A 57163-nucleotide genomic window follows, 5' to 3' on the forward strand; every position below is an offset into this window, starting at 1 on the left:
ACCGAGCCGGTATCTCCTTAGTCACCTGACTACTTGAGATACTCCTTTTGGGTGAGTAAAACTGTTCAGGAGATCCCGGATATTTTCTTCGAAAATTCCGGGATGACGGGGTGAGAGGTTCCGGTTACTTATTAAGCGTATACCGGGGTGACGGGGTAATAGGCCCCGGTTACTTACTGAGCGTGTGCCGGGATGACGGGGTGAGAGGTTCCGGTTACTTACTAAGCGTATGCCGGGGTGACGGGGTGGGAGGCTCCGGTTACTTACTGAGCGTATGCCGGGATGATGGGAAGGAAGAAAATTCTTAGGTGCCTGGAGCGTGCAGAATTCAGGGAATACAGAAGTTGTTTGGCAAAACTTCTTATAACCTTCCTGACGAAAATGTTATGCTTATTATTATTATTAATCTCTCTGGGTTGTGGCAGGCCCAACGTCAAGCAGAATAAGAATTAACGTGGCGAGCAGACAACTCTTTTCATTTATGTTTCGTTCAGTCTTTTTAGGACTGGTAGTGGCTTTGCTGATCCTGTTTTTGGTGCCGGATCTACGCCAAGGGACCGGCTTTGGAACCAGTTGGTTGGCGCAAACGCCCCAAAGTGCCAAGCGTGAAACCTACTACCCGGCCCTGAGTCGTTCTGCCCCGGCGGTAGTCAACATCTACAGCGTGAGTATCGAGAACAATCCCAATTATAACAATCAGGCACGCCAGCGCACCAGTTTGGGCTCCGGCGTCATTATGACTGAGTCTGGTTACATTCTTACCTGCCACCACGTGATTAAAGACGCCAGCAGTATCTTCGTTGCACTGCAGGATAACCGCGTAGCCGAAGCGCAAATTATCGGTTCCGACCAACTTACCGATTTGGCGGTGTTGAAAGTCAATGAAAACAACCTGCATGTCATCCCCCAGTTGGAAGAGCCTGATTTACGCGTAGGTGATGTGGTAATGGCCATTGGGAATCCTTATAACCTTGGTCAAACCATCACGCAGGGCATCGTAAGCCGGGCTGGCAGAACGGGGTTATCCAACAGCTATGTTGATTTTATTCAGACTGATGCCGTTCTCAACCAGGGTAACTCAGGCGGCGCACTGGTCGACAGCAATGGCTACCTGGTAGGCATTACCAACGCCAACTTTCAGGTGCGTGATGAACGTCGCGGCACCTATATCGTCGACGGGATTAATTTTGCGGTTCCCTACGAGCTCGCAGTACGGGTAATGGAGTCCATTATTACTAACGGCAAGGTCACCCGGGGGCAACTTGGCTTCATCGGCGAAGAATTACGCGGCGGTCCGGGTATTGAAGTGAAAGCGGTAGCGGCTAAATCGCCAGCTGCACAGGCCGGATTACGCCCCGGCGATATCATAATGTCTATCGATGGTATTCGTCTGGAGAGCGCCTCTAAAGCGCTGGATATGATTGCGGAAACCCAGCCCGGCACGGTCCTGGAACTGGAAGTCAGTCGTCGTGCGAGCTTATTTACCATGCAGGTAACGGTGGCTGAGCTCCAGCTACAATAGCATTTCGTAAAAAATCACCCCGTTTTTGAATTCGTCATCTATTATTGAAGTAATGGATCTGCAGTTCAGGAACAATCTAAATGGTAGAAGTGATTACCAGGGTAAACTCCAGCCCAAGCCTTAAATACGGGAGCTACACCATCCACTTAGCGGGTAACTTGTTGTTGCTGTTTTTTCGTGGTACCTGGTCGGAAAAATGCGCCGCTGACTATGTTCGCGACGTTTCCCGTTTTCGTCATGAGCAGGATTTACAGTATTTTGCTTCAATAGCCGTTATCAGCGAGTGGCAGTTAGGCACGCCAGAAGCCATCAAGATGGTGTCTAAGGTAATTCAGCGGGGCGCCGAAATGGGGATGGTCGCGCAGTTTTTGCTTGGAGAAGGTAACAACCAGTTATCGATGCATATTGCCCGGCAGAGTGTGGAAAAAGCTTTTCCCGGTGCAATTACCGGTGCATCGCTGGATGAATTTCTACCCGCCCTTAACAAGCATGCTATACACTTTGATGAACAGCGGGTACGAAATATTCTGGCCGCTAACGGCCGCTGTGATTAGAAAATAGCGCAGGCTATTCGCTAACCCGGGAGACCACTGCGCCCAAACCACCCAGCTTATGTTCGATGGCTTCATAGCCACGATCCAGATGATAAATGCGGCTGATATGAGTTTCCCCTTCGGCAACTAAACCCGCAATAATCAGGCTGGCTGACGCACGTAAATCGGTAGCCATTACCGGCGCACCTTTCAGTGACGACTCGCCTTTACTCACTGCACTGTTAGTTTCCAGCGCAATTTCAGCGCCCATGCGTTGCAACTCAGGCACGTGCATGAAGCGATTTTCGAAGATCGTTTCGGTAATGACACCAGTGCCCGTTGCTACGGCATTCAGTGCCACAAACTGGGCCTGCATATCAGTCGGGAAGCCAGGATGTGGCGCGGTTTTTACTTTTACCGCTGTAAGCGGAGTGTGACGGCGGTCAAGCTCAATCCAGTCTTTACCGGTAGTAATAACCGCCCCCGCCTGCTGTAGCTTGGATAAAACCGCGTCGAGGGTTTCCGGGGCCGCATTTAAACATTTCACATGCCCCCCCGTAACCGCTGCCGCGACCAGATAAGTCCCGGTTTCAATACGATCAGGTAATACCGCGTAGTCGCAACCATTGAGCGCTTCAACACCATGGATACGAATTTTATCGCTGCCGGCACCGGAGATGCGCGCGCCCATGCTGTTAAGGCAATTCGCCAGGTCGACAATTTCCGGCTCACGGGCGGCATTTTCGATAATGGTTTCACCATCGGCCAGGGCCGCGGCCATCATCAGGTTTTCAGTCGCACCCACACTCACAATATCCATGAAGATACGAGCGCCTTTTAGGCGGCCATCAACACTGGCACGCACGTAGCCTTCGTCAACACTGATCACCGCGCCCATTTTCTCGAGGCCTTCCAGATGCAGATTGACCGGTCGCGCACCAATCGCGCAGCCACCGGGCAAGGAAACGTTGGCAGTGCCCAGTCGGGCAAGTAGCGGACCCAGTACCAGAATCGATGCACGCATGGTGCGCACTAACTCATAAGAAGCGGTATCGCTGGTAAGCTCGGCAGCGTGAAGCAGTACCGTATTGGCTTCCTGCTGTTCTACGCCCACGCCAAGGTCTTTTAACAGCGCCTGGGTGGTGCTGATGTCCTTTAATTGAGGCACGTTGCTGTAACGGCACGGTTGTGCGGTTAGCAAACTGGTCATGAGTAATGGCAAGGCGGCATTTTTAGCGCCTGAAATAACCACTTCGCCACTCAACGGCGGACTTTTTTTAATAATGAGTTTATCCACTGGTGAATCCTGCGTGGGTTATTGCGGCATATTAAACTGACGCTCGCGCTGCCAGTCTTTCTCAGTAAAAGTTTTAATGGAGACGGCATGCATTGAACCGTCGGCAATGAGTGCATTCAATGGGGCGTATACGGCTTGCTGACGTTTGACGCGACTCATTTCTGCAAAGGCATCGCTTACTGCAATCACGGTAAAATGAGAACCGTCACCTTTAACATGTACTTCGGCTAAGTCGAGTTTTTCTTTCAGTAAGCTTTCAATATCTTTAATGTCCATGACTCTCCGGCAGTATCTATAGTTTTTACCCGACCGGCAATACGTCGTCGAGTTCGCTGATTTTTGCCAATTTAAGCATTTTTTCCGGCAGGTTGCACAAAGTAATTTTGACCCCTTGTGCTTTTCCCTCACGAATGGCGTTAAGGGTCCACGCCAGGCCAGCGCTATCGACTCGCTGAACATCCTGAAAGTCGAGTTCGCAGTGTTTAGCAGCGCGCAAGCGCTGCTGGTCACTATTGCTCAGCGACGACCACCACTCCTGACTCAGGGTCTGGCTGTCTAAAGCGCCATTGAGTTTGATGGTTTGTTTGTCGGTCACTATTCACTGGCCTCACGGGTGCTGCCGTCTAGAGATTTCAGCTCGATAGGCTTGGCAATACGCTCACGCATAAGCTCGATGACTTTTTCGATGCCTTCGGTGCGCATAACCGGCTCATATTGCTTAATTTCGTTCTGCAACATGCTGATGCCCTCGGCAACCATGTCGTAGGCCTTCCACTCTTTATCTTTTTTCCGCACTTTGAAAGCCACTTTGATATCCGGGCGTTGGCCATCGCGGATAAGCGCGCGTACGGTTACCGTTTTATCACCATCAAAATCCTGCGGTGGCGAAAACAGCACTTCCTGATCATCGTAATAGCTCAGTGCATCGGCATAACTGGTTACCAGATACTGACGAAACACCCGAATGTATTCGATTAACGTTTCGCGGTCGGTTTTCTTCATATCGAAATATTTGCCCAGCACTTTAAACGCACTGTACTGGTAATCGATATAAGGCAGCAGTTCCTGATCCATAATGTCACGAAGAATTTCCGGATTTGCGGCAATTTCCTGCTTTGATGACTTAATACGCTCAAAGGTACGGTTACCCACCTGTTCCACCATTTTATAGGGGTCCTGGCTATTGACCTCGGGCAAGGCATCCTGGGCACTCACTGGCGCTACCACCATAAGCACTAAGGTAAAAAATGCGGCTAATTTTGCTTTCAACTTCTCTCTCCTAACCTGACAACGCAAGACTTATTAATAAAGACCGGCTTGTTGTCACTATTCTTCACTATTGCGGCTGAACAGGAACTGACCAATCAGTTCTTCCAGCACTAACGCTGAACTGGTGTCCTCGATATAGTCACCTTCAGCCAGGTTCTCAACCCCATCAATGGTAAAACCGGGTTCAAAACCAACATATTGTTCACCGAGTAATCCCGAGGTCAGAATTGACGCTGAACTGGTTTCCGGAAACTCGTTGTATTCACTCTGGATAGTTAACTCAACAACCGGGCTGTAGTCATCCTTATCCAGTTTGATGGCATTCACCCGCCCAATGGTAACGCCGCCCACTTTAACCGGTGAACGCACTTTCAACCCACCAATGTTTTCAAACTTGGCATACAGGGTGTAGGTATCACCATCAGTGATCACCGTTTGATTAGCGACTTTTAACGCCAGCAGTAACAAGGCGGCAACTGTCATTAAGACAAAAACACCTACCATTAATTCCGTTTTATAACGATTCATCGTACCCAGCCCCCTTTATTCAATACCAAACATCAGGGCGGTGAGCACGAAGTCCAACCCTAATACTGCCAATGACGAAAACACCACGGTTTGTGTGGTTGCCTGACTGATACCTTCCGAGGTTGGTATCGAATCATATCCTTTAAATATGGCAATCCAGGTCACAACCAGGGCAAAGACGAGGCTTTTTATGACCCCATTTATGACATCTTTGTCCCAATCGACGGTTGCCTGCATAATTGACCAGTAACTGCCGGCATCTACGCCCAGCCAGTCAACGCCAACCAAATGGCCGCCAAGTATGCCTACTGCAGAGAAAATCAGCGCCAGCATAGGCATGGCTATCATGCCAGCCCAAAAACGGGGGGCCACTACCCGGCGCAGCGGATCAACCGCCATCATTTCCAAACTGCTTAATTGCTCAGTAGCCTTCATCAGGCCAATTTCAGCGGTTAACGCTGAACCGGCGCGACCGGCAAATAATAATGCTGTTACCACAGGGCCCAGTTCACGAAGCAGCGAAAGGGCAACCATAGGACCCAGGCTGCCTTCTGCACCATAGTCGGTGAGAATGGTATAACCCTGTAACGCCATGACCATGCCAATAAACAGGCCTGATACAATTATAATTGCCAGCGACTGCACGCCCACTACATATAATTGACGAATAGTCAGCGGAATATTTTTCAGACTTGGCGCTGCAAATAGCGCCCCGAATATCATGAGTCCCGCGCGACCCGTGGCGGCTAACCGTTCCAGAGTGTGGCGACCGGTTTGTTGTATCCAGTTCAATCGCTTTCTCCTAAAAATGCTGCGCGCAAATCGTCTGCCGGATAATGAAACGGCACCGGTCCATCAGCCTTACCCTGCAGAAACTGCTGTACCAGTTCAGAATCACTGCCTTTAATTTGCTCGGCCGACCCTTCGCCAATCACCCGCTGGTCGGCGAGAATATAGATATAATCAGCAATGGTCAGTACCTCGGTCACATCATGGGTAACCACGATACTCGTGAGGTTGAGCGCGTCGTTGAGCTCACGAATAAGCTTCACCAGCACCCCCATGGAAATCGGATCCTGACCAGCAAAGGGCTCATCGTACATAATAAGCTCCGGATCCAACGCGATTGCCCTGGCCAGGGCCGCCCGCCGGGCCATTCCACCGGATAATTCACTGGGCATCATTTGTGCCGCACCGCGCAGGCCTACCGCCTGCAATTTCAGCGCAACGATGGTAGCAATGATAGATTCAGATAAGCTGGTGTGCTCTCGCAATGGAAAAGCAACATTATCGAACACGGTCATATCGGTGAACAACGCGCCGCTTTGAAACAGCATGCTCATGCGGCGACGATTTTGATAAAGCGTTTTGCGGCCCATTGCCGGGATCGATTGACCGTCGAAGGTAATGTCACCGCTGTCGGGAATCAGTTGCCCGCCAATCAGCCTGAGCAACGTCGTTTTACCTATTCCGCTGGGGCCCATCACGGCAGTAATTTTGCCTTTTGGCACGCGCAGGGATATGCCGTCATAAATAACGCGCTCCCCACGGGAAAAGGTCATATTTTTTACGTCGACTAGATAGTCCATGTTACTTTGCATTTCCTGTGCAGGCCTAAGCCCTGGAAGCCCGGTGAAACCACCCGGCTACGGTTTATTTTTACCGCGTTCATTGTATGACGGTTTGCGTATTCTGCCTAAACCGAAAAAGTTACAATTTATATCACGAACGCTATTGCAGGATACAGCCTGCCAGCCAAGTATATTAGATTTATATTATCCGCTAATTATGACCGAATTACCGTTTTAATTAACGAATAGCATTGTTCTATGGGGTAGAATAAACCCTGAATCTTCGCTGAAGCGGCTATTGCTTACTGTGCGGCGGATTCTACCATAGTATAAGTTAATTACATACATTCATGTAGGTATATTTAATAACCAGTTAATCAAAGTCTTCAATCTAAATAATAATCAAAGACTTGCTCACCAGCGCTAGTTATACACGCAGTTAACTCTGTGACACTCTACACAAGCAGACGTTCCATGACGATTGGACTTAGGCCCAGAAAAACTCCCTCTTTAGCCATTAAAACGCCCAACGGGTCGAGAAAGTTCATTTAGCCGATGTGCACCTCCTACAGGTAATAAGACCGGACTGACGCATTTTTCTGTCAGCCTAAACATAGGAATAAGCGCATTTTTTTGCGAGAATACCACTTTCGATGGAAGCAGGTTTTGGTGTGATACTTCAGGTAGCTATTTTTCTGGCCGGACTCGCGGTACTAAGCTGGAGTGCCGACAAATTTGTTTATGGCGCATCGGCTTTGGCTAAGAACATCGGTATATCGCCTATGATGATTGGCCTGACGATAGTAGCCATGGGCTCTTCAGCGCCGGAAATTGTGGTGTCTGCCGTCGCGTCTATCAACGGCAATCCGAACACCGCAGTAGGCAATGCCCTGGGCTCCAACATTACCAATATCGGATTAGTACTCGGTATTACTGCCCTTATTAAACCTTTACTGGTGTCGTCCAGCACCCTGAAACGGGAATTCCCCTTGTTAATGGTGATCAACGTGATTGCCGTGTATTTCCTGTATGACGGCGAACTCACCTCGATTGAGGGCGTTATTCTTATTCTGCTGTTTATTTTTGTGCTGGCCGGTATGGCCTGGATCTCGCTACTGGTAGACAAAGGCGATCCGCTGATGAATGAAACCAGGGATGAAATTCCCACAGCAGTGGAAAATTCCCATGCGGTGATGTGGATTGGCTTAGGGTTAGTCCTGTTGCCGTTAAGTGCCCACTTTATGGTAGACTCCGCCGTTCATATCGCCCGTTACTTCGGCATGAGTGATTTGGTCATTGGCTTAACCATTATTGCACTGGGTACCAGCCTGCCCGAACTGGCCGCCAGTGTGGCCGGGGTGATGAAGGGCGAAGACGATCTCGCCCTGGGTAATGTAATTGGCTCGAATATCTTTAATTTGCTGGCGGTGCTTGGCATGCCGGGGCTCCTCGCGCCGGGCTTACTCGACGAAAATGCCGCCCACCGTGACGCACTGGTGATGCTGGGACTGACCCTGCTATTATTAGTGTTTAGTTTTAATTTCCGTGGGACACGACGAATCAACCGTGTCGAAGCAGTCCTGCTAGTGGGCTGCTACCTGGTTTATCAGTATTGGTTATTTGCCTAATGACATCACAACAACAATCTTCCTTTATCGAGTCGGCCAAGCGCGTTGTCAGCATCGAGCAAGCCGCGATAGCAGCCCTTGCGGAACGCTTTGATGAGCGTTTCATTCAAGCGTGTGAACTGCTGAAAAACTGTCAGGGTAAGGTCGTGGTCAGTGGCATGGGGAAATCCGGTCATGTGGGCAATAAAATCGCCGCTACCCTTGCCAGCACGGGCACCCCGGCTTTTTTTATGCACCCGGGCGAAGCGAACCACGGCGATCTGGGCATGCTTGGCGCAAACGATGTCCTGCTGGCCATTTCAAATTCCGGCGAAACCGGTGAACTGCTCAACCTGTTACCTGTGGTGAAGCGTCTCAATGTTCCGGTCATTGCCATGACAAACCGTACCGACAGCACCCTGGGCAAACATGCCGACGTGGTACTCGACATTGGCGTTGAACAGGAAGCCTGCACGCTGGGCCTGGCGCCAACCACCAGTACCACGGTGACCCTGGTGATGGGTGATGCCCTCGCGGTAGCCTTACTCGATGCCAATGGTTTTACCTCTGACGATTTCGCTCTGTCTCACCCCGGCGGCAGTCTGGGCCGCAAATTATTGCTCACGGTGGCCGACATAATGTTAAGCGGTGACGAAATTCCGTTGGTGCCGGAACAGGCAACCGTGTCTGAGGCCCTGCTGGAAATTTCCCGCAAGGGGCTGGGGCTTACCGGTATTACCGACCGTCAGCAAAAGCTGTTGGGCGTGTTCACCGATGGCGATTTACGCCGATTGCTGGATGCCCGGGTAGATATTCATAACACCCGGATGGAAGAGGTAATGACCCGCGGCTGTAAAACCTCCCACGGCGAAGACCTCGCCGTTGAAGCACTTAATTTAATGGAACAATATAAAATTAGCGCGCTGTTAGTCGTAGATGAAAACAATCAGCCGGTAGGTGCCTTTAACATGCACATGCTGTTAAAAGCGGGAGTATTGTAATGAGTACGGTAAAAACGCTGTATACTGATTTGCCTGAGGCGTTTTTCCAACAGCTTAAAGGCATCAGGCTGCTGGTTTGTGACGTGGATGGCGTGTTCTCTGACGGGCGCATTTATCTGGGTAATCAGGGCGAAGAATTAAAAGCATTTCATACCCGCGACGGCTATGGCGTTAAGGCTCTGGTTAATGCTGGCATTGAAGTGGCGGTGATTACCGGCCGGCGTTCAGTTATTGTTAAGGACCGTATGACATCATTAAAGGTGTCGCATATTATTCAGGGTGAAGAAAACAAAGCCGACGCGCTGGCTGCTCTCATCAGCTCATTAGGGCTTACCAGAGAACAGGTGGCAGCGATTGGCGATGATATGCCGGATACCGGTATGTTTAACCACAGCGCAGTTAACATTGCGGTACAGGATGCGCATCCTCAGGTGATTCAACAAGCCAACTGGATCACCACCCTGCCCGGTGGTTTCGGCGCGGTCAGAGAAGTGTGCGACACGCTGCTGCAGGCCAACGATGCTTTACAGGGTATTTTAGGGGCCAGTGTATGAATAAAGTAGGTTTGAGCATTGCCAGTCTGTTTATCCTGGCGTCATTGCTGTACCTGCCCGGCTATCTGGCCGAAGATCCGGTTGTCGCACCGGATCAGGATGTGCTGGCGATTACCCCCAGTTATAAAGCCCGCAACCTGACCACCACGTTATACAATGAACAGGGTCAGCGTGTGCACGAAGTGTTTTCGTCAACCATGGAAAACTACGAGCAACTGGGGTTCGTCCTGTTTTTAGCGCCCCAGTACACTATTTATCAGGAGTCTGGCGAACCGCCCTGGCAAGTAGTCGCCGACGAAGGCACGTTGTATGATAACAACATGATACAACTGGAAAATAACGTAGTGATTGTGAGTAAAAACCAGGCTGACTTTGTGCAGCGTGTAACCACAGACTACCTTGAGATAGATTTGGACCAACAAACCATGGTGTCTGACGCCAGGGTGGAAATTTCGGGGCCTGATTTCCTGATATTTAGTAACGGACTTCGCGCCAACCTATTGAATAAAACTTATGAGTTGAATCAACATGTGCAAACGACTTATTCCCCTGCTAACTAGTCTGACGCTGGCCATCTCGCCGGCGCTGGTACTGGCAGCCAAGTCAGATTTCAAGAAAGACATTGAAGTGTTTTCTGAATCACAGTTTCTGGATGGTAAGAATAAAAAGTCCATTCTGATTGATAACGTCCAGGTTACTCAGGGCACATTAAGCATTCAGGCCGACCGCGTTGAAGTTGAAGCAGGCGGCGGTAAAGGCAAAGAAATCTTTATTGCTACCGGTAAGCCGGCGGTATACAGCCAGACCTTAGACGATGGCCGGGTGGTCGAAGCCCGGGCATTCGAAATTCGTTATGAAGTGGCTAACCGCACGATTTCTTTATCCGGCGATGCTGAGTTAAACCAGAATACCAGTGTGGTAAAAGGCGAAACGATTGTTTACGACATGGACAAGGAACAACTGAAAGCCACCGGTGATGGCAGCGGCAGTGAAGATGGCCGGGTACGCACCGTTTTCAGTCTGGAAGACATTGAAGCCGTGCGCGACGAAAACAAGGCCAATGGCAGCGAAGACGACCAACAGGACAACCAAGACGAATGACCACCCTCACCGCCAAACACTTAGCCAAGTCGTATAAGTCCCGGCAGGTAGTTAGGGATGTCAGCGTTGAAGTTTCTGCCGGCCAGATTGTTGGCTTGCTCGGTCCCAATGGGGCCGGTAAAACCACCACCTTCTACATGATTGTGGGTCTGGTAGCACTGGATAAAGGCGATATCCGCATCGACGATATGGATTTAACCCGCCAGCCCATGCACGAGCGCGCCCGTAATGGCATTGGTTATTTACCTCAGGAAGCGTCTATTTTCAGAAAGTTAAGTGTTTTTGACAATATCATGGCAATATTGCAGACGCGCAAAGACTTAAATTCTGCCGAACAGCAAAATGAAGCCGATGCCCTACTTGATGAATTTAATATTAACCATATACGTAATAGTACCGGGATGAGTTTGTCGGGTGGTGAGCGGCGCCGGGTGGAAATTGCCAGGGCGCTGGCCGCTAATCCGAAATTTATTTTGCTTGATGAACCCTTTGCAGGAGTTGACCCAATTTCGGTTAATGATATAAAGAAGATCATACAACATCTTCGTGATCGTGGAATTGGTATTTTGATTACCGACCACAACGTCCGGGAAACCCTCGACGTCTGTGAGAAAGCCTACATTGTGAGTCAGGGTGAATTAATCGCTCAGGGCACCGCGGAACAGGTTTTAAGTAATCAAAAGGTCAAGGATGTATACCTGGGTGAGCAATTCAGGCTATAGTTAGATACATAAAGACAACAAATTTTGTCCCTATCAATAACAAGCAAGGCGTTAAGAACAGAAGTAGATGAAACCATCTTTACAGCTCAAATTTAGTCAACAACTTACTATGACGCCACAATTGCAGCAGGCGATTAAACTGCTGCAACTTTCGACCCTGGATTTACAACTGGAAATCCAGGAAGCACTCGATTCAAATCCGTTACTGGAAGTTGATGACACCAGCGATAACGACACCATTGAGAAAAGTAAACTCGATGCCGAAGCGGATGCCGCAGCAACAGCCAGCACCGACACCAGCATGGATACCAACGAGGCGCTCGAGAAAAACGAGCTGCCTGATGAACTGCCTATCGACAGTACCTGGGACGAGTATTACTCGGCGTCTTCTGCACCTGCACCAGGGCCGGCGTCTTCTGATGATGAACAAATTTTTCAGGGTGAAACCACCGACAACATTCAGGATCACCTGCTGTGGCAGATGCGCCTCACCCCCTTTAGCGATGTAGACCGCGCCATAGCCATTGCCATTATCGATTCCATTGATGAATCCGGTTATTTAACCGTTACGGTTGAAGATATCCTGCAGAGCGTCAATACTGAAGATATGGAAGAGCCCGTAGAAGTTGATGAAATTGAATGCGTGCTCAAGCGTATTCAGATGTTCGACCCGATTGGTTCAGGCTCACGTACCCCGCAGGAGTGTCTACTGGTTCAGCTCAAACAATTTGCTCCCGAAACGCCCTGGCTTAAGGAAGCAATGATTCTTATTGAAGACTATGCTGATTTGCTTGGCAGCAAAGATTATCGCACGCTGATGCGTAAATCGCGGCTCAAAGAAGATGATTTGCGTGAAGCCATGCGTTTACTGCAAACCCTGAATCCTCGTCCTGGCAGCGCACTTATCACGCAGGAATCTGAATATGTGATCCCCGACGTGTCAGTCACCAAAAAGAAAGGCCGTTGGGTAGTTGAACTGAACCCCGACAGCCTGCCAAAACTGAGCGTAAACCAGCAGTATGCAGCCATGAGCAGACAAGCCCGTAACAGCTCAGACTCGCAGTTTATTCGCTCCCACATGCAGGAAGCAAAGTGGTTCATTAAGAGCCTCGAATCGCGCAATGAAACATTGCTCAAAGTAGCTAACTGTATTGTGCAGCAACAAATGGGCTTTTTTGAGCACGGCCCGGAAATGATGAAGCCTATGGTCCTCAACGACGTAGCCGAAATGGTCGATATGCATGAATCCACCATTTCGCGGGTAACTACCCAAAAGTACATGCATACGCCCCGCGGTATCTTTGAACTGAAATACTTCTTCTCCAGCCACGTAGCCACCGAGTCTGGCGGAGAATGTTCCTCTACCGCTATCCGCGCACTGATTAAAAAACTGGTTGCCGCCGAGAAGCCCAGTAAACCACTAAGCGACAGTAAAATTGCTCAATTGTTGGCCGAACAAGGTATTAAAGTTGCCCGGCGAACAATAGCAAAATACCGGGAATCTTTGTCGATTCCACCGTCTAACCAACGCAAGAGCCTTATTTAGGCCGAAATATAAGGAAGACGAACTATGCAAATAAATCTTACAGGTCATCACATCGAGATAACCGATTCTTTGCGTAATTATGTTGATACCAAGTTTAGTAAACTGGAGCGCCACTTTGATCACATATCCAATGTGCATGTGATCCTCAACGTGGAAAAGCTTTCTCAAAAAGCCGAAGCCACGATGCATTTAAGTGGTGCGGAAGTATTTGCGTCGTCAGAAAATCAAGATATGTATGCCGCGATAGATAGTATGGTCGACAAACTGGATCGTCAGGTAATCAAGCATAAGGAAAAGCTTAAAAAGCACTAGGCCCCAAATAACCTTATGAATATTCAAGCCTTAGTTAGCCTGGATCGCACTAAATGTGCGGTCCAGTGCAACAGTAAAAAACGAATTTTAGAAATTATCAGCGACATTGCTGCCGAAACCAACGCTGAAATTCAAAAAGAAGATGCCCTGAATGCACTGCTAAGCCGGGAAAAAATGGGCAGCACTGGCATCGGCAATGGCATTGCCTTACCCCATGGCAGACTGGCTAACCTATCCAAGGTTACGGCCGTTGTGGTAACCACTACCCCAGCCATCGCATTCGACGCCATTGATGATAAACCGGTCGATATCTTTTTTGCCATTCTGGTCCCTGAAACCCAAACCGAAGGTCATTTGCAGACACTGGCTACCATCGCCGGCAAGCTGAGCCAGAAAAGTATTGTAAAAACCATCCGTAACGCCGAATCGAAGGAACAGGTTATCGCCGCTCTGTGCGACGAGGCTGCACAATAGTCCGGCAGGGAGTCTGACAACATATGAAACTTATTATTATCAGCGGGCGCTCCGGCTCCGGCAAATCGGTTGCGCTAAGAGCCCTGGAAGATTTGGGCTACTACTGCGTTGATAACATTCCGGTTAATCTGCTCCCAACGTTAACCCATACGGTGGTTGACGAATACGACCAGGTGGCGGTGAGTATAGATGTTCGCAACCTGCCTAAAGATCCCGACGAACTGGTAGAGATCCTTGATTATCTGCCTTCGTCCTGGTCGATGACCATTGTCTATCTGGATGCCAGCGACGACATGCTGGTAAAACGCTTTAGCGAAACCCGCCGCCTGCATCCGCTGGCAAAACTGAACAAGTCACTGGCCGATGCCATTCTGGCAGAAAAAGAGCTGTTAGCACCCATTGTAGAGCGTGCTGATTTGTATATCGACACCGACCACCTGTCGATTCATCAGCTGGCTGAGCTTATCCGTGAACGGATTTTGGGTAAGAAAAGCTCCCGACTGGTACTGGTGTTTGAGTCATTTGGCTTTAAGCACGGTATTCCCAAAGACGCCGACTATGTATTCGATGTCCGCTTTTTACCTAACCCGCACTGGGAGCCTGACTTAAAACATTTAACCGGTCTGGACTCGCCGGTAGAAGCTTTTCTGGGCTCGCAGCCCATTGTCACCAAATTTATCTGGCAAATCCAAAACCTGCTGGATACCTGGATGCCCCATCTGGAGCGAAATAATCGCAGCTATGTGACCATCGCCATTGGCTGCACCGGCGGCCAGCATCGTTCCGTATTTGTGGCGCAGTCTCTGGCCAAAATATACGGCGATAAGCATCCGGATGTGCAAATTCGTCACCGGGAGTTAAACCGATAATGCGTGTAGAAAAAACCCTTACTATCGTCAATAAACTGGGCCTGCACGCCCGGGCTGCCACACAGTTAGTACAACTGGCTAATCAGTTCGATGCCGAGATCACCCTCAAAAAAGGCGATAAAGAAGCTAATGCCAACAGCGTATTGGGATTAATGCTAATGGAAAGTCATCAGGGCGAACAGGTGGATGTGATCAGCGAAGGCCCCGACGCCGAAGCCGCCATGGCAGCAGTGGAAGACCTGATTGTTGGCCGCTTTAACGAAGACGAGTAACGCACACAGCTAACCTCTGTGAAGCGGTTATCTGTGCTTTCCTTGCGATGCAAAGATTAATCACTTAATCATGCGCTAAGACAATATATTAGCGCCCTGCTCCGGCGCTCTGGCTTCTTCTGCCTGGCGGCGTATATCATCGTTTTCACTGGAAACGTCATCATGAGCCGCCGTACGTTTCTCTGCTACGGCTTTAGGTTCGCTGACCGGACTTTGCTTAACCGGTTCTTTTTGCTCGCTAACCTGCTCCGGATTATTCACCATCGTTACCGGCACGCCCTGCGGGAAAATCACTTCACGGGCGTCGTCCGGCATGCTTATACCCTTAGCGGTAAACAGTTCTACCAGGTCGCGCATCAATACCGACGCCATTTTAATCACGCTGGTATTCTCAACATTAATCCAGAAATACACTTTGAGATTTACCGTCGCCGAGCCAAGCTCATCAACCAGCACTAACGGCTCTGGCTCTTTCAGTACATTGGGATGGTCGCTTATAAGCTGTAAAGCCAACTGCTGAGCCTGCTGACAGTCGGCATCGTAACCAATGCCTAAGGTAAACTGGCCGCGCATTTTGGGGTTAGCGGTGAGATTCTTAATGGTCCCTTTGTAAATGACGGCGTTAGGGATCTGAATATGATTACCGTCAAAATCTACCAGCGTGGTGGCGCGTGTCGTGACTTTCTGCACCACCCCGGTGTAATTGTTAATTTGCACCACGTCATCAATGCGGAATGGGCGCTGCACCGTTAATAGCAAACTGGCAATCATGTTTTCGGCGATATCCCGAAAGGCAAAGCCCAAAATCAATCCCAGCACACCAGTTCCGCTCATGATGGCTACGGCAAACTCGGTAAGGCCGGAGAGCTTTAAAAACACATAGAGTGCGAATAGGATGAAAATCAGGCTTAGTGCGCGCTGACTCACCGAGCGCAATAGCGGACTGGAAGAGAGATAACCAATAGGCTTAAGCAACGCTGCCGAGAGCCGCCCCGCCAGCCACAAGGTCAGCATCAGTACCAATAATCCCAGCGCAATGGCCGGCAGTTTAACGATAAATGCCTGCCAGTAGCTGCTTAACGCGCTAACCAGTTCGCCGGTAGATGATTCCATTAACTTATTCCTTTGCGCTGTTCCTGCTAGTTAATAACCGCTTTGCCCCTGAATAGATCAGAAAAGCCAGAGCGAAATAGTAAGCTTTCATAGTTCAGTCAGGCATCGAGCCTGGCTTTATGAATAGAAGCGCTGGAATCAGCACTTGTTACGGAACCTTTGCCAAAACCGTGCTCCCATGAACACCACACTACCGGCTACTGCCCCTATCGGCAAAGCATTTAGCGGTACAAGAATAATGTTCAGCACCGCGGTAGAAGACATTCGTTGCGGGGTATAAGAGGCATAAAGCATATGCCAGTACCCGCAAAAGTGGAGCCCCATAACGACAAATAGAGCAGACCAAAGAGCAAACTTGCCTGGTATGGAACGTTTCAGATTGGTAGTTAGCCCTACCAGCAACAGAGCACCGTAGGGAATGGCTCTGAATCCTGCGGCAAGTAGCAGACTGTCGACAGTTAAATACCGTGTAACCTTAGTAAAACCTTCTGCTACTCCGTAGTCGCCAACAAATACAGCCAATACCCAGTCCACCAGTATTTGATTAATAACAACGAAGGCGGTAATTAACCCTATCCAGAAACTTTTACCCATCATTCAATCCTTGTTGAGTTCATCGCTTGAATATCGATGTAGAGTAAGTAGCCTTCAGGCTACTTACTCAGCTTCTGGAACGAAAGTGGCTGCCTGGCTGGTGGTTGACTGAGTAGTGACACTCTCGGATTTAGCCTCAGCACAATCCCGTACGTTCTTTTGCACGGTAATGGCCGCAAACATACTCAATACAAAGGCCATTCCGAAAAAGCCCTTTTCACTAAGTGCAAGTTCTGCGTTGTACAACCCCACTATTAACAGGGCAATGGCAGCCACCGTTGCTACACCACAAGCAATAAAGTATGCCCGGGTCACTTCGATTCCAGCCATTTTATCGCGGATGGTTTTCTGTAAAGACACCACAGCGAATAATCCCAGTAGCATGACGGTCAGGTAATAGCCTTTTTCATTAAGCTGCATGTAAGCGTTAAATAAGCCAATCAGGTAACTGGCAACTCCAATAATAAGCGCTGCTACTGCAGCAATCCGAAAAGCTTTGGTGGGTGCATTTGTCATCGTTTGAGTTGAGATTTCCATGTCGATATCCTCGGTTAAATAGCTTGAGTGCGGCCATTGGCATAGAGCACCACGGCATGTTGAGATAAGTTAAACTGCGCTAAGTAGTGGCCAATAGTGGTAAAGGTAGCTGTGCGAACCCGCCCCTTGTGATCAGAAGTGGTTACCCCATCTGTCACCATGCTGCCCACCGCCAGTTTTAGCGGGCTGATATGCACTCGCTGCGGTTTAAAATAGGCGGCATTGTTGGCTTTAATTCGCTGTTTATCTTCGGTTTGGTACATGGCCGCCTGCAGCATATCCAGGGTGAATTCAGTACAATTCTGCCGTTCGCTGTTAAAAGGGTTGGCCACCACCGAATAACGGGGATTGTGCAAACCAAGGTGGTTTTGTTCACTGATTAGCGCAATGAGGCGCTCCTGCACCGCTGGGGTTGGTATTACAATGCCAGCCTTAAGCGTTTGTGCGCCCCAGAAAAAATCCACCGGGTAATCAACAATGATGTCGCTGCGACCCGGGTCGTCTGCGCGCTGGTAGAGATTGTGAATGGCGTAACCGTATTCGGTACTGCCATCATCCAGGGTAATGGCAGAGTAAACCGCCACCGCTGTATGGGTAAAATGAATGCCTTTGGGCAGTTCTTTTTGCGGGCGGCCTACCCGGCCGATAATAAAGGCGTGAGCCCGATGTTCTGCCGCATACCGCTCGACCTGCTTGGCAAAGTCTATGATTTGCTCTGGTTGAAATACCGATTTTGACGGCGCCTGACTGCCGGCCTGAGCGCCGGCAGTGAGTATAATCAATAGTACTGCAATAATGACTCGCATGATCAGCTCCTTGTCCAATGAATACTTAGTGTTTTACCGTTTGTTCTACCACTACTTCTGAAGGCGGCGGATCGCGCGTGATCACGCGGGTAGTAATAGTAAGAGGTTTAGTGTTTTGCTGATGTTTGGCATGCAGGGTTTTAACCGACTGGTGGGTTGAGTCGGCGACAGCCACTACGCTCAGGCCGGTAATAATAACCGGTGCAGCCACTACCGCGCTGGCTACTGAAGCGGTTGTTGAAACCCCTTCCACACTGGCCAGCACACTGTGCTTGCTAGCCTGGCCGCTGTGATCAACGGAGTCAGCAGCCATAGCTCCCTGAGCAACAACGGCGCTGGTCAGTAAAGCGATGATTAATTTTTTCATTGTCATAGTCCTTCATTGGTTGGTTCCCCTTCAAGCTAGTCCCTGGTAGAAAATAAGTAAACTCAATTTAAATATGTAGTATATTGCTACACCAAAGGTATCGGATTTTAATACTATGAGTCAGATTAAGCAGGTAACACAGCGATTAAAACAATTGCTAAAAGAACAGGGAATGACCTACAAATCCTTGTCTGAACAGTTGCAGTTAAGCGAGGCAAGTGTAAAACGGTGTTTCTCGCAACAAAGTTTTACCCTGGAGCGCCTGGAGCAGGTTTGTGAAGCACTGGGGCTAACCCTGAGTGATGTGTTTATCCAGGTGGCTCAATCCCAACCCAAGGTGTCGCAGCTTTCTGAGGATCAGGAGCGGGATTTACTCGACAACCCCCGTTTATTATTAGCCGCTGTGTGCGTGCGAGACGGCTGGCAATTTAATGAAATTATTGATTATTACGATATCAGCGAACCCGAGGCTGTGCGGTTGATGGTAAAACTCGATCGGCTAAAGCTGATTGAGTTTCTGCCCGGTAACCGGTATCGGCTATTGATTGCCCAGGATTTTCGTTGGATCCCGGGCGGGCCGTTGGAGCGATTTATGGAGCAGGAAGTCATGGTAAAGTTCATGTCGCCAAAGAAAAACGAACCCTGGGCTTTTCGTTTTTATTTGCGCGGCCGGTATTCGCAGAGTTCCGTAGAGATCATTCAGCGCCGTCTTAACCAGCTTACCCGGGAGGCCGCTGAACTCAACGAAGAAGACGCCCGGTTACCCATTAACGAACGCACCCATATGGGGCTATTAATGGCCATGCGGCCCTGGGAGCCGTCACTGTTTGAAGCCATGCGTCGCACTCCCACATAGCGTTCAGTCAGACTCAGACTGATTTCGTTCAATCATTAACGCGATAGTGTCGTTGCTGTAGCCATCTTCGGTTTTATATTCGCGGTAGCCCTTGGACACCGCAAACCCGATAACATACTGTTGCTGGTCGAGGGTATAAATGCCGGCGCCCTGGCCACCTCTGCCGTGGTTAAGTATTTCGGCTGGCAGCGCCAGATATTCACCGGCCTGCCAGGGGGCCTGGGCACTGGCTGAAATGACCTGGCCACGGCGGTCTATGAAGACCCCCATTCGTTTGGCCGAACTGCTATTGAGCACATCGTCCAACATTTGCCGAAACTCAGGTTCACTGTCGAACACCAGGCCAATTCCGCCAACCACCTGATTGTTATGACGGATGGCTGCATTGTAAATATAAGTGGGTCGCTGCTGATAATAGTCTGAAGGATGAAAAGCCGACACACTGTACTGCTGCGAACTACTTAGCGCTAAGACACTGCGCCATTGCGTCGGCTCCGCGGCCTGGGTATCTAACCAATCATCCAATGAAGAGGATGACACGGCGACTATCTTCCCGCTTCGGTCGTACACATAAATCCCGGTATAAACGGTATACAATTCGTTGATATACGACAGTATGGCACTCATCTCATGTTGTGCATCCGCCGTTACCGCTGCGGCCCCTAAAGCGTGGATAAACTGCTCTGTTAATGCCCACCAGCGGCAATCATTGGCCCGTTCATATAAATTGCGATCCATGATGTCAATGGCCAGCGCTGCCTGAGCGCTCAGCGCATTGTAGTGCGTGGTGAGGGCGGTACTCATTAGCTGACTGACTGAACTACTGAATATCCCCTGCATCTGGCGACCAATCTGACGAATTTCTTCCAGAATCGGAATAAATTCATCGGCATCAGTCCGTGCCGCCGCTATACGGCCGTTAAGAACAACCAAATCCAAATCATCGGTTACTACTTTGGAGCGATGCTGGATATTACTCAGCGTGGCTGAAAACCCCTGCCAGCGGGCCACATCTTGCTGGGCCTTGTCATTATCCCTCTCTGAACGTTGCTGCTCCACCGAACGTGAAAAGGGCATCAGCACACAACCCTGCCACGATAAGCCCATGTACCCCTGATAGCCTCGCGTGGGCGCTACGGTACAGAAGTATTGTTGGTTGTTAAGGGTGATAAACTGGTCTTGTCGGTGTACGTCGATACGTTCTCCCCGCGACAGTAATGCCTGATGGCTCGCCTCGAGGACTTTTCCGTTAGCATCGAGTAACGCCATCACCAGGCCGCTGCCATCGCTCAGATCGGCAAATAACGACGCCATTTCATTTTCGAGTTTAAAACTCAGGCAAAGCACACCAAGGGGCACATTGCTCTGCGGATCCCTGACCGGGGCCAGAAACAGTGACGACAGTGGCTTGTGAGGACAAAGCGGCGAAAAACGACAAATTTCGATATATTCCTGCTGACCGTCAAGGAGCTCCTGAATAACCGGGTCGCTACCTAATTGCTCGGCCACGGCCGAATTCATGCGGACTTTAAGCTTACCGTTCACATCGAACAACATAACATCATCGTAAACCGAGTACTTCGCCGCATACTCAAGCATATGTTGCTGCACCACCTGAGTCGCTGCCGGATCCACCTGCGTTGATTTCAAATAACTGACAAAACGGGTATCAGTGGCTAAAAACCCCACATCGGCGGTTCGCTCAAATAAATTACGATTAGGAATATCAATCAAGGTTTGGGCAATGGAGCGGTGTTTACGGCCTATTTGCTGCACCTGCTCAGCCAGCAGGTTCTCAATGAGTAACGCTTGTAAATCGGCAAACTCGCCCTTGGTATCAAGCATATTCGCCAGCAGACTTTGTGGCACATTGAGACTGTTGATTTTGCCCACCAGGGCAACCTTGTCCCACCAGCGATTAAGGTTCATCAGGTTATTCTGATGCTGTGTTACAGAGGGAAATACGGCGGTCAGGGCATTTCTGTTTTTCTCATTCAGTGTTTGCACAGCGCGTCACCTACAACTTTAGTTCAAGCTATTGTTTTATTTAAATTATGCAAATCCTTTTATACCAGATGGTAAAATTAAATATTGTATACTTTATGATAATTCTCATAACTTTTAGCTATAGTCTTTATGGATATGCTGGCTTTACCGAATAAAAAACAGTCAGTTAACATTTTAATCCATGACAGAAATCGGCCGCTGAGTTAATCTTACAGGCATAGTGACATTCTCAAGGATTACCGGTGGCAGAAGCGATAGAAGCAAATTATGCGCGTTCACAATTACGTGGCATAAATAAGGCGCTGTCTGAAGGCCGCTTTGTTTCTGTTCGTAAACAACTGCATGAAATGCCGCCGAGCGACGTGGCACTGATCCTGGAATCCAGCCCAACTAAAACCCGTGATGATTTGTGGGAACTGCTCGACAGCGATTTCCACGGTGATGTTATCGAAGAGCTCTCCGAAGAAGTCCGTAACGGTATTATTGCCAAAATGATGCCTGCCAAGGTGGTTGACGCCCTGGAAGACATGGATACCGACGATCTGGCCGAAACCCTGTCGAGCCTGCCGGAAGAAGTGCTGCAGGATGTACTGCAATCCATGGATGCTCAGGACCGCCATCGCGCCGAACAAGCCATGTCCTACGGTGAGGAAACCGCCGGTTTCATCATGAACACCGATACCATCACCCTGCGTCCGGAAGTGTCGATTGATGTAGTATTGCGCTATTTGCGATTAAAGGGCGACTTACCCGAAAACACCGATACCTTCTATGTGGTAAGCCGCACGGATAACCTGGTGGGTATCGTACCGGTAACCCGCCTGATCACCACGGATCCCGAAGCCAAAGTATCTGAGGTGATGGACGAAGAACCCGAAGCCATTCCGGTTAACATGCCCGATGATGAAGTGGCCAGTATGTTTGAACGATATAACTGGCTGTCGGCACCGGTGGTTGACGACAAACACCGTCTGGTAGGCCGTATCACCATCGATGACGTAGTCGACATTATCCGTGAAGATGCAGAGCACTCCATGATGAGTATGGCCGGTCTGGATGACGAAGAAGATACTTTTGCGCCGGTCTGGCAAAGTACCCGGCGACGTTCGGTCTGGCTCGGCGTTAACCTGCTCACCGCGTTAATGGCCGCCGCGGTCAGCGATTTGTTTGAAGCCACGCTGAGTCAGCTGGCCGTGCTGGCGATCCTCAACACGATTGTGCCCAGTATGGGCGGGGTTGCCGGTAACCAAACCCTGACCCTGGTGATCCGCGGTATGGCCCTTGGCCATGTAAACCCGTCTAACTCCCGTTGGTTGATCACCAAGGAGTTTGCCATCGGATTACTCAACGGTGTGATTTGGGCGGTCCTGATTGCCACGGTAATTGCCACATGGAAACAAGACCTTACACTGGGCATTATCATCGCATTTGCGATGCTGATGAACATGATTGCCGCTGCGCTGTCAGGCGCTACACTACCCATTGTGATGAAAAAACTGCGCATCGATCCCGCACTCGCTGGTAGTGTCATTCTGACTACCATTACCGACGTAGTGGGCATCTTTGCCTTTTTAGGCACTGCGACCTTATTTCTGGTGTAGTTCACCTTTACTGCACAACATCTGATACCACTGGAACAAAGTGTGTGCCGCGATGGCGCGTAGCAGCGCCGTAACCGGCCCACCGCAAAGGAGATAATAAATGGAACTGATCCGCTCTTTGATGATTGCAGCCACCGCCTCGCTTATGCTGAGTGCCTGCATGACAGCTCAGAACAGCACCAGCGACAGCACGGCCAGTCCTTCGGCCACAGCCCCCTCAGCTTCTGCTGAAGATCCCTACCTTTGGCTGGAAGACGTCGAAGGTGAAAAAGCACTAAACTGGGTGCGTAGCCAGAATCAACGTACGCTGGCAGATATTCAGGCTAATCCGGTGTATGCCGACCTCAATGCCAAAGCGCTGGAAGTCGTCAACTCATCAGAAAGAATTCCTTACGGCACCATCCGCAATGGCTATGTTTACAACTTCTGGCAGGATGCCAGCCATGTCAGAGGCCTGTGGCGTCGCACTCCCCTTGAAAGCTATGCCACAGAAACACCGCAATGGGAAACTATCCTCGACTTCGACAAGCTGGCTAAAAACGAAGATAAAAACTGGGTATATAAAGGCGCCAACTGTTACACAGCAAAAACAAAAGTCGATTATAAATGCCTGATAAGCCTGTCAAATGGCGGTAAAGATGCCGTAGTGATCCGGGAGTTTGACCTTTCCACCAAGCGCTTTGTAAAAGACGGTTTTACCTTACCTGAAGCCAAATCCGGCGTCGCCTGGGTTGATTATAATACTCTTCTGGTGGCCACAGACTGGGGCAGTGATGGGACTACGCTGACCGAATCTGGCTATCCTTCCGTGGTAAAACGGTGGCAGCGCGGCACACCGCTAAGTGAAGCAGCCCCTCTGTTCAACGGCAAGAAGACCGATGTGGGTGTATTCCCGTATATTCAGGAGCGGGACAACGGCACCCGTATAGAAGGCGTAGTGGTCGCCCCAACCTTTTTTACCCGCGAAAACTACATTTTCCCGCAAAATGGTGCCCCTGCTGTGCGCTTACCACTGCCGGAAAAATCCGATGTAGTGGGTTTATTTGAAGGGCAACTGATATTTACCATCAAGCAGGACTGGGCTGTAGAAGCCGGTGGCAATACCACCCTTTACTCTACTGGCAGCCTGCTGGCGATGCCTTTCACCGAAGCAGGCGAGATTACCCCGGCCACGGTGCCAGAAGTGATTTTTGAGCCTAACGAGCGTCAGGCCATCGAAGGTGTATCGATGACCAAAGGGCAGTTGCTGATGACCTTAAGCGACAATGTGGTGGGCAAGGTGATTGCCATTACCAAAGCAGAGAGAGAATGGCAGTTAGAGCCACTCGACCTGCCTGCTAATGGCACCCTGTCGGTCTCCTTTGCCGACAAGGAGGAAACCACGGTACTCATCAATTACGAGGGCTTCCTCACGCCCGATTCATTAATGAGTTATACGCCACAAAGCGGCGCAGTGAAAACGTTAAAAAGCCTGCCAAGCTGGTTTAACGACGACGACCTGGTGGTAGAGCAAAAAGAAGCGAAGTCAAAAGACGGCACCATGGTTCCGTTTTTCGTGATCCACAAAAAGGGCATTAAACACGATGGTAAAACCCCTACCCTGCTGTACGGCTATGGCGGCTTTCAGATCTCCATGCGCCCCAGTTACAGTGGTTTAAGAGGTAAGTTGTGGTTGGAACGGGGCGGCGCTTTTGTGCTGGCTAATATCCGTGGAGGGGGTGAGTTTGGCCCTAAATGGCATCAGGCCGGTCTGAAAACCAAGCGTCAGCTGGTTTATGATGATTTTATCGCAGTAGGCGAATGGCTGATTGATCACAAGCTGACGTCTCCTGAACACCTCGGTATTCAGGGCGGTTCTAACGGTGGTCTGTTAATGGGTGTCATGCTCACCCAGCGCCCGGATTTGTGGAATGCCGTGATTGTGCAGGTACCGCTGCTCGACATGCTGCGTTTTCACCTGTTACTGTCAGGTGCCAGTTGGGTTGGCGAGTACGGCTCACCTGATATTCCCGAAGAGCGCGAATGGCTGGAAAAGATGTCGCCGTATCATAACTTCGATGCCGGCGTTGACTACCCGGAACCGTTCTTTGTAACCTCAACCAAAGACGACAGGGTCCATCCCGGACACGCCCGTAAGATGGCTAAATTATTTGAAGCCTCGGGCAAGCCGTTTCTTTACTACGAGAATATAGACGGGGGTCACTCTGCAGCGGCTAATCAGCAGGAAACTGCTAAGCGGGTAGCCCTTGAGTTTACCTATCTGACAGAGAAACTCATGGCTGAAAGCGCAGATTAAGTCTGCTGATTCTTGTAAATAATCCACCTTCTGAAGAAGGTGGCTTTGAGTTCCCTCCCTAAAGGGAGCTCTATTTCAATCGAAGAAAGGACAATAATTGTGCCCTTCTTCAGTGTTGTCATTGTCACTGGCATACATAACAAACTGGAAGAATCATCATGGATGAGGATTCAGTCGATGCGGCACATGGATGTGCCGTCATTGACGGTCTAGTTTGTTCTGCCAGTGACAATGACGCTTTTCACTGATAAGGGCTGCGGGGAGTCCAGAGTGGTTCACGGTCACCGGGTCGCACAACACCCTCTGGTCGCGGTCGGCGACTCCGACAACAATCTATAGACACCATTCTTTGCTGACTTATATATGCGAGCCAACCACTACCACGAATGATAACCACCAACTGAAGTAGGTGGTTTAGGGCCGAAATAAAAAAGTCCGTTACGATAACGGACTTTTTTATTTTGACTCTGTTACTTCACTTTCTTTTAAGCGGATTGGGATAACTGTAAACAGTCGCTATTAAATTTATACCCTACGCCCCATACCGTCTCGACCAGATGAGCACCGGCTTTGGTTTTACTCAGTTTGGAGCGAAGCCGGTTAACGTGACTGGCCACCGTATGTTCAAAACCGCCATAGTGATAACCCCAGACCGAGGTTAACAGTTGTTCCCTGGAAAATACCTGGTCAGGGTGACTGGCTAAAAAATGCAGTAATGAGAATTCTTTTGCGGTAAGAGGCAGGATCTGGCCGTCAAGTTCAGCCCGATGGTAGCTGTTATCAATGTAGAAACGGCCAATCCTCACCGGTTGCTCACTGGCTTTATCCTCGCCGGTGCGACATGCCGCACGGCGCAGCTGAACCCTGATGCGGGCTTGTACCTCGGCGGGATTAAACGGATACTCGATGTAATCCTGAGCACCCAGCTCAAGACTGACGATACGCTCAGAGTCACAGCCCTGATGAGCCATAACGATGATTGCGCTATCAGGTAATTTGGCCTGCAGCCGGGCAATCAATTCAAAGTGTTCAGCCAGTTTAGCGGAGCTATCAATGATAATAACCGGGTAACGCTTTTGCAGGCAGCGCTGAATAACGCCTGACGAAGTACACACCAGTTCACAGTTTTCGCTGACCCGCTCAACACACGTTAATAGCGGCCGACAATGATGACGATTATCGCTGACAATTAGAATCATTCCCTCTCCCGGTCTGTTGCCTGACTGTAGACGCAGTCAGCGTACCTGTTATTAATCAACAGACCGGAAGACAGGAAACTTTATTCCACTTTTTTATTGCCGTTTTTACTCAGTACGGGTAATGGTGAGTTTTACTGCCGGATTATCAAAGCGATGAGCAGAAGTGAGGGCCGACATCATCAGGCCATCATCCACCGATACCACTCCGGGATGAAAGCTTATCAAATCGGCATCGTCCCGTTCAGCGTTGTACCCTTCACCGCCATCAGCCGGTCCGGGGATGGTGCCCGCGGCTTCGCTGTTTGCTTCCGTGCCGGCGTCGAGAACGGGCAGCACCATCATCATGGTCTGGCCAACCTCAAGTTCACTCAGTCCATGACCGGTAATACCGGCAAACGCATCATTAGTATTCACCAGCATAGTGGCTATGCTAATGAAGGTGTCGGGTTCATTCACCACGGTGACGGTAACCGTTTCACTGCTGCCAGGTCCTATTGGTGCGGCACCAGAGGCCGATGCCAGGACACCTTCAACAGCGATAAAATCACTGTTGTCACCGCCCTCAGCGAGCACTTCTAGCGCCTCAGAGGCCGGCATACCCGTTTCCCACATTACCGCATCACCGTGCAGCGCGACACCCACGGGCGAAAGTGGCTGCCCTTGTGTCAGGTTCTGTACTGTAATTTCATAGGAATATGACACGTCGGCTGGCGGCATGGGCGCCGGCTCGTCATTATCGTTGTGATCGCATGCTGTCAGTACCAGGCAACTCAACGCCACCAGGGAAAGTCCGAATCGTTGTTGATTAACCATGGGACCTCCTACTCAGATACTGTCACAGTGACCATGGCTACGGGATTTAACCAGCGCTGGACCGTATTAGAAATATCAGACATGCCACCCGCAGCCTCATCATCACCAAGGTTACCCGGGTGAATGTGAACCGTAGCATTGGTCATTTCGCTGGTTACGCCGCTACCACCATTGCCAACCAGATCTTCCAGCGGCGGTGGTACAGGTAAACCCGGCGCTCCCGGCGCACCACCACCACGAATCTCATCGTTAGCTTCGGTGCCGGCATCGTAGGCATTCAGGTAAACCGTGTAGGTGCCCGGTGCTTCAGGGATCATCCAGCTATTCAGACCAATAAAGCCATCATTGGTCGGCAGCATCATGGCCACAATAGACAGCGCTGTGTTGCCGTCCATGGTCGACAAAGTCGTTGTAGTGGCTGCTGTAGGCATTAATAGACCGCCGGCAGGGTTTGCCACGGTATCGGCACTTAATGCATCGACGGCCGTTTCCAGGCCCGAAATATCGCCACCTTCAGCCATCGCCTGCAGCTCTGTGCTGGCTGCTTCACCAACATTGAAAAGTTGCTGATCCGGGCTATGGGCCGTGATCAAAATGGGCGTAAAATAAATACCCCGGGTTAAATTCTGTACGGTTATTTCAAGTTCAGCAGCTTGTGAAAACCCGCTCAGTGCTGTCAGGCCCGTGGCGACCATAATTGAGGTAAGTTGTTTTAGTTTCATAAAGTTTCCTTTTGCGCTTATTGGGTCTTCGACTTCACCCTTTCTTAGTCATCGGGGCTGCCGAAGCGGTGGCTGTTATAAAATCACTGAAAACCAGAAATAAACGGATACACCGCCCACTCAGGTTTTCATGGTGCTTAGCATGGCCGACAAAGTTCGCAAAAGTTTCACAGAAAAATCACAAATTTCAGGCATAAAAAAACCGGCGGTTAAGCCGGTTTTTACTGATTATTTATTCACACCAAATTATTTAATGACCTTCAGATTGGGTTTACCGCGGGGTTTAGGCGGCGTCTGAGGGGGAACCTCAGCGTCTGTTTTGGCTTCTTCCAATACTGGTGCACTGTCCGTTTCGGGTTCATCTTCCGGTAAACCTTCAGGAGCGAATACCGTTCCGGCCCCGTTTTCCCGGGCATAAATAGCCAACACAGCCTCGCAGGGCATGCTAAGGCTACGTGGTTGCCCGCTAAAACGAGCCTGAAACGACAGGCCGTCTTTATCCAGGTAGAAATTGACACAGGCAGACGGTGAGATATTCAGCACTATCTGACCGTCTTTGACAAATTCCTGCGGCACTTCAACCAGACTATTTGTGGCATCTACAACAATGTAGGGCGTAAGATCGTTATCAACAATCCAGTCGAAAAACGCTCTTAACAAATACGGTTGATTGGAGGTCATTTGACTCATAACGGGTTATGAATTTCGCGTTCTTGGTCTGTCAGCGACGCCTTGAACGAACTTCTGGAGAAGATACGGTTCATGTAAGCGTGGATATCTTTTGCACCACCACCGTTAAGCTCAATGCCCAGCGCTGGTAAACGCCATAACAGCGGTGCCAGATAGCAGTCTACCAAACTGAACTCTTCGCTCATAAAGTAGGGCATTTCTGCAAACACAGGGGCCAGGCTCAACAGCGCTTCGCGTAAATCATTGCGGGCTGTTTCCACATCACCTTCACCACGGAAGATTTGCGCTGCCAGGCTATACCAGTCCTGTTCGATGCGGTGCATCATCAGGCGGCTTTGACCACGTGATACAGGATAAACCGGCATCAGCGGCGGATGAGGAAAACGCTCATCAAGGTATTCCATGATGATGTGAGACTTATACAGCACTAATTCACGATCAACCAGGGTGGGCACTGTTCCATACGGATTCAGCTCCATCAGATCTTCAGGCAGTTTAGTGGGATCAGTGTAGCTGATCTCAACGCCAACGCCTTTTTCGGCCAATACAATACGAACCTGATGACTATAGATGTCAATCGTGTCTGAGAACAACGTCATGATTGAACGTTTATTCGCGGCTACGGCCATTCATTCTCCTCCGAGATACATTAAATCGAGCATTGTCGGACGCCAATTTGCGGCCAACATAAAGTAAAAAAAGGGGGCGAGAAGCCCCCTGTCATTTATTATACTATAAAACCCTGACGATTAGTGAACGTCTCGCCAGAATTCTTTCTTCAGCATGAACACAAATACAAACAGTACCAGGATAAAAATCAGTACCCATTTGCCGATGGACTCAGACTCCAGACGGAACGGTTCGCCGGTGTATTCCAGGTAGTTCACCAGGTCTAATACCAGTTGGTCGTACTCTTCGGTAGACAGTGCGCCATCACCATCGGTTTTAATACCGGCGTGACGGGTTACCGTTTCGCCGTCAACCATGGCTTCTTCTTCTGCCATACGAGGCGCACCTTGCAGTGGCTGCAGAACGTGCGGCATACCCACTTCAGGGAATACCGTGTTGTTCACACCAAACGGACGCGACTCATCAACATAGAAAGAACGCAGGTAAGTGTAAATCCAATCTGCGCCACGTACGCGTGCTACCAGGGTCAGATCCGGCGGCGCCGCACCAAACCACTGAGCAGCGGATTCAGCAGGCATTGAACGCTCGATATAATCAGAGATCTTTTCGCCTGTGAACTGCAGATTTTCCTGCGCTAACTCTTCAGGAATACCCAGGTCGTTAAAGGTACGCTGATAACGCTGGTACTGCTGGCCGTGACAGCCCAGGCAGTAGTTCATAAACGTTTTGGCACCGCGCTGGAGCGACGCTTTATCGCTTAAGTCATAGTTTGCTTTGTCCAGGTGGACGTTACCGCCAGCTGCCAGTGCCATCCCAGGCAACAGCAGGGCCAGTACACAAATTAGTTTTCTCATTTAGGGATCCTCGCTGGTACAGGCTTAGTTGTTTCATTTTTACTGTAGATAAACAGCAGGATGAAGAAACCGAAATACATCACTGTTAAGATTTGCGACGCAGTAATTTTCCAGTTTTCCTGAGGCGTACCGCCTAAGTAACCTAAGAAAATAAACACACCGGCAAACACAAGCAGGTTCAGCTTATGCAGACCGCTGCGATAGCGCCATGACTTAACTGTACCGCGGTCGAACCAAGGTAACAGGAACAGGAAGATAATCGCACCAAACATCGCGATAACCCCAAACAGCTTATCCGGAACCGCTTTCAGAATCGCGTAGAACGGCGTGAAGTACCATACCGGGAAGATATGCGCAGGCGTTTTCAACGGGTTAGCAATTTCAAAATTTGGATGCTCAAGGAATTTACCGCCCATTTCCGGCGCAAAGAACATGATGTAAGTAAACGCGGCCAGGAAAATACAGAACGCCACCAGGTCTTTCAGCACGATATGCGGGAAGAACGGTACGACATCATCAGCAATGTCATACTTGCTGGTGTAGTACTCGTGAATTTCAAACTTGGTTTTTTCGTCTTCAGACAGGCTGCCTTTCTTATGCTTAATGGCAACGCCATCCGGGTTGTTAGAACCCACTTCGTGAAGTGCAATGATGTGCAGGAAGACCAGAATAACAATAACCAGGGGCAGCGCTATAACGTGCAAGGCAAAGAAACGGTTAAGAGTGGCACCAGAGATAACGTAGTCACCCTGAATCCACTGCACCAAATCCGGACCAATGACCGGTATTGCACTGAACAGCGATACGATTACCTGAGCGCCCCAGTAAGACATCTGACCCCAGGGTAATACGTAACCCATAAAGGCTTCGGCCATTAGCGCCAGATAAATCAGCATACCGAAAATCCACAGCAGTTCGCGTGGCTTCTGGTAAGAGCCGTAAATCATGCCGCGGAACATGTGCATGTAAACCACGATAAAGAACGCTGACGCGCCGGTGCTGTGCATATAACGGATAATCCATCCGTAGTCGATTTCACGCATGATGTATTCAACCGACGCGAAGGCACCTTCAGACGTTGGGTTGAAATTCATGGTTAACCAGATACCGGTAACGATTTGGTTAACTAAAACGATGGTGGCCAGAAATCCGAAAACGTACCAGAAGTTCATGTTACGTGGGGCCGGATACTGGATAGCGTGCATGTTGGCTACACGCATCATTGGGATACGTGCTTCAATCCAGGCTAGAAATGCTTGCATGTTACGCAACCTCCGCTTCTGAACCAATGATCACTGTTGTGTCATCAACAAACTGATACGGTGGAACAACCAGATTTAATGGCGCAGGGACGTTTTGGAAAACGCGACCGGCCATATCGAATTTAGAACCATGACACGGACAGAAGAATCCCTCCGGAACACCTTCAACATATTCTTCAAAGGCACCGTCTTTCATGTGTTGTGGAGAGCAACCAAGATGAGTACAAATACCAACCAGAATGAGGTATTCCTCTTTCATTGAACGGTATTGGTTTTGCGCAAAAGCAGGCTGCTGTTCGTTTTCTGAGGCAGGGTCACGCAATTTATCTTCGTGTTTACCCAGTTCGGCCAGAATTTCTGGTGTACGGCGTACAATCCAGACCGGCTTACTGCGCCACATAACACGAATCAGCTGACCCGGTTCAATTGCACTGATATCCACTTCAATATCAGCACCGGCCGCCTTCGCTTTTGCACTCGGATTCCAGGACGCAACGAAAGGTACAGCTGCACCTACTACACCCACACCGCCTACAACCGATGTCGCAACGGTCAGAAACCGACGACGCGGATTGTCTTGCGGTTTGTCATCACTCAGCGCAGACTCTTTTGCATCTACAGATACATTGCTCATCCACTTTTCTCCAGGTTTTGGATAATATGAAAGCCCATAACCCTTCGCCACAGGCGGGATTAACAGGCTTTCATTAAACTTGTCGTGTCCATTTTACCTCATCGTTTGCACTTTGCGGGATCTGGCACGAAAGATTGTCATAATTTTCGACCGAAAATGATAAAAGAAAACCCCCTCAAAACACAAGGAATTACTGGAATTAACTGGATAAATATTTGCGCCAAATCAGGCCGCGAAAGCCGCTTGAGACGAAAGTCGTAGTCTGGCGTAGGGCTCTATACAATATTTTTACATTTAATTATCACAATTGTGCCCCTCTCTCTGCCGGGGTTATCCGTAAAACGTAAAAATCACTGTACAACAGGCATAAAAAAACCCGGCATAAGCCGGGTTTTTGCATTCTGTAAAAACGAATTAACGTTTTGAGAATTGTGGTTTCTTACGTGCTTTATGAAGACCCACTTTCTTACGTTCAACGCGACGTGCGTCACGAGTAACGAAGCCTGCTTTACGCAGAGCCGGACGAAGTGCTTCGTCATATTCCATCAGTGCACGGGTAATACCGTGACGGATAGCACCAGCCTGACCGTTTGAACCACCACCTTTAACAGTGATGTACAGGTCAAACTTTTCAGTCATTTCTACCAGTTCCAGTGGCTGACGAACAACCATGCACTCGGTTTCACGACCAAAGTACTCGTCAAGAGCACGTGAGTTTACTGTGATGTTTCCTGAACCTGGACGCAGGAATACACGAGCAGTAGAACTTTTGCGACGGCCAGTGCCGTAATATTGAGTATCTGCCATGTGATAAGCTCCTTAAATGTCCAATACTTGAGGTTGTTGAGCAGTATGCTTGTGTTCAGCACCTGCGTAAACTTTAAGCTTACGGAACATTGCACGGCCCAGAGGACCTTTAGGCAACATACCTTTAACCGCTTTTTCAAGAACCATTTCTGGCTTGTGAGCGATCAGCTTCTCAAAGTTAGTCTCTTTCAGACCACCAGGATAACCGGTGTGAGCGTAGTACATTTTACCCTGCGCTTTGTTACCAGTTACAGTAATCTTTTCCGCGTTGATAACTACGATGTAGTCACCAGTATCAACGTGAGGAGTGTACTCAGGCTTATGCTTACCACGTAAACGCAGTGCGATTTCAGAAGCCAAGCGACCCAGAGTTTTGTCTGTGGCGTCTACCACATACCAGTCACGTACTACCGTTTCTGGTTTTGCAACAAAAGTTTTCATTTTTAAAATTCACCCGAAAATAATTCGTCGTTACTTGGTTTAAACCAGTTTATCTGTTTTAAAACTGCCTCAAACCACCTAAAATCAACCTTTTGACCCCTTCGAGTCTAGTGATTCTTCCACCTTCCCACAGGTGGGTGTAACTGGGCAGGGCGCGAATTATACAGCATTTGCACAAAAAGCATACCCCCAATACAGCAAAAAAATAAATTGGCGCAAGCCTTATTCGTCGACTAATCTTGAAAGCGAAATCACTCATACATTGTTGTATATGAAACCCTTTTCATTTTTATCCCTGCTTCTACTGTTATTCTGCCCGGTAGGTTCAGCTAACGACGCGCCCGAAAAAGTAATTTTCACGCGCGCTTTTGCCGATGAAGCCTACGGGTATTATCACGCGCAGATCCTGCAGCGCATACTGGAATTAACCCCTGAGTTTGGCGCCGCAGTCGCCGAGCCACACCCCCAGCCAATGCCCCAGGCAAGGCAAATCATTAAGCTCCAGACCGGAGAAGCGCAGGTTATGTGGAGCGCGACCTCCGCAGAGCGTGAGAAACAGTTACTGACCGTTCGGTTTCCATTACTGCAAGGGTTAGCAGGCTATCGGGTGCTGGTGATCCACAAATTTAAACAAGGCAACTATCCGCCGGATATGACCGAGCAGACCTTGCAATCCTATCTTGGGGTACAAGGCGCAGACTGGCCCGATTTAACGGTTCTTAAGCATAATGGATACAAAGTAGAGGGACTGCCCTGGAGCTTGTGGTTTGCCAATATGTTTATCTCGGTAGAAAAAGGGTTGGTGGACTATTTCCCGCGCAATGTGATTGAAGTCTCCAACGACCTCGAGCGACATGCCGACAAGTTAGTCAAACTCGAGGATAACCTGTTATTACGTTATCCCAGCTATGAGTACTTTTTTGTCTCGCCTAAACATCCTGAACTGCTTAGACGGTTGTACACCGGGTTATTAAGAATGCTGGATAACGGTGAACTGAAAAGCTATTTCGACAAGCATTATAATCATCGCCTGGCGCTGGACTTGGCTACGCAGGACACCCGAACTATCTTCGAGCTGGAAAATCCGGGGATTAGCGAAACGTTTAAAAATCCTCTGTGGAGCGTGAGCCCGGCTGCCATGCGAGAATTTTTACAAGCCAGGGTAGCCGAGTAAATAACTCGTCAGCGGCATGATCAGAGCAATGTTTCGGTACGTTTTACCTGTTGCCACAATAGCTCAAGTTCATCCAGCGTGTGCGCGTCTATGGCACCTTTTTGTGCTTTAGCCAGCGATTCAACGGCGGTGAAACGCTTAGCAAACTTCTGACTGGCCCGACGCAGCGCAGCATCGGCATCCACGTTACAATGACGGGCAAGATTCACCATTGCAAATAACGCATCACCGATTTCCGCTTCAAGGGCCTGTTGATTGCGTTCTGGTGCATCCAGTTCGGCCTGAATTTCAGCCACTTCCTCACGCACTTTATCGGCCACCGGCTCAACGTCCGGCCAGTCAAAGCCCACGCGGGCACATTTCTTCTGTATTTTCTGCGCGTACATCAGAGCAGGCAACCCTGTCGGCACACTCTCAAGCAGAGTTTCAGGTGCCTGTTCACGCTCAGTGGCCTTAATGGTTTCCCATTGCTCAGCTAACCCTGTGTCATCGGTTGTCGCACCGGCAAAGACATGGGGATGACGACGCACCATTTTATCGCTAATGGCATTGGCGATATCGGCAAAATTAAACTGTTGGCTTTCGTTACCGATTTGCGCGTAAAAAACTATCTGAAACAGTAAATCACCCAGTTCATCTTTGATGTCCTGAGGGGCGCCGCGCTCTATGGCGTCCACCGCTTCGTAGGCTTCTTCAATGGTGTAACGGGTGAGTGACTGCATGGTTTGCTTAACATCCCACGGGCAGCCTGTTTGGGGGTCGCGCAGGCGCGCCATAATATGGAGCAGACGCGCCAGAGCCGCGCTGGCTTCAGTGGGTTTTACGTCTGACATCAATAATATCCTTCAGTTGTCTCAGGCGGTTGGTCAGACGGCCCAGGGCCTCCACGTCAGAGACTTCTACTGACACAGAAATCAGCGCCGTATGACTGTTTTTGTCGCTCAGGCTATTCACCCCAAGCAACGCCACGCCTTCATTCGCCAACACGGTAGTAATGTCACGTAACAGACCAGTGCGGTCGATACATTCGATGTCCAGGTTGGCTTCGTAACCAACGTTTAAATCTTCCGACCAGCTTACTTCAATTTGCCGTTCCGGATGCTGATTCAGCAAGTTCTGTAATTGCTCACAGCTGTCTTTGTGCACGCTCACACCGCGCCCCTGGGTGATATAACCGAGAATATGGTCTCCGGGCACCGGTTGACAACAGTTGGCCAGCTGACTCATCAGATTACCAACGCCCTGTACCACCACGCTATCCGGTTTGTTCTTGCCACGTGCGGCCTTGCGAGTTTTCACCTTAGGACTGAGTTCTTCTACCTCAGGCGGTGGTGCCAGTAACTGCTGCAGGTGATGGACTACGGACATCACCCGTACATCGCCGGCGCCAATAGCGGCAAATAACTCATCAACACTTGGCGCGTTGAACCGCTCACACGCATCAGCGGCCATTTTAGCCGGTAAGCCAACCCGATGAAGTTCACGCTCCAGCAATTCCTTCCCGGCCTGCTGGTTTTTCTCTTTATCCTGTTTCTTGAAGAAGCTGTGTATGGTGGCCCGGGCCCGGGATGAGTGAACATACCCCAGCCCGGGATGCAGCCAGTCCCGCGACGGATTAGGTTCTTTACCAGTGAGGATCCCGACCTGATCGCCGCTTTGCAATTGATAGGTAAAGGGCACAATCCGGCCGTTTATTTTCGCGCCGATACACCGGTGGCCAACATTGCTGTGAATGTAATAAGCAAAATCAACCGGGGTTGAACCCTGGGGTAAATCAATCACATCACCGCGCGGCGTAAAGACATACACCCGGTCATCGAATACCTGACTTCGTAGTTCTTCAACCAAATCGCCGGATTCGGCCACCTCTTCCTGCCATTGCAGGATTTTACGTAACCAGTTAATCCGCTCATCATAACCGGACACTTTGCCGGCACTGCCTTCTTTATATTTCCAGTGAGCCGCTACCCCCAGCTCAGCATCCTGGTGCATTTTCTGGGTGCGGATTTGGATCTCAACCGGTTTGCCTTCCGGGCCAACAATAACGGTATGAATCGACTGGTATCCATTTGGTTTGGGAGTGGCAATGTAATCATCAAACTCTTTGGGAATATGCTTAAAGTGCGCATGCACGGTACCCAGTGCGGCGTAACAATCCTGCAAGCGCTCAGCGATGATCCGCACCGCCCTGATATCAAACAATTGCTCAAAGGTGAGGCGCTTTTTCTGCATCTTTTTCCAGATGCTGTAAATGTGTTTCGGGCGGCCGTAAACCTCGGCCTTGATGTGTTCGTTATTCAGCAGATCCTGTAACGAACCCACCACATTGTCGATGTATTCCGCCCGTTCCCGCCGTTTGCCATCAAGCTGTTTGGCGATTTGCTTATAAGTGGTTGGATGCAGATAGCGGAAGGCTAAATCTTCCAGTTCCCATTTCAACTGACCAATCCCCAGGCGGTTTGCCAGCGGCGCATAGATAGTGGCACATTCCCGCGCCACCATAACCCGGGTTTCTTCGTCAGCCTTTTTCACCTGCTGTAGTGCGCAAATCCGCTCGGCCATTTTAATCACCACCGCGCGGACATCTTCCACCATGGCCAGCAGCATACGCCGGATACTGTCGATATGCTGTTCATCGGGTGCCGACAGCTTGCTCTCGGATTGCTTGCGATTGTGCAGCATCCGTATAGCTTCCATCCGACGTACACCCACCACCAGTTGCTCTATTTCCGGACCAAAATTCTCCAGTACTTCCCCATCAGACAGTTCATGTTGCTGGCAATAGGGGTACACCAGGGCTGCCTGCAAGGTAGCGTCGTCCATGTTCAGTTGGTGAAGGATCTCCACCATCTCCTGCCCGACCAGCAGTTTATCCGGCATGTGAGAGATATCGCGTAGCTTCTGGGCAGTATTGTCCGGCAGGTTCAGGCTGGCCAGCCATTCTTCAAACGGCGGCCGGTGTTCTTCATGCACTGTGCGGGTTGAAACCATATTTACCTCTTACCCTTTACCGACACGTTCAAGTAACGCCATCGACTCAATATGCTGGGTATACGGGAACATTTCCATTATTCCGAGTTTCACAATCCGGTAACCGGCTTTCAACAGCGGAACCAGATCGCGATTAAACGTTGCCGGATTGCAAGATACGTACACGACTGACTCAATCCTGGCTTTGGCAATTTGCTGACACACTTCAAAAGCCCCTTCCCGAGACGGGTCCAGCAGCACTTTATCGTAATTTTTTATTTTCAGTGCGTTAAGTTCGGCTTCATCACTTAAATCAGCAGTGCACCACTGGATGTTAGTAATGCCTTGTTGTCGGGCAATTTTTTCGCCTCTTTGCACCATTGTGGAAACCCCTTCCACTGCAGTAACCCGGGCGCATCGTTTTGCCAATGGCAACGAGAAATTGCCCAACCCGCTGAATAAATCCAGTACTTTATGATGCGCTTGTGGCGCCAGCCAGTCCAGCGCCTGCTCAATCATCGCCAGGTTTACATCAGCGTTTATCTGAATAAAATCTTCCGTGGTGACGGCCAGTGACAGTGCCTCGGCCGTGGCGCACAGCAACTCATCCACCGGCTTATGTAACGCTTCACTGTGATCGCCGTTATCGAGCCGTAACAAGACCTCATGGGCCTGGGCAAAATCCACCAGCAAGGCTCGGTCACTGGCCGTCAGGGCTTTGGTACAGCGCAACGTGACGCCCATCCCATTGCTGGCTTTGAGTAAACTGATATGGCCAATGGCAGCTCGACCGACAAGCTGTTCAAGTAATCGATGCAAGTCGGGTAATAACGCATTAAGCGCAGGTTCCAGCACGGGGCAATGACTGATATTCACCACCTTATCGCTTTTTTGCGCGCGGAATCCCAGTGCCAGAGGCTTGCCCTTGCGGGCATCCAGAGCGAGTCGTGTTTTACGCCGGTATTCATCACTGCTGCTGCGTATGGGGGCAACCCAGGGTAAGTCGGTTAAAGCGTGTGTAAGGCGAATTTGCTCGTCCAGCGCCTGCTGTCGCCAGGTTAATGCCGCACCGCGTTCGACGTGTTGTAGCTGACAGCCGCCGCAGTGCTCGTAGACCGGGCAAAATGGCGCTTGACGCGCCGTCGCGGGTTCTATGACCTGAGTAACCTGTCCTTCACAAAACTGCTTTTTACTGCGGGTAATGGCAACCTGACAGGTTTCACCGGGCAGACCCCCATCGGCAAAGAGCACCGGCTGATGGGTACGGCACACCCCCCTGCCACGAGGATCCCATTTGTCCAGCGTCACCGTCTTTGTGGTTAGCTGAGCCGGCCCTTTTTGTTTTGCCCCTGAGCGACGTTTCCCCCCGCCCTGATAAATACTAGCCATTACCTTGCCTCACGGTGTTTCCAGAATCACAGTCGCTACCGCATAATGCTGTTCATCCGATAAGCTTATGTGAGCACTTACTACACCTCTAAGCTTACATTTGTCAGCAAATTCACCACTAAAATGGAGGGTTGGCGCACCAGCTTCATTGTTGCTTACCTGCAGTTGCTGCCAGCTTATCCCCCGGCCAATACCGGTGCCCAGTGCTTTGACTGCGGCTTCTTTAGCGGCAAACCGTTTGGCTAGATAGCGAACAGGCTGGTTATGGGCGGTATAAATAGCCCATTCATCCGGGGTCAGTACCCGACGGGCGAGACGATCCCGGGAGGCCGCCTCCATATCAAAACGGGCAATTTCAACGATATCAGTTCCCAAGCCTGCAATGGCCATGGCCAGCTCCGGTGGTAATTAACCTAGATGCGCCTGAAGACGGGCTTCCTGCATCAGACTGCGCATATCTGCCACCGCTTTATGCAGGCCGTCAAAAGCGGCACGGGCAATAATCGCATGACCAATATTGAGCTCGATAAGCTGTGGGATAGCCGCGATGGGTTTCACATTATGGTAATGCAAACCATGACCGGCATTGACCAGTAATCCCAGGTTATCGGCATATTCAACGCCACGGCGGATCTGCGCCAGGTGCTGTAACTGCTCAGCTTCACTGGTGGCATCGGCATAATGACCGGTATGAATTTCAATGTACGGGGCACCGGTTGCTTTGGCAGCATCGAGCTGACGCTCATCACCATCAATAAACAGCGATACCAGAATATTGGCTTCGGCCAGGCGCTGACAAGCATCGGTCATGCGACTGAGGTTGCCGGCCACATCCAGCCCGCCTTCGGTAGTTAACTCTTCGCGCTTTTCAGGGACCAGGCAACAAAAGGTCGGTTTGACCTGTTCGGCAATGGCGAGCATTTCGTCGGTGACGGCCATTTCCAGGTTTAAGCGGGTATTTATAGTTTGCGCGAGCAGGGTGACATCGCGATCTTTAATATGACGGCGGTCTTCACGCAGGTGCACAGTGATGCCGTCTGCGCCTGCACGTTCTGCGATGTCGGCAGCGTGCACCGGATCGGGGTAAGAGGTACCACGCGCGTTACGCAGCGTAGCGATATGATCAATATTAACGCCGAGCAGAATATCTTTCATTCCCAGGGTCCTGGATTACCTAACAAACTGAAGTGGCGCGTATTGTAGCAGTGATTCAGCGGGAGGCCAAAAAGAGCTCACGACTTTTCAATGGCTTGTCACCCACGAAAGGATGTAATGCCAGTCGGCACAAGCGCTTGGCCGCCTTTAACCCTGACGGGCTGAAATGCTGCTCGGCCAGCATGTTCAGCTCGTCACCGGTGAAGGTAAATCTGGATGCTTGTTTGACCTGACAAAACCCCAGTTCGGTTACCAGCTCATAGTGAAAAGAGGGTTCGATGGCTGCGCCTGAGCCGGCGTCGGCGGTGAAATCCGGCATGACGCCAAGTTCCTGTAACAGCGCCAGCTCATACTGGCGTAAAATACACTCGGCGCCAGTCTCGTCTTGTTGTAATGCCGCCACAGCAGTGGCGTAAGCACCGTAGAGCTCGGCGGCTTCTACGCCGGCCGGTAACACCCGGTTAGTGATCTCATTGACATACAGCGCACAATAAAGCGCATTGCCGGTTAGCATGCGCAGCGAGCCATTCCCCTCTAACTGAGTCAGGTTCTTTAAATCGCTTTTGCCACTTAATTGTACACGCAGCGTCTGAAAAGGTTGTAACAGGCTGCGCCGGTCTGACTTAGCACTACGAACGCCACGGGCTACGGCGCTAACCCGGCCCAGTTCCAGGCTAAAAAAATCAACAATAAAACTGGTTTCGCGGTACGGGCGACGGTGTAGTACGTAGGCATTCAACCAAGGGTTAACCATAGCTATGCCCGCTTGATCCGCACAACTTTCATTTGTTCAAACTCCATGCCGGCCACTGATTCCACCGTGCGGTAATACGTCATGTTTACCCGTGCCCCCTTGAGTGACTGATAAGGTTTGGTACGTTTAAAAATAAACGGCGCGTCAATATTTTCTATCATCACCGTATGACGAACCCAGTCGCCATCCTGACGCTGAACATGCGAAACCACTTTCATATTCTCACTATGGGTCAGTGATTGATGACGTTTTAGCAGTTTATCGACACTCATAACAAATTCTTACCTGTTCAGGCCAGCGGTGCCAGTGCTTCCACCAGCAATTGCAGTGATTCCCGGCCCCGATAGTAGTTCACATCCAGCTGATAGGCTAACTGCACCTGCTTTACATTGGCGTCGGGCCACACCTCCGGATCGATATTAAACGCGATGGCGTCAAACTCCTCACCGCTGTCAGGATGGGCGAGCACCATTTTAAGATGACGTTCACCCACAATTCGCTGCTGAACAAGCTGAAAGGTGCCGTCGAATAATGGCGGCTGAAACCCCTGCCCAAAAGGACCGGCCTGACGCAATACCTGCGCCGTAGGCAAATTCAGGATCTGCGGTTCAAGCTCGCCGTCACTTAAAATAATAGTCGGATCGTCTATGTCAGCCAGTGCCGTTTTAACATGACGGGTAAAAGCCGCAGTAAAGGCAGACAGATTTTCAGTTTTAATCGACAACCCTGCCGCTGCCGCGTGACCACCAAACTTTTCAATCAGGCCGGGCTGAGCGGTACTGACTGCTTCGAGTATGTCACGGATATGGACCCCGGCAATAGAGCGCGCCGAGCCTTTAATGATTTTTTCGTCCTGTTTGGCAAACACGATGGCAGGGCGTTTATATTCGTCTTTTAGACGACCGGCGACAATGCCGATAACGCCCTGGTGAAAGTGTTCATCAAAGAGCACAATAGCGTCCGGTGGTGCGCTGCTATCAAGTTGTACCGAGGCCAGGGTTTCCTGGGCCTGTTGTTTCATTTCCTGTTCGATGGTACGGCGTTGCTGGTTTAGGCGGTCGAGCTCGGTGGCCCGGGCGCGTGCCTCCATGGCATCACTGCACAACAGACACTCAATACCGGCCGCCATATCATCCAATCGCCCTGCGGCGTTCAGGCGCGGGCCAATCACAAAGCCCAGATCCGTAGCGGTCAGCCGACTGGCATGGCGCTGTGCCACTTCCAGTAGCGCCGTGATCCCAGGCCGGCATTGCCCGGCACGGATCCGCTGCAGGCCCTGATGCACCAGAATGCGGTTATTCTGATCAAGCGGAACGACATCAGCAACCGTACCAACGGCAACAATATCCAGTAAATTAGCTAAATTCGGGGCCTGAATTCCCTGTTGGGAAAACCATTCCCGACGTTCAAGTTCAGCCCGTAGTGCCAGCATAAGATAAAAAGCCACACCAACGCCGGCCAGGTTTTTTGAGGCAAAGCGACATTCAGGCTGATTCGGATTAACAATAGCAGTGGCAGCAGGCAAGGTTTCGCCGGGTAAATGGTGATCAGTCACTATGACTTCCATACCCAGCTCATTAGCTCTGTCGACCCCGGCGTGACAGGAAATGCCATTGTCGACGGTAATGATCAACGGCGTACCGCGCTCCGCCGCCACTTCAACAATTTGTGGTGACAGTCCGTAGCCGAAATCAAAGCGGTTAGGCACGAGATAATCGAGTCTGGTGGCGCCCATCTGCCCCAGCGCCAGCATACACAGTGCCGTGCTGGTAGCACCGTCGGCGTCAAAGTCACCAATAATGGTAATGGCTTGCTGTGCAAGCATGGCATCCGCAATGCGGCTGGCTGCGTCAGCACAACCCAACAGGTCGCGGTAATGCAGCAATGCCCTGGCGCCTGTGTTTAACTGGTCCGGAGACTGAATATGACGACCACGATAAACCCGTTCAAGTACCGGATGTAATGCCGCGTCAAAGGTATCGGTTAACGGCCGGCGCCTGATGTGTAAGCTCATAATTTAACTGTGATTCGTTGCAGGGACTCAAAAAGACTGGTGACCGGATACCAGTGGATTAGGGTATCCGGTGCCTTAAAACGGTTTATTAACCAGCGATCTGTTTCAGAGCAGACAGAAGCTGCTCTGGCGGTTGATAACCCGGAATAATACTGCCATCGCTAAGTACGATATTCGGCGTACCGTTTACCCCAATCTTACGGCCGAAACGAAATTGCTCGGCAATGTCGTTATCACAACTGTTAGGGGTCACGCTGCTGCCCGATTTAGCATTCGTCATGGCTTTCTTTGGATCCGCTGAACACCAGACCGACACCATTTGACGATACACAGGACTGTTTAACCCGGCACGAGGATACGCCAGATATCTCACCGTGATGCCTTCGCTGTTGTACTGTTCAATTTGTTCGTGCAGCTTGCGGCAGTAACCACAGGTAGTGTCGGTAAACACGGTCACCACGTACTGCTCGTCTTCGGCTTTAAATTCGATGTAGGAATCATCAAACTGTTTCAGTCCGTCAAGGCGCATGTCAGCCAGTGCGGTTTCTGTTTCGTTGCGCATTTCTTCATCGAGGTTGTACACCCGGGCCTGCAACAGATAGGTACCGTCGGCACTGACATAAAAGAGACCATTTTCGGTACTGATTTGCAGTAACCCTTCAACCGGTGAGTCAGCAATAGCATCTACCCGCCACTTCAGCGTCGTTTCGATTTTTGCCTTAACACTCTCTTTATCTGCCGCATCGGCCAGCACATTTGCAGTTGCAGCCACCGAAAAAACACTCAGCACTGCCAGTAAACTGCGAAAAAACACTTTCATCTAATCACTCCTGAAAACCATTCTGACTATGGCCTATACGGCCTCTGGGATGCTGAATTTGCAGCACATTGTTTTCTTTAAGACCGGAATTTAACCGTAAAATTCGCTCTAGTGTATCAAAAAATCCCGGTCTGGCGATGATCCCCATCGACAATTAACCGGGTTCTCATCGATTCATCCCTGCCCGGGCTTTGTTTTACCCCCTAGGATGATGTTCTGAAATCAGATTTTGAAGTCTCTCTGTTGCAACATGGGTATAAATTTGTGTGGTTGACAGATCGCTGTGACCCAACAGCATTTGCACCACCCGCAAATCGGCACCGTGATTAAGTAAATGAGTGGCAAACGCATGGCGCAGCGTATGAGGAGACAGTTCTGTACCGATCCCGGCTTTTACCGCGTAGTGTTTAATGCGATGCCAAAACGTCTGGCGAGTCATCTGTACTCCGCGGTTACTAACAAACACCACGTCGGTCTGATGCTTAAGCAGCAGCGGCCGGGCGCTGTGAAGATAATCCTGCAATGCATCCAGCGCATTCTCGCCAAGTGGCACCAGGCGTTCTTTATTGCCTTTACCCATTACCCGAACCAGCCCTTGTTGCAAGCTGACTTCCGATAACCGTAAACCGGTGAGTTCACTCACTCGCAGGCCGGTTGCATAAAGCACTTCAAGCATACACTTGTCGCGACATTCGATGGGCTCTTCCATATCGGGCGCTTCAAGGAGGGCTTCCACCTCGGCTTCGCTCAGCGTGCCGGGCAGTTTTTTGGCGGCTTTTGGAATAGCAAGCTGGCTCACCGGGTTATCCTTGCGCTGCTCGTCGGTAACCAGATAGCGGTAAAACTGACGCATAGCGCTAATGTTGCGCTGGGTACTGCGAGCGGAAAGGCCTTTTTGCTCGCGAAACATCAGATAATCCTGCATGTCCGTCAGGCTGGCCTGTTTCAGACTGGTACCTTGGGTAGCAAGAAACCCTGCCACGTGGCACAAATCCCGACGGTAGCTCTGCTGAGTATTGTCGCTCAAGCCTTTTTCCAGCCACAGCATTTCGATAAAGGCTTCGATAATGTCGAGTTCAGCCTCACTCGGTAGCGGCAATTTCCGGCTCATTTAAAGCCACGCCGCTCTTTAATTAACTCGTAGGCAGCCTGAATATCCTGCGCTTTATTCTTGGCAATTTCCATGGCTTGCTCAGGCAGGCCTTTGGACGCCAGTTTATCCGGGTGATGCTCCGACATGCGTTTACGGTAAGCCCGCTTAATCAGTTTTTCATCGTCACTGGCCGACACGCCCAGCACGGCGTAGGCATCTTCCAGCGTCGGGCCGTTCGATTGACTGCCCTGGCGTTGGTGGCTACCACGCCCCTGGCTTCTGAAGCGTACTTCTGCCTCATACATGGCAATAAGATAGTCGAGGTCGCGACGCACAAATCCTAACGCCTTGGCGACTTTTTCCAGCACCCGGTATTCTTCACTGGCCAGGCGGCCATCGGCAAATGCAGCCTGGATGAGTATTTCCAGAAACACCTGCAAAATATCACGGCGGCCATGACAGGACTCGTATAACTGCTTGAGAATATCGGCAACCGGAAAGTCGCGCGCTTTGCCCTCCCGGAAGGCTTGCTGCGCCTCCTGACGGGCCTCACCCTGCAGTTGCATGTCGTCCATCAGGCGGGTGGCAATTTTAATTTCTGATTCAGTGACTTTACCATCTGATTTCGCCAGATGGCCGAGCGCTGCAAACAGGCTGTGAAAAAAAATGGCCTGTTGTTGCAACGCATCCTGACTGGAGAAAAAGCGTCCAAAACCGCCCATGCGGCCAAAATCCTGACTGTAGCCTTTGTCGAACATATAGCCCACAAGCAACCCAAGGATCGCTCCCGGCACTTTTAAAAACATCATTCCGAAAATAAAACCCAGTAATCTGCCCCAAATTGGCATGCATACCCCCTACAATATCGACGCGCTGCGCCGGGCTGGTTGATAAACAGGCGTAACAACCAGTAAAAAGATAAGATGTTAAGCACTATAACCAATGGTTATTCGCTTGAGAAGTCGCCCACATCATTGCTTTAAAGCAAATAAATGGGGATAAGATATGAATTTTTCGATTTTTTTAGGGTCTGCTGTTGGTAATTGGCGGCGAAGTGCATAGAATTAGCGCCTTATCAGAACAGACATCGGCGCCCTACCAGCCGAATAATCCTTTGAAGCACCGAGAATAATAATTTGCTGTCGAAAACAACACAACTTGCTCAGCAGCATTGCCAGCCAGACATCCGGGCACAAAACACACCATTTTGTCGCCAACGGCGCACATTGGGTGCCTTGATTCGTGTGGCCATAGCAGGTTTAAGCAGTCTCGCCTGGCAGGCATCTGCACAAACGGTCATCAATGATACCGCCCTGTGCCTGGCAGTGCCTCAGCCCTTTGACAGCTCGCAACTATTGCAGAAAAAGCAGGTTCAGGTGACCGCGGATTCTGCAGAAATCAGCGAAAACCAATTTGCCCTGTTTAAAGGGAATGTGGATATTGTTACCGACAGCGCCATTATTCACGCCAAAACCGCTGAAGTGACTGATAATGGTCGCGCCTTGTCGGCCAGTGGTGATGTAAGTTATCGCAGTCCCGCGCTGACAGTGAGCAGCGACTTGCTGTCGGTGGATTCGGTTGAACAAACCTTAAAACTGGAAAATACCCTGTATCAGCTAACCGGTTTTGTGGGCCATGGTGCCGCTGGTGAGATTGATATCGGCACCCGGCAGGGTATCGCCCTGCGTGACGTAAGCTTTACCACTTGTCCGTTAGACCAACAGGATTGGCGGATTGAAGCATCCAAAATCAGTATTGAGCCGGGAGACACCCTTGGTGAAGCACGCCATACCCGGTTTTATCTGGGCGATGTGCCCGTACTGTATTTACCCTATTTCGCTTTCCCGGTCAGTAATCAGCGCCAGACCGGATTGTTGTTCCCGCTGATCAGCAGTTCCAGCTCAACCGGGGTCGACTACGAACAGCCGTTTTACTGGAACATTGCACCAAACTATGACATGACCATTTCACCACGGCTGATGACTAACCGTGGGTTGCAGTTAAAAACCGAATTCCGCTACCTGACTGCGGCATCAGGCGGACAGATGCACGTGGAATATCTCAGCAATGATACGCGCCAGGCCAGCGACGACAGCCGTTATTTTTACCGCTTACAGCATCACGGTTTACTCTCGGACAAATGGCAGTTAAATGTGGATTTCAACGGCATCAGCGACAACAACTATATTGTTGACCTGGGTTCAGATTTCTACAATCGTTCGGATACCACCATCAACCGTACCATCGGCCTCGATTATTACAGTCAGTCGCTGGATATGAGCCTTTATTTACGTGATTTTGAAACCCTGGGCGACTTTGATGCCATTTACCGGGCACTGCCGGAAGCCAAATTACAATGGCGCAATCAACTGGCTGAGTTTGTGACTTTCAAGGTGGACTCTGAGCTGGCGTATTTCGACAACGCTCTGGACTCCAACCCGGATGCCCTGCGCTGGCATTTGGCGCCCACCATGGCGCTGCCTTATCAGCGTTACTGGGGCGAAATCACGGCTGAATTAACCGCCATGAATACCTATTACAAACAAACCAATATTGCCAACACTGAACTTGATGATGAAGTGAACCGCACACTTTATCAGGGCCGCCTGTTCAGCACGCTGTATCTGGAAAAAAACGATCGGATTTTTGGTAACGACGTCACCATTACCTTTGAGCCAAAGGTTCAGTATTTGTATACCTCCTACGAAGATCAGAGCAACATTGGTTTGTATGACACCACGGCCCTGCTAACCGATGTGAATGGCTTATTTCGTGGCCAGGAGTTTACTGGCCTGGACCGTATCAGCGACAATGATCAAATTACCGTGGGGGCAACATCACGCATAATTGATGAGAACAACCGGGAACAATTTGTCATAAGCCTGGGTCAGATATTCTACTTGTCAGACACACAGGTCACGACAGCAGTGGATGATCGCAACCGTTCGGCCCTGGCCGGCGAACTGGACTGGCGTTTTGACGACAGTTGGTTTGTGCACTCAGCCATTCAAATTGCTACCGACAATGACAAGGTTGAACGCAGCGGTATGGCGTTAGAATATCGCCTTGATGCCAGACGACTGGTGCAACTGAGTCACCGGTTTGTGCGCGACCTGTCTGGCGAAACCATCGATCAGTTTGGCTTTTCAGCCAGCTGGCCAATTGGTGAAAACTGGCAGGTGGTGGGGCGTTCTTATCGTGATTTGGAGCGAGACAGAAGCATCGAAAACTATTTTGGGGTACAGTATGAGTCCTGTTGCTGGGCGGTTCGCATTGTTGCTCAGCGAAGTCTGAGTAACCGTTATGATGTAACGGGTCAGCAAAATACCAATGAGTTTGACTCAAGTATTGGTCTGCAATTTATTTTTAAAGGGATCGGTTCATCCCGGTCCAATCGGGCTATGCTCGAGGACGGCATGTTCGGCTATCGACAGCCATACGTGTTAAATTAAATGCGCCGGTATCCTGTTCAGGAACACGGCAGTATTAACAACAAGCAAGAGAGTTTATGAAGTATTTTATTCGGGGTTTGTTTTTAAGTCTGGTAATGAGCTTACCAGTCATGGCCCAAACCGAGTTACTCGACAAAGTAGCCGTTATTGTTGATCAGGGCGTGGTACTGGAAAGTGAAGTACGGGCACTGGTAAATGAAGTAAAAGCAGATGCGGCAGCGAAAGATCAGCGTTTGCCGTCTGACGAAGCCCTCCGCACTCAGGCCATCGAGCGTTTGATCCTGAAAAACCTGCAACTGCAAATGGCAGAGCGCATGGGGATCCGGGTAAGTGATCCGCAGCTGGATCAAACCATTAACAATATTGCCGCCGGTGAAGGTGCAACCGTTGAACAACTGCGTGACGAAATTACCCGTCAGGGCATTGCTTACAACGACTATCGCGAACAGGTTCGTGAAGAAATCATAATGGGCGAAGTACGCCGCGCCAACGTGCGTCGTCGTATCTACATTACCTCCCAGGAAATTGCTAACCTGGTTGACCTGATGGCGCAACAAGGCTCTGATCAGGCAGAATACGAGTTAGGTCATATTCTGATTGGCTTCCCGCCTGAAACCACCGATGCCGACGTGACCGATGCCCGTGAACGTGCCGACAAAGTTCTCAACCTGCTTGACGAAGGCTCTGAATTTTCCCGCCTCGCGATTGCCGCTTCATCAGGCTCCGAAGCCCTTGACGGCGGTAACATGGGCTGGATGAACATTAACGCCATGCCAACCCTGTTTGCTGAAGCTGTACAAGGCAAGCGTAAGGGTGAAGTGATTGGCCCGATCCGCAGTGGTGCCGGTTTCCATATTCTGAAAATCCTTGATACCCGGGGTATCGAAGTGGTTGAAGTTGAGGAAGTTAATGCTCGTCACATTCTTATTCAGCCATCCATTATTCTTAGCGAAGAGCGTGCCAGAGGCATGTTAGTTGAGTTTAAGGAACAGGTGCAGGCTGGCGATGCCGACTTTGCCGAACTGGCAAAAGAACACTCGGCAGACCCGGGTTCAGCACTTCGCGGCGGTGAACTGGGGTGGTCTGACCCAAGTATCTATGTACCGGAATTTAAAGAAGCACTGGCTAATTTGGAGCCTGGAGAGTACAGTGAACCTGTACGTACGCAACACGGTTGGCACTTAATTCAGTTGCTCGACCGGCGTATCGACGATGCCACCGAACAACGCAAGGAAGATAAAGCCCACCAGCTGCTGTTTAACCGTAAATTTGCGGAAGAGAGTGAGAACTGGTTACGTGAAATGCGTGACTCGGCTTATATCGAAGTCCTTAGTGATTAAAATTAAGGTCTGACTATGACACCGCTTAAAATTGCCATCACGCCAGGTGAACCTGCTGGCGTGGGCCCCGATCTGGTTATTGAGCTGGCCCAGCAGGAATGGCCGGCTCAGTTGGTTATCTTTGCCGACGAAACCATGATGCAAGACCGCGCCGCAGCGTTGAACATACCGCTGAAGTTAACCCCCTATACCCATGGTGAATCGCGAATTCAGTCGCAAGGGGAACTGTTTATCCAGTCGATTCCTACGGCAGTTCCCGTGGAACCCGGCGTACTGAACAGCGAAAACGGTCACTACGTGGTAGAGACGCTGCGCCAGGCCTGCCAGGCGAACATTGAAGGGGATTTCGATGCCGTGGTTACCGGGCCGGTCAATAAGGGCATTATCAATAAAGCCGGTATTTCCTTTAGTGGTCATACCGAGTTTTTTGCCCACCAGTCCAACACCATTGATGTGGTGATGCTGCTGGCTACTGACGGATTAAACGTTGCACTGGCCACTACTCATATTCCACTGGAGTATGTCTCACGGGCGATAACCCGCGAGCGCCTGCACAAAGTGATTCATATTATTCACACCGATTTAAAGCTGAAGTTCAATATTACCCAACCGCACATTTACGTGTGTGGTCTGAATCCGCATGCCGGCGAAGACGGTCACATTGGCCGGGAAGAAATTGAAACCATTTCACCAGCGCTGGATGAACTGCGCGAAGAAGGTATTCACCTCACCGGGCCATTGCCTGCCGACACCATCTTCCAGCCCAAATACCTGGAAGATGCGGATGTGGTACTTGCCATGTACCACGACCAGGGCCTACCCGTGCTAAAATATAAAGGCTTTGGTGCCTCGGTGAACATTACGCTTGGTCTGCCGTTTATTCGCACCTCAGTAGATCATGGTACTGCCCTGGATCTGGCCGCTAAAGGTCAGGCAGATAGCGGCAGTTTTACCAAAGCAATGAATAAAGCAATCGAACTGGCTTATCATCAACAATGAATAAAACCCATTTAGGTCATACCGCCCGCAAGCGGTTTGGCCAAAACTTCTTAAACGACACTTTTGTTATTGAGCAAATTGTCGATGCCATCAACCCTCAGGACGGTGAAAACCTTCTGGAGATCGGCCCCGGACTGGGTGCACTGACCGATCCAGTCTGTGAGCGGGTTAACGCACTGACCGTCATTGAGCTGGACCGCGACCTGGCTAAACGCTTGCGTCAGCATCCATTCCATGGCAGCAAACTCACCGTTGTGGAGCAGGATGCGCTGACTGTTGATTTTAACGACCTGGCCAGGCCCGATGCGCCGCTTCGGGTATTCGGTAACCTGCCGTACAACATTTCCACACCCATTATGTTCCATCTGTTTTCCCACGCCGGCATTATTGGCGACATGCATTTTATGCTGCAAAAGGAAGTGGTAAACCGTTTGGCGGCCAGCCCGGGGAATAAAAATTACGGCCGATTGTCGGTGATGGCGCAGTATTACTGTAGCGTTCAGCCCGTACTCAATGTACCGCCGGGTGCTTTTGTTCCGCCGCCCAAAGTGGAGTCTGCAGTGGTCCGCCTGACCCCCCATCGCACCCCGGTGGTTAAGGTCAGTGAAGTAAAAATGCTTGAACGTGTTTGCACGATGGCGTTTAATCAACGTAGAAAGACCATACGTAATAGTCTGAAAGACTGTATTAACGAAGCACAGTTAGAAGCGCTTGGCCTTGATCCAACCCGACGGGCTGAGACACTGTCGCTCGATGATTTTGCAACCGTTGCGAATTGGGTGAGTGAACATGACAGCACCGAAGACCGAAAATAATCCGGCCGAACTGGTTACCGTTCGGGTAGTCACGCGGCATTTGCCTGAACATTTACCCTCAGACAGTGACAAGTACGCCTTTGCGTATCAGATTACCGTAATGAATCATAATAGCTTTGCGGTGATACTGACTCACCGCTACTGGCTGGTAACTGATGCTAACGGCAAACAAACTGAAGTCAGCGGTGAAGGTGTGGTTGGCAAACAGCCTACCATTGAACCCGGTGACAGTTTTCAGTACACCAGTGGCTCCGTTATCGACACGGAAGTAGGCACTATGCAAGGGTATTACGACATGAAAACCGCTGATGGCGATGTATTCAGAGTGCCCATTGAGCCATTTCGCCTCGCGCTACCTAATATCATCAACTAATCTACTGATATGGCATCATACGTAATTGGCGACATTCAGGGATGTTACGCCGGGCTTCGCCGTTTGCTCGACAGCATCAGTTTTGAACCTGGCCGCGATAACCTTTATGCGGTGGGCGATCTCATTGCCCGCGGTGAAGACTCGCTGAGTACACTGCGTTATCTGCGCTCACTAGGCAGCAGTTTCTATAGTGTTCTGGGCAATCATGATCTGCATTTTCTGGCCGTTTCTCAGGGCATTAAGAATCCCAAGCGCAGCGATAACCTGGAACCTTTAATAAAAGCTCCGGACATGGCGGCGCTGACCGACTGGCTCAGGCAATGGCCACTAGCCATGGCTCTGGATGCACAGCACACCATGGTCCATGCCGGTTTATACCCGGGCTGGTCGACAACGCAGCTCATTGCTTACAGTAAAGAAATCAGCGATGAGCTAAAAAGTGTTAAGTGGCGGCAACTGCTCGAAAACATGTACGGCGATGGCCCGCCCAAATGGAACCAGAAACTCAGCGGTAAACAGCGCCAACGCTTTATTATCAACGCCACCACCCGCATGCGCTTTGTGCGCCCTTCGCTGGCGTTAAATCTTACCGAAAAATCAGCTCCCAAAGATGCACCTACTTCATTGCGCCCTTGGTTTGACGTGTCTAATCAGCAGCTGCAAGCCAATGAAACCATTTTGTTTGGCCACTGGGCTGCCCTGCAGGGAAAAACCTCTTCTGCGCAATTCATTGCTTTGGATACCGGCTACGTGTGGGGAAATACCATGACCCTGTGGCATAAGGAATCCGGCGAATACATTTCTGTATCAGCGTAATCGTCTGTCACCGACTATAATAATGGGCAACCATTAACAAAATCATTTAACTATTGGCCATTACGACCGATAAAAACACCAGGATTGATATAAAAATCCGCTGAAAAAGTTCTAATACTTTTGTATCAGTTTTAAAAGATTGGTATAACTAAACTTGCGGGAGGAAACAGCTCTCCTGTTACAGATTACCCGGTTTTATTGCGTGCTTTGAGGGGATGCAACGCTGCAATACCAAAGAAACCGGTTAACACCAGACTCCGAACAGGCACAGTTCATATTTGTTTGGAATACCAAAACTATAATAATGCTCTGGGAGCTACAATGAATTTAACGGTAAAAGCGCGGGTTATTCTCGGCTTCTTCACGATAAGTGTGCTGCTGCTAATCATCAGCGGAGTGTCTCTGTTTAATCTGCGTTCATTACAAAATGATGTAGGCGAAGTAAATACGGTGGCAGTCCCCACAGTAATCGGCAGTAATACGCTTAAAGCCTCATTTCTGAACATGGGGCGTTTGGTTTTCGAAGCTTATGTGTCTGATGAACTCTCAACAGTTAACGAAAAGCAAACACAGTTCCAGGAAGCCAGTCAGAACTTTACCAATGCCTATAAAGCCCTGGCAACAACGGTAAAAAACGATCCCAAACTCAGTGCCGCTTTACAGAATGTAAACGGTATCTCACAGGATTACCTGTCTACGGTTAACGGCTTGTATGCCAGCCACAACAACTATTTATCCCGCCGTAATGATGTGGAAAACCGTTTGATGGATTTGGAAGATAACGCCGATGACGCTTCCACCTACCTTCTTGATTTCAGTGATTTAAGGGAAGTACAAAGCAATACTAATCTGCGTCGCGCTTCCGAGCTCGGTGGCGAACTGGAAACCCGTTTGCTGACACTCATTACGGTTACTTCAGATTACATCAAAACCCAGACACTGGTGCGTGCTGATACGCTTGGTAACGAAGTGCAGTTCGCCGTGGATGCGATTCACGAACAACTTGATGCCATGCTGAGTGCAGCCAATGGCCAGGACTCGTCTGGTACACTGGAAGAAGTAGAATCCCTGGTAGACGACGCTATCGATGCCGTAACGGGCAGTGACGGTGTGGTGCAACTGCATGTTTCACGTTTGGAACTGCGCAACCAAACCGAAAAAGCCCTGGGCAAATCTGAAGAGATGGCGGCCAGTGCCGTAGGCGAACTTGAGCAGTTACTGAATCTGACCAATGCCAAAGTGAAAACGCTGGAAGAACAGGTTACCAGCAACGTCAGCTTTGGTACCACGCTGGTACTGGTTATTGTAGTAGCCTCGCTGGCCATTGCGTTCCTGACCGGTTACAAAACCGTTAACGCGATTACGGTGCCGCTTAAGAAAGTCAACGACCTGCTGAATATCGCCTCCTCTGGCGATCTGACCCATAACCTCGACGACTCCAGTCAGGATGAGTTTGGGCAGTTAGCGAAAAACTGTAATAAGCTGATACTCAGTCTGAAAGAGCTGATCCGCGGCATTAATGTGCGCGCAGAGCAGCTGGCGGCGGCATCGGAGCAAACTTCAGCGGTTACCACGCAAACCACCAAATCGATTCAGGATCAGAAAGCACAAATCGGTCTGGTGGCTACGGCGACCACTGAGATGCATTCCACTTCACAGATGGTCTCGCAAAATGCCGAAGATACCTTGCTGGAAATCCGCAATGCGGATCAGGAATCGAACAAGGTACGCGATATTTCACTGGAGAACAAAGCCACCATTGAAGTACTGGCCCGCGATGTTGAAGATGCCGCTCAGGTTATTCATAAGCTTCATCAGGACAGCGCCAGCATTGGTAGCATCCTGGATGTTATCCGTGGTATCGCCGATCAAACCAACCTGCTGGCACTGAATGCGGCAATTGAGGCAGCTCGTGCCGGTGAACAAGGCCGGGGCTTTGCAGTGGTAGCAGACGAAGTGCGCACACTGGCCAGCCGAACGCAGGAGTCAACGCAGGAAATTAATGCCATGATCGAAGTCCTGCAGGAAGGGGCAGAAAAAGCCGTATCCGTTATGGACCAGGGCAAGCAACAAACCGCCAAATGTGTTGAGCAAACCGAACTGGCTACCCAGGCGCTGGATATCATATCTGAAGCCGTTAAACGTGCCCACGATGTGAGCAGTCAGATTGAACAATCGGCCCGTGAGCAAAACCTGGTATCACAGGATATCTCTGAGAAACTGGAAACCATCGTCGGTATTGCAGAAGAAACTACGGTTGGCGCACAGCAAACGTCAGATTCAAGCGAAGAAGTCGCCCGTCTCGCCGAAGAACTGCAAAGCTCAATCCGACAGTTTAAGGTGTAAAAACACTAAAGTGTTTTTACATCCCGGAAACGCCAAAGGCGTTATCCGGGATCCCCTTAACAGGCTGACTAACCTTAACATCCTAGTGTTTTTACATCCCGGAAACGCCAAAGGCGTTATCCGGGACCCCCTTCCCTGATATCGTGGGTCTAAAAAGAACGACATAAAAAGCGGGCTGTTTTAAACGAGTCACGCTGCCCAGGAGATACCGGCTCGAGGGCCGGTATGACGGTTATGAATTAAACCGCCAGTATACTCGTTATAACAAAGTACTTTTGACCTCCTCACATCCCGTCATCCCGGAATTTTCGCAGAAAATATCCGGGACCCCCTTCCCTGATATCGTGGGTCTAAAAAGAACGACATAAAGAGCGGGCTGTTTTAAATGAGTCACGCTGCCCAGGAGATACCGGCTCGAAGGCCGGTATGACGGTAATGAGTTAAACCACCAGTATGCTCGTTATAACAAAGTACTTTTGACCTCCTCACATCCCGTCATCCCGGAATTTTCGCAGAAAATATCCGGGCCCCCCTTCCCTGATATCGTGGGTCTAAAAAGAACGACATAAAGAGCGGGCTGTTTTAAACGAGTCACGCTGCCCAGGAGATACCGGCTCGAGGGCCGGTATGACGGTTATGAATTAAACCGCCAGTATGCTCGTTATAACAAAGTACTTTTGACCTCCTCACATCCCGTCATCCCGGAATTTTCGCAGAAAATATCCGGGACCCCCTTCCCTGATATCGTGGGTCTAAAAAAAAGACATAAAGAGCGGGCTGTTTTAAATGAGTCACGCTGCTCAGGAGATACCGGCTCGAGGGCCGGTATGACGGTTATGAATTAAACCGCCAGTATGCTCGTTATAACAAAGTATATTTGACCTCCTCACATCACGTCATCCCGGAATTTTCGCAGAAAATATCCGGGACCCCCTTCCCTGATATCGTGGGTCTAAAAAGAACGACATAAAAAGCGGGCTGCTTTGGGTGAGCCAGCCTGTTTAGCCGATACCGGCTAGCTTACGGCTTAATCCTCAATATTACTGCGCCAGATGCCTATAACGCTTAACCAATCGTATAATTTACACAATGTGACGCTCCATTGAACGTTATTCACTGTCTGCTTATCTTATTCAGCTCGTGTTTGAGCCAATTTATAGCTACCTTTACGCCGCTAATCAGTGCATTTACGGGTATGCAAAAACAATTACATAGCAGCCCGGCTACGCCTTTTAATCTGCCAGACATAGAGCAGAACAAGGCAAATCGGCGGCGTACCTAAAACTATTCACGCTCAGCCTGACCACTGACTAAGTACCTATTGCCTGAAAACGACCGTTATTTTTTGTTGTTCTTCTTTGAAGGGAATTTAATGTCTAGTGATACCCGAAGAGGCCGCAGGGGCCTCAAGGCAGTCGGTACCTCGTATAAACTATCGTTACTCTCTGTTGTTATGACCACGCTTTCCGTGTCGATTTCCGGCGCGACTGTTGCTCAAACCACTGCAACGCCCGTTGCACGCCCCTCTGATGATGCGACCAATCAGAGCGCCAGGGAGCGGGACAGAATCTTACTCAAGCGCAATCCCATTGCTTCTGAATATCAGGGTAACGACACACCCGGGCGCTTTTTCAGCGCCGTAACAGATGCCGAAGGGGTGGATTTTCGTGGCCAGTTTCGCTTACCCACAGGACTGGCCGATGCTCACACTGCAGAAATTGAAGCCAACCTGAGTTACCAGGACGTCGCCCGCGACTACACACCGGGCGGCAGCCTTAAACTGGCAAAAGGTTTTGACCGCTGGCGGCTCCAATTCAGGGCGCAAAAAAATAGCCTGGAGCGGATTGTCGATTTTTATGAAGCCCGCTGGCTGGCCATTGAAGCACCAGGCGCTGAAGGCCAGCAGGCCTTATTGCTGGGCTTCCCTCGTTACAGTCAGGACAGTTTCGATACCACCAGCACTAACATGCAATGGCGTGCCGATTATGTACTGTCTGAACAGACTCAGTTTAGTTACGAAGGCATGTCTACCAACTACGACGATATTGCCACCCGCAACCGCCTTGAATACCAGATTGGTGCGGGGGAGATTGAAAGCGCCGTACTGGATAATGATGGCACCACTTTAAGTGATGTCGGTGTGTCACAAGCCCGTATTCGGCGGTATTTCCACCGCATGGAAACTGCCAGAGATATTCATCGCCATCGCCTTGGCATGAATTACGAAACCGACACCAGCGCGTTTG

59 protein-coding genes (1 of these 59 cut by a window edge) are annotated in these 57163 nt (G+C 50.2%); 25 read left to right on the forward strand and 34 right to left on the reverse strand.

Annotated features, from left to right (window positions below):
• Window positions 1-481 precede the first annotated feature (481 nt).
• Entirely contained in the window at window positions 482-1522 is a 1041-nt protein-coding gene (locus tag AC27IB_RS19350) for a trypsin-like peptidase domain-containing protein (protein WP_487123041.1), read from the forward strand.
• Between the two features lie 80 nt (window positions 1523-1602).
• Window positions 1603-2076, forward strand: a complete 474-nt coding sequence (locus AC27IB_RS19355; RefSeq protein ID WP_296052197.1) for a hypothetical protein — start codon at window positions 1603-1605, stop codon at window positions 2074-2076.
• Window positions 2077-2089: 13 nt separating this feature from the next.
• On the opposite strand, the gene murA is transcribed toward AC27IB_RS19355, so the two are convergent.
• From murA to mlaF, 7 genes are read right to left on the reverse strand one after another with little or no spacing between them, the layout of a single operon-like run.
• Window positions 2090-3352, reverse strand: coding sequence for a UDP-N-acetylglucosamine 1-carboxyvinyltransferase (gene murA, locus AC27IB_RS19360; protein WP_487122971.1), 1263 nt, complete (start codon window positions 3350-3352; stop codon window positions 2090-2092).
• A gap of 18 nt (window positions 3353-3370) precedes the next feature.
• Window positions 3371-3628 carry a BolA family protein gene (locus AC27IB_RS19365; protein ID WP_296052194.1) on the reverse strand — a complete coding sequence of 86 codons (258 nt, stop codon included), beginning with the start codon at window positions 3626-3628 and terminating at the stop codon, window positions 3371-3373.
• Window positions 3629-3653: 25 nt separating this feature from the next.
• Entirely contained in the window at window positions 3654-3947 is a 294-nt protein-coding gene (locus AC27IB_RS19370) for an STAS domain-containing protein (protein ID WP_296052193.1), read from the reverse strand.
• Complete coding sequence (locus AC27IB_RS19375; protein WP_296052190.1) at window positions 3947-4621, reverse strand: MlaC/ttg2D family ABC transporter substrate-binding protein; 675 nt, start codon at window positions 4619-4621, stop codon at window positions 3947-3949. The genes AC27IB_RS19370 and AC27IB_RS19375 overlap by 1 nt, the downstream gene beginning before the upstream one ends.
• A 57-nt stretch (window positions 4622-4678) precedes the next feature.
• A complete protein-coding gene (gene mlaD, locus AC27IB_RS19380; RefSeq protein ID WP_296052187.1) occupies window positions 4679-5149 on the reverse strand; it encodes an outer membrane lipid asymmetry maintenance protein MlaD in 471 nt (156 codons plus the stop codon).
• 15 nt (window positions 5150-5164) lie between these two features.
• On the reverse strand, window positions 5165-5941 hold the full coding sequence (gene mlaE / locus AC27IB_RS19385; RefSeq protein ID WP_487122975.1) for a lipid asymmetry maintenance ABC transporter permease subunit MlaE: 777 nt from the start codon (window positions 5939-5941) through the stop codon (window positions 5165-5167).
• Window positions 5938-6738 (reverse strand): phospholipid ABC transporter ATP-binding protein MlaF, encoded by an 801-nt coding sequence (gene mlaF, locus AC27IB_RS19390; RefSeq protein ID WP_487122977.1) that lies wholly within the window; start codon window positions 6736-6738, stop codon window positions 5938-5940. Before mlaF ends, mlaE begins: the two co-directional genes overlap by 4 nt.
• 653 nt (window positions 6739-7391) lie before the next feature.
• On the opposite strand from mlaF, the gene AC27IB_RS19395 reads away from it, so the two are divergent.
• The 11 genes from AC27IB_RS19395 to AC27IB_RS19445 all read left to right on the forward strand — a co-directional run bounded on the left by AC27IB_RS19395 (window position 7392) and on the right by AC27IB_RS19445 (window position 15178).
• Window positions 7392-8348: a calcium/sodium antiporter gene (locus AC27IB_RS19395; RefSeq protein ID WP_487123043.1), complete on the forward strand. Its 957-nt coding sequence runs from the start codon at window positions 7392-7394 to the stop codon at window positions 8346-8348.
• Complete coding sequence (locus tag AC27IB_RS19400) at window positions 8348-9328, forward strand: KpsF/GutQ family sugar-phosphate isomerase (RefSeq protein ID WP_487122979.1); 981 nt, start codon at window positions 8348-8350, stop codon at window positions 9326-9328. Before AC27IB_RS19395 ends, AC27IB_RS19400 begins: the two co-directional genes overlap by 1 nt.
• Window positions 9328-9882, forward strand: a complete 555-nt coding sequence (kdsC, locus tag AC27IB_RS19405) for a 3-deoxy-manno-octulosonate-8-phosphatase KdsC (protein ID WP_487122981.1) — start codon at window positions 9328-9330, stop codon at window positions 9880-9882. Before AC27IB_RS19400 ends, kdsC begins: the two co-directional genes overlap by 1 nt.
• The gene (gene lptC, locus AC27IB_RS19410) at window positions 9879-10442 is read left to right on the forward strand and encodes an LPS export ABC transporter periplasmic protein LptC (RefSeq protein WP_296053627.1); all 564 of its coding nucleotides are present in this window, start codon (window positions 9879-9881) and stop codon (window positions 10440-10442) included. Before kdsC ends, lptC begins: the two co-directional genes overlap by 4 nt.
• The gene (gene lptA / locus AC27IB_RS19415; protein WP_487122983.1) at window positions 10411-10983 is read left to right on the forward strand and encodes a lipopolysaccharide transport periplasmic protein LptA; all 573 of its coding nucleotides are present in this window, start codon (window positions 10411-10413) and stop codon (window positions 10981-10983) included. The genes lptC and lptA overlap by 32 nt, the downstream gene beginning before the upstream one ends.
• Entirely contained in the window at window positions 10980-11705 is a 726-nt protein-coding gene (gene lptB, locus AC27IB_RS19420; protein ID WP_487122985.1) for an LPS export ABC transporter ATP-binding protein, read from the forward strand. The genes lptA and lptB overlap by 4 nt, the downstream gene beginning before the upstream one ends.
• Window positions 11706-11772: 67 nt before the next feature.
• Window positions 11773-13251: an RNA polymerase factor sigma-54 gene (locus AC27IB_RS19425; RefSeq protein WP_296053595.1), complete on the forward strand. Its 1479-nt coding sequence runs from the start codon at window positions 11773-11775 to the stop codon at window positions 13249-13251.
• A gap of 24 nt (window positions 13252-13275) precedes the next feature.
• Window positions 13276-13563, forward strand: coding sequence for a ribosome hibernation promoting factor (gene hpf / locus AC27IB_RS19430; RefSeq protein WP_296053597.1), 288 nt, complete (start codon window positions 13276-13278; stop codon window positions 13561-13563).
• A gap of 15 nt (window positions 13564-13578) precedes the next feature.
• Window positions 13579-14037 (forward strand): PTS IIA-like nitrogen regulatory protein PtsN, encoded by a 459-nt coding sequence (gene ptsN, locus AC27IB_RS19435; RefSeq protein ID WP_296053598.1) that lies wholly within the window; start codon window positions 13579-13581, stop codon window positions 14035-14037.
• Between the two features lie 23 nt (window positions 14038-14060).
• Window positions 14061-14906 carry an RNase adapter RapZ gene (gene rapZ / locus AC27IB_RS19440; RefSeq protein ID WP_296053600.1) on the forward strand — a complete coding sequence of 282 codons (846 nt, stop codon included), beginning with the start codon at window positions 14061-14063 and terminating at the stop codon, window positions 14904-14906.
• Entirely contained in the window at window positions 14906-15178 is a 273-nt protein-coding gene (locus AC27IB_RS19445) for an HPr family phosphocarrier protein (RefSeq protein WP_296053601.1), read from the forward strand. The genes rapZ and AC27IB_RS19445 overlap by 1 nt, the downstream gene beginning before the upstream one ends.
• 75 nt (window positions 15179-15253) lie before the next feature.
• On the opposite strand, the gene AC27IB_RS19450 is transcribed toward AC27IB_RS19445, so the two are convergent.
• The 5 genes from AC27IB_RS19450 to AC27IB_RS19470 form a co-directional block, all read right to left on the reverse strand.
• The gene (locus AC27IB_RS19450) at window positions 15254-16291 is read right to left on the reverse strand and encodes a mechanosensitive ion channel family protein (protein ID WP_487122988.1); all 1038 of its coding nucleotides are present in this window, start codon (window positions 16289-16291) and stop codon (window positions 15254-15256) included.
• Between the two features lie 138 nt (window positions 16292-16429).
• Window positions 16430-16888, reverse strand: a complete 459-nt coding sequence (locus AC27IB_RS19455) for a hypothetical protein (protein WP_487122990.1) — start codon at window positions 16886-16888, stop codon at window positions 16430-16432.
• A gap of 60 nt (window positions 16889-16948) precedes the next feature.
• Window positions 16949-17422 carry an inner membrane protein YiaA gene (gene yiaA / locus AC27IB_RS19460; RefSeq protein WP_487122992.1) on the reverse strand — a complete coding sequence of 158 codons (474 nt, stop codon included), beginning with the start codon at window positions 17420-17422 and terminating at the stop codon, window positions 16949-16951.
• A 14-nt stretch (window positions 17423-17436) separates the two neighbouring features.
• Window positions 17437-18228, reverse strand: a complete 792-nt coding sequence (locus AC27IB_RS19465; RefSeq protein ID WP_487122994.1) for a DUF2145 domain-containing protein — start codon at window positions 18226-18228, stop codon at window positions 17437-17439.
• A 25-nt stretch (window positions 18229-18253) separates the two neighbouring features.
• Window positions 18254-18595: a hypothetical protein gene (locus AC27IB_RS19470; protein ID WP_487122996.1), complete on the reverse strand. Its 342-nt coding sequence runs from the start codon at window positions 18593-18595 to the stop codon at window positions 18254-18256.
• Between the two features lie 115 nt (window positions 18596-18710).
• On the opposite strand from AC27IB_RS19470, the gene AC27IB_RS19475 reads away from it, so the two are divergent.
• Complete coding sequence (locus tag AC27IB_RS19475) at window positions 18711-19451, forward strand: helix-turn-helix domain-containing protein (RefSeq protein WP_296047594.1); 741 nt, start codon at window positions 18711-18713, stop codon at window positions 19449-19451.
• A 3-nt stretch (window positions 19452-19454) separates the two neighbouring features.
• Here the strand turns inward: AC27IB_RS19475 and AC27IB_RS19480 are convergent, their stop codons facing one another.
• Window positions 19455-21458, reverse strand: a complete 2004-nt coding sequence (locus AC27IB_RS19480) for a hypothetical protein (protein WP_487122998.1) — start codon at window positions 21456-21458, stop codon at window positions 19455-19457.
• A 242-nt stretch (window positions 21459-21700) separates the two neighbouring features.
• Here AC27IB_RS19480 and mgtE point away from each other — a divergent pair, with 242 nt between their 5' ends.
• On the forward strand, window positions 21701-23059 hold the full coding sequence (gene mgtE, locus AC27IB_RS19485; RefSeq protein ID WP_296047598.1) for a magnesium transporter: 1359 nt from the start codon (window positions 21701-21703) through the stop codon (window positions 23057-23059).
• 100 nt (window positions 23060-23159) lie between these two features.
• Entirely contained in the window at window positions 23160-25355 is a 2196-nt protein-coding gene (locus AC27IB_RS19490; RefSeq protein ID WP_487123001.1) for a prolyl oligopeptidase family serine peptidase, read from the forward strand.
• A 485-nt stretch (window positions 25356-25840) separates the two neighbouring features.
• On the opposite strand, the gene AC27IB_RS19495 is transcribed toward AC27IB_RS19490, so the two are convergent.
• From AC27IB_RS19495 to rplM, 10 genes are all read right to left on the reverse strand, one after another.
• Window positions 25841-26554, reverse strand: a complete 714-nt coding sequence (locus AC27IB_RS19495) for a response regulator transcription factor (protein WP_487123003.1) — start codon at window positions 26552-26554, stop codon at window positions 25841-25843.
• A 105-nt stretch (window positions 26555-26659) separates the two neighbouring features.
• Entirely contained in the window at window positions 26660-27367 is a 708-nt protein-coding gene (locus AC27IB_RS19500; RefSeq protein ID WP_487123005.1) for a spondin domain-containing protein, read from the reverse strand.
• Window positions 27368-27375: 8 nt separating this feature from the next.
• The gene (locus AC27IB_RS19505) at window positions 27376-28089 is read right to left on the reverse strand and encodes a spondin domain-containing protein (RefSeq protein WP_487123007.1); all 714 of its coding nucleotides are present in this window, start codon (window positions 28087-28089) and stop codon (window positions 27376-27378) included.
• Between the two features lie 246 nt (window positions 28090-28335).
• Window positions 28336-28779 carry a ClpXP protease specificity-enhancing factor gene (locus AC27IB_RS19510; RefSeq protein ID WP_296047607.1) on the reverse strand — a complete coding sequence of 148 codons (444 nt, stop codon included), beginning with the start codon at window positions 28777-28779 and terminating at the stop codon, window positions 28336-28338.
• Window positions 28776-29408 carry a stringent starvation protein SspA gene (gene sspA, locus AC27IB_RS19515; RefSeq protein WP_105936547.1) on the reverse strand — a complete coding sequence of 211 codons (633 nt, stop codon included), beginning with the start codon at window positions 29406-29408 and terminating at the stop codon, window positions 28776-28778. Before sspA ends, AC27IB_RS19510 begins: the two co-directional genes overlap by 4 nt.
• A 120-nt stretch (window positions 29409-29528) precedes the next feature.
• Complete coding sequence (locus tag AC27IB_RS19520) at window positions 29529-30263, reverse strand: cytochrome c1 (protein ID WP_296047613.1); 735 nt, start codon at window positions 30261-30263, stop codon at window positions 29529-29531.
• Window positions 30260-31525, reverse strand: coding sequence for a cytochrome b (locus AC27IB_RS19525; RefSeq protein WP_296047616.1), 1266 nt, complete (start codon window positions 31523-31525; stop codon window positions 30260-30262). Before AC27IB_RS19525 ends, AC27IB_RS19520 begins: the two co-directional genes overlap by 4 nt.
• Window position 31526: 1 nt before the next feature.
• Entirely contained in the window at window positions 31527-32159 is a 633-nt protein-coding gene (petA, locus tag AC27IB_RS19530; RefSeq protein WP_296047617.1) for a ubiquinol-cytochrome c reductase iron-sulfur subunit, read from the reverse strand.
• Window positions 32160-32573: 414 nt separating this feature from the next.
• Window positions 32574-32966 carry a 30S ribosomal protein S9 gene (rpsI, locus tag AC27IB_RS19535; protein ID WP_105936543.1) on the reverse strand — a complete coding sequence of 131 codons (393 nt, stop codon included), beginning with the start codon at window positions 32964-32966 and terminating at the stop codon, window positions 32574-32576.
• 12 nt (window positions 32967-32978) lie between these two features.
• The gene (rplM, locus tag AC27IB_RS19540) at window positions 32979-33407 is read right to left on the reverse strand and encodes a 50S ribosomal protein L13 (RefSeq protein WP_296047623.1); all 429 of its coding nucleotides are present in this window, start codon (window positions 33405-33407) and stop codon (window positions 32979-32981) included.
• Window positions 33408-33678: 271 nt separating this feature from the next.
• Between rplM and AC27IB_RS19545 the strand changes: the two genes are divergently transcribed.
• Window positions 33679-34581: a hypothetical protein gene (locus AC27IB_RS19545; RefSeq protein WP_487123011.1), complete on the forward strand. Its 903-nt coding sequence runs from the start codon at window positions 33679-33681 to the stop codon at window positions 34579-34581.
• Window positions 34582-34601: 20 nt separating this feature from the next.
• Here the strand turns inward: AC27IB_RS19545 and mazG are convergent, their stop codons facing one another.
• From mazG to djlA, 11 genes are all read right to left on the reverse strand, one after another.
• Window positions 34602-35414, reverse strand: a complete 813-nt coding sequence (mazG, locus tag AC27IB_RS19550) for a nucleoside triphosphate pyrophosphohydrolase (RefSeq protein ID WP_487123013.1) — start codon at window positions 35412-35414, stop codon at window positions 34602-34604.
• Window positions 35392-37572 carry a GTP diphosphokinase gene (relA, locus tag AC27IB_RS19555; protein ID WP_487123015.1) on the reverse strand — a complete coding sequence of 727 codons (2181 nt, stop codon included), beginning with the start codon at window positions 37570-37572 and terminating at the stop codon, window positions 35392-35394. Before relA ends, mazG begins: the two co-directional genes overlap by 23 nt.
• Before the next feature lie 9 nt (window positions 37573-37581).
• Window positions 37582-38940 (reverse strand): 23S rRNA (uracil(1939)-C(5))-methyltransferase RlmD, encoded by a 1359-nt coding sequence (rlmD, locus tag AC27IB_RS19560; RefSeq protein WP_487123017.1) that lies wholly within the window; start codon window positions 38938-38940, stop codon window positions 37582-37584.
• A 9-nt stretch (window positions 38941-38949) separates the two neighbouring features.
• Window positions 38950-39330 carry a holo-ACP synthase gene (acpS, locus tag AC27IB_RS19565; protein ID WP_487123019.1) on the reverse strand — a complete coding sequence of 127 codons (381 nt, stop codon included), beginning with the start codon at window positions 39328-39330 and terminating at the stop codon, window positions 38950-38952.
• 18 nt (window positions 39331-39348) lie between these two features.
• Window positions 39349-40095, reverse strand: coding sequence for a pyridoxine 5'-phosphate synthase (gene pdxJ, locus AC27IB_RS19570; RefSeq protein WP_296047646.1), 747 nt, complete (start codon window positions 40093-40095; stop codon window positions 39349-39351).
• Between the two features lie 55 nt (window positions 40096-40150).
• Window positions 40151-40849: a DNA repair protein RecO gene (gene recO / locus AC27IB_RS19575; protein ID WP_487123021.1), complete on the reverse strand. Its 699-nt coding sequence runs from the start codon at window positions 40847-40849 to the stop codon at window positions 40151-40153.
• A gap of 2 nt (window positions 40850-40851) precedes the next feature.
• The gene (locus AC27IB_RS19580; protein ID WP_296047652.1) at window positions 40852-41121 is read right to left on the reverse strand and encodes a hypothetical protein; all 270 of its coding nucleotides are present in this window, start codon (window positions 41119-41121) and stop codon (window positions 40852-40854) included.
• Between the two features lie 17 nt (window positions 41122-41138).
• Window positions 41139-42863 (reverse strand): single-stranded-DNA-specific exonuclease RecJ, encoded by a 1725-nt coding sequence (gene recJ / locus AC27IB_RS19585; protein ID WP_487123023.1) that lies wholly within the window; start codon window positions 42861-42863, stop codon window positions 41139-41141.
• A gap of 88 nt (window positions 42864-42951) precedes the next feature.
• Window positions 42952-43683, reverse strand: coding sequence for a bifunctional protein-disulfide isomerase/oxidoreductase DsbC (gene dsbC / locus AC27IB_RS19590; RefSeq protein ID WP_296047658.1), 732 nt, complete (start codon window positions 43681-43683; stop codon window positions 42952-42954).
• A gap of 196 nt (window positions 43684-43879) precedes the next feature.
• Window positions 43880-44794 carry a site-specific tyrosine recombinase XerD gene (gene xerD, locus AC27IB_RS19595; protein WP_487123025.1) on the reverse strand — a complete coding sequence of 305 codons (915 nt, stop codon included), beginning with the start codon at window positions 44792-44794 and terminating at the stop codon, window positions 43880-43882.
• The gene (gene djlA, locus AC27IB_RS19600; RefSeq protein WP_296047663.1) at window positions 44791-45624 is read right to left on the reverse strand and encodes a co-chaperone DjlA; all 834 of its coding nucleotides are present in this window, start codon (window positions 45622-45624) and stop codon (window positions 44791-44793) included. The genes xerD and djlA overlap by 4 nt, the downstream gene beginning before the upstream one ends.
• A gap of 288 nt (window positions 45625-45912) precedes the next feature.
• On the opposite strand from djlA, the gene AC27IB_RS19605 reads away from it, so the two are divergent.
• The 8 genes from AC27IB_RS19605 to AC27IB_RS19640 all read left to right on the forward strand — a co-directional run.
• Complete coding sequence (locus tag AC27IB_RS19605; RefSeq protein ID WP_487123027.1) at window positions 45913-48228, forward strand: LPS-assembly protein LptD; 2316 nt, start codon at window positions 45913-45915, stop codon at window positions 48226-48228.
• A 56-nt stretch (window positions 48229-48284) separates the two neighbouring features.
• Window positions 48285-49568 (forward strand): peptidylprolyl isomerase SurA, encoded by a 1284-nt coding sequence (gene surA / locus AC27IB_RS19610; protein ID WP_296047669.1) that lies wholly within the window; start codon window positions 48285-48287, stop codon window positions 49566-49568.
• A gap of 15 nt (window positions 49569-49583) precedes the next feature.
• Window positions 49584-50567 (forward strand): 4-hydroxythreonine-4-phosphate dehydrogenase PdxA, encoded by a 984-nt coding sequence (gene pdxA / locus AC27IB_RS19615; RefSeq protein ID WP_296047672.1) that lies wholly within the window; start codon window positions 49584-49586, stop codon window positions 50565-50567.
• Window positions 50564-51382: a 16S rRNA (adenine(1518)-N(6)/adenine(1519)-N(6))-dimethyltransferase RsmA gene (gene rsmA / locus AC27IB_RS19620; protein WP_296047675.1), complete on the forward strand. Its 819-nt coding sequence runs from the start codon at window positions 50564-50566 to the stop codon at window positions 51380-51382. The genes pdxA and rsmA overlap by 4 nt, the downstream gene beginning before the upstream one ends.
• On the forward strand, window positions 51357-51755 hold the full coding sequence (gene apaG / locus AC27IB_RS19625; RefSeq protein WP_296047677.1) for a Co2+/Mg2+ efflux protein ApaG: 399 nt from the start codon (window positions 51357-51359) through the stop codon (window positions 51753-51755). Before rsmA ends, apaG begins: the two co-directional genes overlap by 26 nt.
• 9 nt (window positions 51756-51764) lie before the next feature.
• Window positions 51765-52571 (forward strand): symmetrical bis(5'-nucleosyl)-tetraphosphatase, encoded by an 807-nt coding sequence (locus AC27IB_RS19630; protein WP_296047679.1) that lies wholly within the window; start codon window positions 51765-51767, stop codon window positions 52569-52571.
• A gap of 321 nt (window positions 52572-52892) precedes the next feature.
• Window positions 52893-54917: a HAMP domain-containing methyl-accepting chemotaxis protein gene (locus tag AC27IB_RS19635; protein ID WP_296053833.1), complete on the forward strand. Its 2025-nt coding sequence runs from the start codon at window positions 52893-52895 to the stop codon at window positions 54915-54917.
• Window positions 54918-56289: 1372 nt separating this feature from the next.
• Window positions 56290-57163, forward strand: the start of a protein-coding gene (locus AC27IB_RS19640; protein WP_487123031.1) for a TonB-dependent receptor domain-containing protein. The gene runs 1553 nt beyond the window's last position; 874 of the gene's 2427 nt are visible here — the first part of the coding sequence; the start codon lies at window positions 56290-56292; its stop codon lies off the right edge, out of view.

Source organism: Alteromonas sp. 4NH20-0104, from assembly GCF_057547795.1.

What these genes read in the sequence shown, in the direction of transcription:
- AC27IB_RS19350 (WP_487123041.1), top strand. Translation starts at nt 482, where the DNA reads ATGTTTCGTTCAGTCTTTTTAGGACTGGTAGTGGCTTTGCTGATCCTG.
- AC27IB_RS19355 (WP_296052197.1), top strand. Translation starts at nt 1,603, where the DNA reads ATGGTAGAAGTGATTACCAGGGTAAACTCCAGCCCAAGCCTTAAATAC.
- AC27IB_RS19365 (WP_296052194.1), bottom strand. Translation starts at nt 3,628, where the DNA reads ATGGACATTAAAGATATTGAAAGCTTACTGAAAGAAAAACTCGACTTA.
- mlaD (WP_296052187.1), bottom strand. Translation starts at nt 5,149, where the DNA reads ATGAATCGTTATAAAACGGAATTAATGGTAGGTGTTTTTGTCTTAATG.
- mlaF (WP_487122977.1), bottom strand. Translation starts at nt 6,738, where the DNA reads ATGGACTATCTAGTCGACGTAAAAAATATGACCTTTTCCCGTGGGGAG.
- AC27IB_RS19400 (WP_487122979.1), top strand. Translation starts at nt 8,348, where the DNA reads ATGACATCACAACAACAATCTTCCTTTATCGAGTCGGCCAAGCGCGTT.
- kdsC (WP_487122981.1), top strand. Translation starts at nt 9,328, where the DNA reads ATGAGTACGGTAAAAACGCTGTATACTGATTTGCCTGAGGCGTTTTTC.
- lptC (WP_296053627.1), top strand. Translation starts at nt 9,879, where the DNA reads ATGAATAAAGTAGGTTTGAGCATTGCCAGTCTGTTTATCCTGGCGTCA.
- lptA (WP_487122983.1), top strand. Translation starts at nt 10,411, where the DNA reads ATGTGCAAACGACTTATTCCCCTGCTAACTAGTCTGACGCTGGCCATC.
- lptB (WP_487122985.1), top strand. Translation starts at nt 10,980, where the DNA reads ATGACCACCCTCACCGCCAAACACTTAGCCAAGTCGTATAAGTCCCGG.
- AC27IB_RS19425 (WP_296053595.1), top strand. Translation starts at nt 11,773, where the DNA reads ATGAAACCATCTTTACAGCTCAAATTTAGTCAACAACTTACTATGACG.
- hpf (WP_296053597.1), top strand. Translation starts at nt 13,276, where the DNA reads ATGCAAATAAATCTTACAGGTCATCACATCGAGATAACCGATTCTTTG.
- ptsN (WP_296053598.1), top strand. Translation starts at nt 13,579, where the DNA reads ATGAATATTCAAGCCTTAGTTAGCCTGGATCGCACTAAATGTGCGGTC.
- rapZ (WP_296053600.1), top strand. Translation starts at nt 14,061, where the DNA reads ATGAAACTTATTATTATCAGCGGGCGCTCCGGCTCCGGCAAATCGGTT.
- AC27IB_RS19445 (WP_296053601.1), top strand. Translation starts at nt 14,906, where the DNA reads ATGCGTGTAGAAAAAACCCTTACTATCGTCAATAAACTGGGCCTGCAC.
- AC27IB_RS19450 (WP_487122988.1), bottom strand. Translation starts at nt 16,291, where the DNA reads ATGGAATCATCTACCGGCGAACTGGTTAGCGCGTTAAGCAGCTACTGG.
- AC27IB_RS19455 (WP_487122990.1), bottom strand. Translation starts at nt 16,888, where the DNA reads ATGATGGGTAAAAGTTTCTGGATAGGGTTAATTACCGCCTTCGTTGTT.
- yiaA (WP_487122992.1), bottom strand. Translation starts at nt 17,422, where the DNA reads ATGGAAATCTCAACTCAAACGATGACAAATGCACCCACCAAAGCTTTT.
- AC27IB_RS19465 (WP_487122994.1), bottom strand. Translation starts at nt 18,228, where the DNA reads ATGCGAGTCATTATTGCAGTACTATTGATTATACTCACTGCCGGCGCT.
- AC27IB_RS19470 (WP_487122996.1), bottom strand. Translation starts at nt 18,595, where the DNA reads ATGAAAAAATTAATCATCGCTTTACTGACCAGCGCCGTTGTTGCTCAG.
- AC27IB_RS19475 (WP_296047594.1), top strand. Translation starts at nt 18,711, where the DNA reads ATGAGTCAGATTAAGCAGGTAACACAGCGATTAAAACAATTGCTAAAA.
- AC27IB_RS19490 (WP_487123001.1), top strand. Translation starts at nt 23,160, where the DNA reads ATGGAACTGATCCGCTCTTTGATGATTGCAGCCACCGCCTCGCTTATG.
- AC27IB_RS19495 (WP_487123003.1), bottom strand. Translation starts at nt 26,554, where the DNA reads ATGATTCTAATTGTCAGCGATAATCGTCATCATTGTCGGCCGCTATTA.
- AC27IB_RS19500 (WP_487123005.1), bottom strand. Translation starts at nt 27,367, where the DNA reads ATGGTTAATCAACAACGATTCGGACTTTCCCTGGTGGCGTTGAGTTGC.
- AC27IB_RS19505 (WP_487123007.1), bottom strand. Translation starts at nt 28,089, where the DNA reads ATGAAACTAAAACAACTTACCTCAATTATGGTCGCCACGGGCCTGACA.
- AC27IB_RS19510 (WP_296047607.1), bottom strand. Translation starts at nt 28,779, where the DNA reads ATGAGTCAAATGACCTCCAATCAACCGTATTTGTTAAGAGCGTTTTTC.
- sspA (WP_105936547.1), bottom strand. Translation starts at nt 29,408, where the DNA reads ATGGCCGTAGCCGCGAATAAACGTTCAATCATGACGTTGTTCTCAGAC.
- AC27IB_RS19520 (WP_296047613.1), bottom strand. Translation starts at nt 30,263, where the DNA reads ATGAGAAAACTAATTTGTGTACTGGCCCTGCTGTTGCCTGGGATGGCA.
- AC27IB_RS19525 (WP_296047616.1), bottom strand. Translation starts at nt 31,525, where the DNA reads ATGCAAGCATTTCTAGCCTGGATTGAAGCACGTATCCCAATGATGCGT.
- petA (WP_296047617.1), bottom strand. Translation starts at nt 32,159, where the DNA reads ATGAGCAATGTATCTGTAGATGCAAAAGAGTCTGCGCTGAGTGATGAC.
- rpsI (WP_105936543.1), bottom strand. Translation starts at nt 32,966, where the DNA reads ATGGCAGATACTCAATATTACGGCACTGGCCGTCGCAAAAGTTCTACT.
- rplM (WP_296047623.1), bottom strand. Translation starts at nt 33,407, where the DNA reads ATGAAAACTTTTGTTGCAAAACCAGAAACGGTAGTACGTGACTGGTAT.
- AC27IB_RS19545 (WP_487123011.1), top strand. Translation starts at nt 33,679, where the DNA reads ATGAAACCCTTTTCATTTTTATCCCTGCTTCTACTGTTATTCTGCCCG.
- mazG (WP_487123013.1), bottom strand. Translation starts at nt 35,414, where the DNA reads ATGTCAGACGTAAAACCCACTGAAGCCAGCGCGGCTCTGGCGCGTCTG.
- relA (WP_487123015.1), bottom strand. Translation starts at nt 37,572, where the DNA reads ATGGTTTCAACCCGCACAGTGCATGAAGAACACCGGCCGCCGTTTGAA.
- rlmD (WP_487123017.1), bottom strand. Translation starts at nt 38,940, where the DNA reads ATGGCTAGTATTTATCAGGGCGGGGGGAAACGTCGCTCAGGGGCAAAA.
- acpS (WP_487123019.1), bottom strand. Translation starts at nt 39,330, where the DNA reads ATGGCCATTGCAGGCTTGGGAACTGATATCGTTGAAATTGCCCGTTTT.
- pdxJ (WP_296047646.1), bottom strand. Translation starts at nt 40,095, where the DNA reads ATGAAAGATATTCTGCTCGGCGTTAATATTGATCATATCGCTACGCTG.
- recO (WP_487123021.1), bottom strand. Translation starts at nt 40,849, where the DNA reads ATGGTTAACCCTTGGTTGAATGCCTACGTACTACACCGTCGCCCGTAC.
- AC27IB_RS19580 (WP_296047652.1), bottom strand. Translation starts at nt 41,121, where the DNA reads ATGAGTGTCGATAAACTGCTAAAACGTCATCAATCACTGACCCATAGT.
- recJ (WP_487123023.1), bottom strand. Translation starts at nt 42,863, where the DNA reads ATGAGCTTACACATCAGGCGCCGGCCGTTAACCGATACCTTTGACGCG.
- dsbC (WP_296047658.1), bottom strand. Translation starts at nt 43,683, where the DNA reads ATGAAAGTGTTTTTTCGCAGTTTACTGGCAGTGCTGAGTGTTTTTTCG.
- xerD (WP_487123025.1), bottom strand. Translation starts at nt 44,794, where the DNA reads ATGAGCCGGAAATTGCCGCTACCGAGTGAGGCTGAACTCGACATTATC.
- djlA (WP_296047663.1), bottom strand. Translation starts at nt 45,624, where the DNA reads ATGCCAATTTGGGGCAGATTACTGGGTTTTATTTTCGGAATGATGTTT.
- surA (WP_296047669.1), top strand. Translation starts at nt 48,285, where the DNA reads ATGAAGTATTTTATTCGGGGTTTGTTTTTAAGTCTGGTAATGAGCTTA.
- pdxA (WP_296047672.1), top strand. Translation starts at nt 49,584, where the DNA reads ATGACACCGCTTAAAATTGCCATCACGCCAGGTGAACCTGCTGGCGTG.
- rsmA (WP_296047675.1), top strand. Translation starts at nt 50,564, where the DNA reads ATGAATAAAACCCATTTAGGTCATACCGCCCGCAAGCGGTTTGGCCAA.
- apaG (WP_296047677.1), top strand. Translation starts at nt 51,357, where the DNA reads ATGACAGCACCGAAGACCGAAAATAATCCGGCCGAACTGGTTACCGTT.
- AC27IB_RS19630 (WP_296047679.1), top strand. Translation starts at nt 51,765, where the DNA reads ATGGCATCATACGTAATTGGCGACATTCAGGGATGTTACGCCGGGCTT.
- AC27IB_RS19635 (WP_296053833.1), top strand. Translation starts at nt 52,893, where the DNA reads ATGAATTTAACGGTAAAAGCGCGGGTTATTCTCGGCTTCTTCACGATA.